Origin of the sequence: Flavobacterium sp. RSP46, assembly GCF_003984825.1 — a bacterium.
Classification (GTDB): domain Bacteria; phylum Bacteroidota; class Bacteroidia; order Flavobacteriales; family Flavobacteriaceae; genus Flavobacterium.
The window spans coordinates 178,350-236,020 of sequence record NZ_RYDM01000001.1; the positions used below are offsets into that span (position 1 = coordinate 178,350).

Below are 57,671 nucleotides of genomic sequence, written 5' to 3' on the forward strand. Positions count from 1 at the left end.
AAAATGAACATCATAAAAGTCTTTGGTATGAATGTTTCTATAGTTTTGTAAAACCAAACCAGTATTGGTTGAAGTAAGTATTACACCATCATCTATATTTTTTGCATGCTGTAACCTAGAATAACCTAATCCAATGTAGCGGTCTTTAGGTAATTTAAAATCAAAATTTATTTCATAAAACGAGCCAATATTTGGCAATTCAAAAGGTACGGGATCATCTAAAAAGGATTTGGAGTACTCGATGTAGGATAGACCATAAGAGAACGAAATTTCAATTTTTTGTTCTTTGTTTTCTTGAGCAAATAAAGAAGTTGAAAGAAAAAATATAGTTAATAGTAGTCTATTTTTCATAGGATTAGATTTTATAAGTAACTGTTTTTTAATTTTAATGAATGTTTTATTGAATCATTTTTCTAAAAATAATTTTATGATAATTAGAATCTTTTACCAATATTTAAAGTAAGGTTATAGTGGTTAGGATACACCGGAATTGAGTTAATTTTTTTTTCGCCAATAGGCATTAAATAGTACGGACTGATACCAACAAAGTAATTCTTATAAAATGTACATTGAAATTGTAATCCTAAGGTATAATAAAAAGTATTTAAATTACCTGAAGTGGTTCCATTTTCATAAGTAAGTATCTGTCCATTATTAAAATCATAAGTCCAATTTTTTACATCATGCGCTCTAGAATATGAAAACAAATAGCCAGCACCTAAATTAAAATTAAATAAAAACCGATCATTATTAACAAATAGATAATCTATCTTAGTTCCTACAGTAACAGTATTTATTTTTGACCAAAGCGAATTAAAATATACACCTGAGTAGGTTTGATCCATTAAATAATTATCGACTGCTGTTGCATCATCAAAAAAACGAGGAAAATCATTACTTTGATTGTATTCTAAATACAAATCAAATGCAAAAGACTGAGAAAATCTATTTTGATAATTTAAACCTAGTGAAAAATTATTTAAGTTGCTTTCTTTATCAGGAAACCAAGGTTTGCCAATTGACACATAAACGCTTTCGTTTTGAGCAGATGAGATTGTAAAAATAAAGATAAATAAAACTGTAAAATTTTTTTTCATAACAACATAAATGTAGATGCTGTACCAAAGATACAGCATCTAATTAATAATTAAAGGTCGGTATAATAGTGTTTAAAGTAGTAATCTACAATGCCATTTTTCTTCACATTATAATCCACACCACCATCACTGACTGTTTCACCAGTAGCGCCAAGACCTACAATAGTTGCTAAAACAATTCTACGTGAGATTTCTGCATTTGTCCTAAACTTTGCATTACCGACTGAAACATTAATTTTAGCTGAACCGCTTGCCTCGGCATTTGGTTTAATTTTACCATCTTCAAGTTTAAAACCTGACTTCATGGAAAGTTCAAAAGATGCTGTAGCCTTCAAGTTATGTATGGAAAAAATAGCGAAATCCTGTGTATTTTCGCTCATGTTCCAATCTTGGTCAAATTCAGCACCAAAATCAACCCAATTTTTATCTTTGACATGTTTTCTTTTACATCTGAATTCTTTTACAATATAATCTTTTGGAGAAGCTGTTATTGTGCCATCTGCGTTTTGTGTGACAGAACCATCAGTTGTGCCGCGGTAAAATCTCAACTTTTGATGTGTGCCACCAAACCCCATGTAACCAGTTCCATTTATTCTTATTCTTGGGATATAGGAACTGATACCATCTGTTTCGGGAATATTATTATGATTGGTATTTGTTGTCAGTAATGTTGTTGTTGGTATTGTATTGTTATTATTAGTAAATCCACTAGGATTGTAAACCATGAATTGATTCTCACTAGTTATCAGTTCATTATTTTGGTCTAAAGGTGTAGGTAACAGTTCTATAAAATTACAAGGTCTACCAGCAATATCACATGGATCTATAGGTACGATTACATAAACGGGATTGTTATCTAAAAAATTGTTATCAAGATTATTAATAATTTCATAATCACTGTAGCCTGTATTAAATTGAAATCCGATGTTTGTTTGCGAATTGTTTAGCGGATCGAATGAAACATAATATTCTTGTGCATTTTGATCATCATTTTCATATTCAGGATCAAATGGAAAAAAAATTTGTAATTCCTGTGAAACAAGAAGATTAGTTAATTCATCTGCAATAAACGCTGTAGATCTAAAATTGTTCTTAGAAGTTAAGTTTTTGTCCAAAATTTCTTTAATTGTTTTATAATCATTAGAATTATTTTCAAACTCTTTTCTTAAAGCATTTTTAAAAATATTTTGCTTTCTTAAATTATTTATTTGGTTTTTGAACGTAGCTTGTTCATTTTTTCTTAAACCTTCTTCTTGTTCAAGTAAGTATGCAAAAGATACAATATTTGCATCTTTGTCAACTTCTTTCATTTTGTTATTTAAAGCGTTTTTGACTTCAGAGTCAGTTAATAACTTGCCTAACAAAATAGCAGTTTCTTGTACTAACTTCTGTTTTGAATTTAAATTTGTTTTTTCTAGTGTTTCACTATTGTTTTCAGTAGAACAACTGATTACCAAGAGGCAGAAGGAAAGTAGGAATATACTTTTTCTCATTATAAATTTTGTTCTCATTTAAGATTGTTTTAATTGTTTTAAATTGATAAATTTTAGATAAGTAGCTACAATATCATTTTAGAAAAAAAACTTAATTCTAAATAACGTCTTACTAAGAACTTATTTGTTTTTTTTGACTCCAAAACTACCCTCATATATTTTAACATACAAACACTTGTTATCGGAATTCACGGAATTCCGTGTCTTAATTCCGTGAATATTTTTTTAAAATACCTGAACATCAATAATTTGAAAACATGATTTTTTCTATGAATTTAAGCTATAAGCTCTAATTTTAGGTGTTGCGCGATAAATGACACTTATTAAACTTCAAAATTTTCAATTAGATTTCTCAAAAATTTACCCTATCATCACTTTCAATCTCATTCCTTTTTCTCTAATTTTACATTTTTGAAAAGCAAATATGAAATTAGAAATTAGAGAACTGACCACTAAACAGGAAATGTTAGCTCAATATGAAGTTATGCTACATTTATATACGAATTTCACTTTAGACAAATACGATGCGTATCTCACAGAGATGATCCCACACAACTACAAGCAAATTGCCGTTTTTGAAGGTGATGTATGTGTTGGACTCTCTGGATTGTGGTCAGGAACTAAACTCTGGTCTGGCAAGTATTTAGAAATTGATAATTTTATTGTACACCCAGATCACCGCAAAAAAGGAATTGGCAAAATGTTGACGGATTATGTTGATGCTTTGGCAAAAAAAACGGGCTGTACGATGATCGTTTTAGATGCCTTTACCGGAAATTTCACCGCACATCGCTTTTATTACAACCAAGGTTACGTACCCAAAGGGTTTCACTTTCTTAAAATTTTAAACGAAGAAGGTCTAAGTTAAAGAGAAAATTATGAAAGGATATAAAATAATTTTTTTCTCTGTGATTACCGCTATCAGCCTTACTTTTTGCGCCATGAAACAAGAACTTCAAACAGAATTTCCTCAAGAAATACAATCAGTATTCTACCAAAAAGTGAAAAAAGATACGGAAAGCAGCGTGATCAATTTTTATATCGAATTCAAAAAACCGCTTGCGGCAAACATCAAATTGGAGAAAATCTATTTTCACAATCAAGAATCTCTAGTTCAGGAAATTACACCAAAAGACTTTAAATCTTCATTTTTACAAAGCAATAAAAAAGAAGATTTGATTATGGATATAAATCCCACCAAAGAATATTGCAACAAAGCACCTATAATTTCAAAGACCAAATTCGATATCAAATCCACAGAAGCAGTATTAAAATACAAGCTAAAAAATAAAACGTATTATTTGAAAATCTCCAATGTCTTCGAAAAACCGCTCTAATTAAAATCTTCAAATCAAATATTTTCTAAGACAAAACAGCAGTAAAAACAAAAAGGTACTGAGGTCATTTAAACCAAAGAATTGGTTATTTTTGTCGATATCAATTTAAACAAATACGCCATTTTGGGATTATATAAAAATCTTTTTAAACAGACTGCGATTTACGGTTTAGCAACGGTTGTCCCGCGAATGTTCAGTTTTTTTTTGGTGCCCTTATATACGGATTTACTTCCAAAAGCAGCATACGGAAAACTTTCCATCATTTTTGCCGGCATGATTTTTTTTAATGTCATTCTTGCGTACGGAATGGAAACCGCTTTTTTTAGATTTTACAATAAAGAAACAGACAAGAAATCGGTAGTGGAAACCACATCCGTTTCGCTTTTTTGGACTTCCATTTCGTTTCTATTTATAGCATTATTATTCCGCAATAAATTAGCCGTTTGGGCCGGAATTGAAGCGCAATTTATTACGTATAACATCTGGATTTTAGTGCTCGACGCTTTGGTGATTGTTCCTTTTTCTAAATTAAGAGTCAATCAACAACCGATAAAATACGCCATAATCAAAATAGGAAATGTAGCTGTCAATTTATTTTTGAACCTTTTCTTTTTGAGTTATTTACCGGTGATTTCACAATCAAACCCGGATAGTTTTTTAGGTTCTTTTTACTTGGAAGATTTTCAGATAGGCTATATTTTTGTGTCTAATTTAATTGCCAGTCTACTGACCTTTATAGTGTTGTCACCCAATTACTTTATATTGAAATGGCATTTTGATTATTCGCTTTGGAAACGCATGATGCAATACGGTATGCCTGTTATGGTGGCCGGAATAGCATTTGCCATCAACGACCAATTTGACAAAATTTTATTGGGATACTTATTGCCTCCTGACATTGCTGATGCCGAAGTGGGAGTGTATAACGCCTGCTACAAACTCGGTTTGTTCATGGTCTTGTACCGAACTGCCTATACTTTGGGAATCGAACCCTTCTTTTTTAGCCATTCTAATAGTAAAGATGCGCCACAAACCTATGCTACAATTACCAAATATTTTGTCATTTTTGGGTCGTTTATATTACTGTCCGTCATCGTTTTTGCCGATGTGCTCAAAGTTATTATGATCCGAGATGATTCCTATTGGGAAGCCATGAAAGTAGTACCATTAATTATTTTGGCTAATTTTTTCCTAGGCATTTACACCAACCTTTCCGTTTGGTACAAACTCATTGACAAAACGCATATTGGTGCATACATTTCTATAGTGGGAGCCATCATTACCTTAGCATTAAACTTTCTTTTAATTCCTACAATGAGTTATTACGGTTCTGCAATTGCCACCATTGCGGCTTATGGAAGTATGATGTGTATTTCCTACTATTTTGGGAATAAATATTATCCTATTCCGTATGATACCAATAAAATCTTCATGTATCTATTGATTTCAGTAGGATTTTCGGCAGTTTCATTTTATGGTTTCAGAGAGAATTATTACGTAGGAATCACGTTATTACTGGTGTTTATGTATTTTATATACCACAATGAAAAAGAATTATTAATCAAAATTATTAATCGAAAAAAACAATGACAATAAACATAATCAACAAATCACAACATGCCTTGCCTAACTATGAAACCATAGCCTCAGCAGGAATGGATTTACGTGCCAATTTAACGGAACCCATAACATTAAAGCCACTGGAAAGAGCGATTGTAAAAACAGGTCTTTTCATCGAATTGCCCATAGGGTACGAAGCGCAAGTAAGACCTCGAAGCGGTCTCGCTGCTAAAAACGGAATTACGGTGTTGAACGCTCCCGGAACAGTAGATGCCGATTATCGGGGTGAAATCGGAGTTATTTTAGTAAATTTATCCAATGAAGATTTTGTTATCCAAAACGGAGAACGCATTGCGCAACTCATCATCGCAAAACACGAACGTGCAGAGTGGATTCAAGTACAAGAGCTGACAGAAACCTCCAGAGGAGAAGGCGGATTTGGTAGTACGGGAGTGAAATAGATTTAATAATTTAAAGATTGAAAAATTTAAAGATTTGCGATAATCTTTAAATTTTTCAATCGTTTAATCTTTCAATAAAAAAACATGAAAATAATTGTCCCAATGGCAGGCCGTGGTTCACGCCTTCGCCCACATACATTAACCATTCCTAAACCTTTAATTCCTATTGCAGGAAAACCGATTGTTCACCGTTTAGTAGAGGATATTGCAGGCGTATTAAATCAAGCGATCGAAGAAGTAGCCTTTATTATTCATGAAAGTTTTGGCAAAAAAGTAGAAGAGGAACTAATTGCTATCGCACAAAAATTAGGCGCCAAAGGCACTATTTATTACCAAAACGAAGCTTTAGGAACCGGTCACGCCATTATGTGTGCCAAAGATTCTTTGAGTGGACCAGCAGTTATCGCTTACGCAGATACGTTGATTCGGGCTGATTTCGATTTGGACCAAAATGCCGACAGCGTGATTTGGGTGAAACAAGTAGATCAGCCGGAAGCTTTTGGTGTTGTAAAACTGAATGAAGCAAATGAAATAGTAGAATTAGTAGAGAAACCGGTAACTTTTGTCTCAGATCTTGCCGTTATCGGAATTTACTATTTTAAAGATGTGGCCGTGCTGAAAAACGAATTACAATTAGTATTAGATAACAATATTATCCACGGTGGTGAATATCAAATAAATGATGGTATCAAACAAATGATGGCTAAAGGCATGAAATTTGTTCCCGGTAAAGTGGACGAATGGATGGATTGTGGCAACAAGAATGTAACCGTGGAAACCAATTCCAGAATGTTAGGATTCTTGCATAATGATGGCGAACATTTAGTGGATTTTGATGTCAAATTAGAGAATTCGACTATAATTCCGCCTTGTTATATCGGTAAAAATGTAATTTTGATTAACGCAACTGTTGGTCCTAATGTATCTTTAGGAGATGGATGCCATGTTTCAAACAGTACGATAAAAAACAGTTTGGTACAAACCCATTCTCATATCAAAAATGCGAATTTAGACAATGCAATGATTGGGAATCACGCGAGTTTTGATGGGAATTTTTCCAGTATTAGCATTGGGGATTATTCGATTTTAGAATAAAAAAATTCAATTAATGCACTAAGAAATAAGAATAAAACAATGTTGCATTTTTTTACCATATAAGTCATGTAAGTTTAAGTTTCAATTGTGTTAGCCTTATGTAACTTAAACAATCATAAGGTCATTTAAGGTTTAATTCTTATATGACTTATATATCAAATAGTATTTCACTCATTTTTTAGTATGACATTAAATAGGTCCAACTACTTAAATGCTATAATCAAAAATAAAAATATTTAATTTTAAACATACGAGTCTTGCAAGGCTATGTGGCTTCGCTTAAATGAACTATTGGTTTTACTTGAATTAATTCAAAACTTATATGACTTATATGTTTAAACAAGTATGCGACGAAATGTTATTATTTGTAATGTTAAGTGGTATTATATAAAAAAGATTCAGGATTAAAAATACAGCATGAAAAAAAGCGCTTTCATAATTTTATTTCTCGTTTTGCAATGCAATTCGGCTTTGCTGTGGGCACAAACAGAACCTGAGGAAATAAAGCTCGATACGGATCAGTTTCAGGAACTTTTTTACGAATCGTTGTTGCAAAAAGGGATTGAGAACTATGATAAAGCAATTGTAGCTTTGGATAAAGCCAATAAAATTAAACCCAATGATGCCGCCGTATATTATGAGTTAGGGAAGAATTATTTAGCATTAAAAGAGTATAAAAGTGCTTATAATTACTTTGAAAACGCCACTAAAATTGATCCTAAAAACAAGTGGTTCTGGATAGGAATGTATGATGTGAGTTACGAAACTAAAAATTTTACTCAGGGAATTACCGTCATCAATAAGTTGATTGAATTTGATCCCAAGTACAAAGAAGATTTGACCTCACTTTATATGGGGACTAATCAGTATGAGAAAGCTTTGGCACTGATTCAGGAACTTAATGAAACCATCGGAAAAACAGATAGAAGGGAATTATACAAAAGCCAGATTCTGTCTGTAGGAAAATTTCAGAATATGGAGATTACCAATCTGGAAGATCTGATTGCTAAAAACCCACAGGATGAGTTCAGTTATATCAGTTTAATTTTTTTGTATTCGAAAAATAATGAAGAGTCAAAAGCGTTTGAAACCGTCAAAAAACTCGAAAAAGCAATCCCAGATTCGGAGTGGGCACAAGTAAGTGTATTCAAAAATTACTTGGATGCTAATGACGCACCAAAAGCCATTAAAGCAATGAATATTGTTTTGGCCAGTGCCAAAATTGATTCAAAGATTAAACACCGAATTCTGAATGAGTTTCTGGTTTTTACCGATAAAAATCCGCAATATTCGACTGATTTAGAGAAGGCTGTCGGCTATTTTGACAAGGATACTTCCGTTGATGTTGCCAAAGAAATTGGGAAGTTTTTCCATGCTAAAAAACAATGGAACAAAGCAATTATGTATTATGAAAAATCAGCAAATAAGGAATCTGATGATGCCGTCGGAACGAATTTACTTTTGCTTCAAGCGCATACGGAGATGAAACAATTTGATACAGTAGCTAGGAAAGCTTCGGCACTTATGGAGACTTTTCCAACGCAGCCTCAGTTTTATTATTATGCGGGTTTAGCCAACAATCAGCTGCAACAATTTAAAAAGGCGAAGGGTTTTTTAGAAATGGGCATGGATTATGTAGTGGAGAATAAAGAGTTGGAAATCAATTTCAATATTCAACTTGGAGAAGCGTATAATGGTTTGGGAGATTTCAAGAAAAAAGACTTGTTTTTCTCTAAAGCCAATCAATTATTAAAAGAAAAAAAATAATGAAAAAAATTTCAATAGTAGTTCTACTTACTGTTTTTATGATTTCTTGTAAATCTAAAGCCATTGTGGTTGCTGCCAGTAATGAGCCCGTTGCTGAAGCGGGGTATATGTCAGCCAAAAAAATAATAGAAAATCATTATAACAATAAAAATGAATTTTCTACATTATACATTAAGTCAAGCGCGCGTTATGCGGATGACAAGCAGACCCAAAACGTTACCGCAGAAATTAAAATCAAGAAAGACGAACAAATTTTAGTAAGCATTCGTTTTCTTGGAATTACAATGGCAAAAGCATTGATTACGCCTTCCACGGTGAGCTATTACGAAAAAATCAACGGAAACTATTTTGAAGGGGATTTCAGCAGTTTAAGCCAGTGGTTAGGAACGGATTTGGATTATAATAAAATCCAGAACATGTTATTAGGTCAGGCTATTGATGATTTGACTAAAGGAAAATATCTAGGAACATTATTGGAACAAACCTATCGATTAGATGATACATCGAACAAAAACACGAAAAAATCATTCTTTTTAGATGCCGATAAATTTTTAGTTCAAAAGCAAGAAATTACACAAACTGCCGAAGAGCGAACGATCAAAGTTACATACACAGACAACAAAGTATACAACGAGACAACATTGCCTACAAGTGTTTTAATTAATACGTTTCAGAAGAAAGGAACTACCGAAATCAGTTTAGATTACAATACGGTAACTTTCAATGAAGAACTTTCTTTTCCTTATAGTGTTCCAAATGGGTACAAAAGAATTATAATTAAGTAAATTAGCAAAAATATTTTTCCGATATGCCAAAATTTCTCCTAAGCCTAATTTTAATTTGTACCACTTCATTACTATGGAGTCAGGAATCCCAACAAGAAAAATTAGAAGAACGTAAAGCTCAAATTCAAAAAGAAATTCGAGAAAATGAAAGATTACTGCAGAATGTAAAGAAAAAAGAGAAATCCGCTCTCAATGTGGTGATTATTCAAAGTACTAAAATAAGGCTTAAAGAAAAATTAATAAATACCACTGAAAAGCAAACCAAGTTGCTTAACAACGATATGTATATTAATCAGGTTCAGATCAATAAATTAAAAAAAGAATTGGGGGAACTGAAGGAGGATTATGCCGAAATGATTTTAAAATCATATAAAAGCCGTTCGTCAGAAAGTAGAGCGATGTTTTTATTGTCTTCTGAAAACTTTTTACAGGCATACAAAAGAGCGCAGTACATGAAGCAGTACACCAGTTATAGAAAAGCACAGGGCGAGGAAATTAAATCTAAGTCGACCAAGTTATTGGACTATAATGATAAATTAAACATTCAAAAAAAGGAAAAACAAAAACTGATTGCCGAAAACGAAAAGGAACGATTGGCTCTGGAAAAGGAAAAGAAAGAACAGCAAAAGGTAGTAAATTTTATCAAAAAAGATAAAAATATGATTGCCAAAGAGCTTAAGAAAAGACAACAAGAGTACAAATCAATTGACAGACAAATCAATAAATTAATTCGGGAAGCCATTGCGGCAGCCAATAGGAAAGCCGCCTTAGAAAAAGCGAAAGCCAATCCAAGTGCTCCGGTTTCCAGAGGTGCAGTGTCATCCTCTAAAATTGAGTTAACTCCCGAAGCTAAAATAGTTGCTGATAATTTTAGAGCGAATAGAGGAAGATTGCCGTATCCTGTTGAAAAAGGATATATATCATTAGGATATGGAAACCAAACCCATCCTTTGTTCAATACAATTACGGTTCACAACAGCGGTGTAGAAATCACTACGGACAATGGCGCAAGTGCCAGAGCTGTTTTTGGAGGAGAAGTAACCAGTGTCATCGTTTTGTCACCAGTAAACAAAGCGGTAATGATACAGCACGGAGATTTCTTTACGGTCTATCAAAATTTAAGCTCAGTGTCAGTCAATAAAGGAGATAAAGTGAGTATAAAGCAAAGTCTTGGAAAAGTAAGAACGAATGGCGAGACCGGAAAAACGATAATTAAATTTTTAATCCTACAAAATACAACCTATAATAATCCTTCAAGCTGGTTGTCCCCAAGATAGAAAATAGTTGTCTGATAAAAAAAGCACTATTAATTCAATCGAATTGATAGTGCTTTTTTTAGTTAAGGAATTCTTTAGTATTAATGGATAAAAGGTCTGTTGACGAAACCTTTTTGACGGTTGTGCTCCATTGCTGTAGTGTTAGTATAGATAGCTGTTTGATTTTTGAATAAATTAACGAATTTAGAACCTTTTAATGGGTTATTCTGCTTTATTAAAAGAAGAATGTACAGCTTTCATCATTCCTTCAGTAGACCAGGTTCCGGAAACTATAATACGTCTGATAGTGTACAATGGATCTGCAGGATCTCTTTTGGTTGATAAAATATAAGCCATTTCATAACCACTTTTCTTAATTTCAGGAATAGCTGCAGTATTCCATAATCCAAACGGATAGGCAAAATCCGTCACCGGTTTTCCTATGATTTCTTCTAATTTTGCTTTTGGTTTTACCAATTGTAAATTCCAGTCGTCGCCCATATATTTTGTAACCATGTGGTGATCCCAAGTATGCGCGCCTACCACATGTCCGTCATCAGATAAGCTTTTAATTTGCTTTTTGCTCATATATCCGGGACGATTAATTGAGACAGTCATAATATAAAACACGCCTTTGAAACCCTGTTTTTTCATTTCGGCTGCGCCAATGCTAAATTGTTCTTCTCTGGTATCATCAAAAGTAATCATGATTGGTTTTTCCGGTAAGGGACCATCAAATACTAAATAATCATAGAGTTGTTGTGGCAAAATGGTTTTATATCCTGCATCGGCTAAGGCTTTCATTTGTGCTGCAAAAGCACCAGGTTTTACGGTGTACACTTTCATGTTTCCGCTCGCACTGGCACTAAAATCTCGGATATTATGATAACATAAAACGGGTACTTCTTTTTTTGAAAGAATAGTCGCAGCATCAGCCGCTACTTTTTTTGGTGCAATAATTTTTGCAGGAACAGTTATAAGCGGGATTTCCGGTATTATTTTACGAGGTTCTGATTGGCATCCAACTACTAAAAAAAATCCAATAGAAACCGAATAAAGAATATTCTTCATAAATCAATTAGTAAATTATTGGTACTGAATGTAAATTGGTTTTGGAGTAAATTTTACTAATTCCTCTGGGCTGTACATCTTCCAATCGTTTTTATTGTCATTTTTATAAAATAATTTAAAACCAGTGAATTGTACCGGTTCTCTATAAATATAACTCATATACGTGGACTTTTTTAGAATTTTACTTCCAAAACCATCCATGTCCATAACGATTTGAACTTCAGGAACGGTCTTGATTTCTTTATAGTTTTTTACCATGCCCTGAGTAAAACGGTGTATTACAAGCACTTTTGGAGTCAGTTTATTTTTGCGCACAATATTTGCCAATATGTCAATGGCATCGTTAATATCAGCGGCAGTGAAATGCCCGATTTTTGAACCTGGGCGCTCTCCATTTTTCATAGAAAACTCCGGATCAATTCCAAGGTGTACATTAGGCATGGAAAGGTATTGTTCCAGTTCTGCCACTTCTGCCTTAACGGTGCTGTGTCCCACCTGAATGTCTAGAAATACGAGCGCATTTATAGGTTTTGCCCAACTTATAATAGTGTCTATTTGTTTAAATGGCATTCGCATGCGGTGCATATTATTTTTCCCCGGAGCGCCTTGAGCGGTAACGGCAATATAATGCAAAGCGGGAATTGCTTTTACAGTAGAATCAGCAGCTTGCCACTTGGCCACTTCACCTTGTAATTTTGCCAACATTTCTTTTCGGGGAATTTCACCTAATATTCCCATTCTGGTGGAATATAAGTTGCCGTAATAAGCAATGATTCTATTGTAGGGCAAGAGTGCGCCCGGTAAAGGATAAGGGGCTTTTACAGGCCATCTGCCCGTGGTGTCATTGTTGCTTAAGGCAATCATTCTGGAATTAAAATCAAGCGTGTCGATGGTAAGGGCTATTTTCTTTTCTATCGAATTTACTTTTACGGTGGCCGGTTTTTCTGTTTCACTTTCATTATCAGCGGCTTTATTCCGATTACAGGCTAGCGTACTTAACAATAATACGGGAAGTGTGATATATGCAATTGTTGATTTTTTCATAGGTAGCTACTACTTTTTATTTAAAATGAAGGTCCAAGTTTAAAGATAATTTAATTCTCGGATTAATCACAAAGATATGATTTTTAAAGAACGTCATTTTGGTTAAACTAGTGTTTTTAAAATGGTGTTTTTTATATAATTTCCGTTTAAACTAGACTTTTGTGTAATTTTACAATAATCTTTAATCGAATTCAAAACAATATGAAACAGAATGTAAATTGCAACTTATAATTGTAGGGAGCATTTTTATTTAATCCATATTTTATTTAAAAGGGTTTTTTGGAACAAAAAGAAAATACTAACTTTATAAACGTTTTCATTCCCTTAAACACAACAAAAATTGTTCAAAAACAGCCTTTCCTTTCTTCTTTTTTTATGTAGTGTTTTCACTGTTTTTGGACAAATAAAAAAAGATACCATAGCCCTTTCAGAAATCACTTTGAAGGGTTCGCCAATTAAAAATGCACCTCAAAACACTGCTTCTTCCGTTTCAGTGATTACTACTGCCGACATCAATAAAAGTGATGGCATTATACTGACCCCTGTACTAAACAAAATTCCCGGGGTTACCATGCAACAAGGTGCGTTGAACACCAACAGGATTACGATTCGTGGCATTGGCGCCAGATCTCAATACGGAACCAATAAAATAAAAGCCTATTTTGATGGTATACCATTGAGTTCCGGTGATGGTGAAACCACTATTGACGATATTGATTTAGCGTCAATCGAAAAAATAGAAATCATAAAAGGACCAAATTCTACGAGTTTTGGATCCGGTTTGGGTGGCGTGATTCAGTTGTTTTCAAGAGAAACTCCATTATTGGAATCGTTTGGAAAATCAACAGTTACTTTTGGGAGTTTTGGGTTGCTACAAAACCGACTCTCGGCAGGATACAGCGATTCCAAAACGAATGTATTTGCGAGTTTTACGGATTTACAAAGTGAGGGATTCAGGGAAAATAGTTCCTATGACAGAAAATCATTTAACCTGCATGCCAAACAAAAAATTAATTCAAAGGGTAGTTTTTCCTTTTTGGGAACATTCACCCGATTGAAAGCTTTTATTCCAAGTTCTATCAATGAGACGGATTTAAGAAATAATCCGGAGAAAGCAGCCGCTACATGGGCAGCCGCACAAGGTTTTGAGTCGTATGATAAATTCATGCTGGGTTTAGGATACGACCATCAATTTTCTGAAAAATGGTCGCTGCAAACCAGTATTTTTTCTAATTTTAAAGATGCTTACGAACCCAGACCTTTTGATATTTTGGACGAAAAAACAAGTTCGCTAGGCCTTCGTTCGAATGTGAATTACAAAGACCAATTGTTTTATTTGCCCTTTGAACTGAGTTTTGGTACCGAATTATTAACGGAAAAATACGCGTATTCCCTTTTTAAAAATTTGTACAAATCGCAACCTGGTCAAGGTAGTTTAAAAGGCGACGAATTCAGCTCCATCGAACAAAACCGGAACTACAGCAACTACTTTTTACAAATGGAATTTTGGATTTCAGAAAAACTGCATCTGGAAACCGGAGTAGCATTTAACACAACCAAATATTCGTTAAAAGATATTTTCGAAAATAATTCTGGGGCTCAAAAAATGCCCTTTACTTTTGGAAATGTGTGGTCACCAAGAATTGGTTTCTCGTATAAAGTAAGCAAAGGAAAAAATATATTTACATCAGTGAGTAAAGGATTTTCGGTGCCATCAGTTGCTGAAACACTGACTCCAGAAGGGCAAATAAACACCAATTTGAAACCAGAAGTGGGGTGGAATTATGAATTGGGTTTCAAAGGAAACTGGCTTGAAAATAAAATATACACCGAAGTAACGTTTTATAGCACACAAATTGAAAATTTATTAGTGGCACGACGCACCGCCAATGATCAATTTGTTGGGATTAATGCGGGAAGCAGCTCACATTCAGGATTAGAATTCTTGGTTAATTACAAACTTTTCGAACTTACCCAATTTCAAATGACTTCTTATTTTTCAGGTGCGGTGAATAACTTTAAATTCAAAGAATTCTTGGATGGTGATGCTGATTATTCGGGAAATCAATTGACGGGCGTTCCTGAAAAGCAATTTAATTTTGGAGTAGATTTAACCACAAAAAATGGATTTGGTGTCAACACTTCTTTCCGAACGATGGGTAAAATTCCGTTAAATGATTCCAATACAAAATACAGTGAGCGGTATTCGTTGCTTGATATTAAAACGACCTATGTTTTCACGATTCTTAAAATCCTGAAAACAGAGCTGAATGCTGGAATCAATAACGCTTTGGGTACTAAATATGCGGCTAATATTTTGCCAAACGCAGTTGGTTTTGGCACTGCTGCGCCACGTTATTTTTATCCAGGAAATCCCGTCAATTTTTACGGTGGTTTTTCGGTAGCGTTTCTTTTTTAGATAGGAATCCTAAGCCGATATTTTATTTTTTAATGCCCGCGACTTCTTTCTCGGTAACGATTTTGGTTTGTTTATTGCTCCAAGATGTCATAATGTAATTCATCACATCAGCTACTTCCTGATCCGTAAGTCCCATGGCCGGCATGCTGCTATTGTACTTGATTTTATTGACAGCAATTTCGCCACTTTGTCCAAATTTTACGGCAGCGATACTTTGATTTCTCTTAGTTTTTAACCAGTCCGAACCGTCTAGAGGCGGGAAGTTCTTACCATCTCCTTTTCCATTTGCGCCATGGCATTGCATGCAAAAATCTGCATAAATTTCTTTTCCGGGTGACTGAAGTTTTGCAGTAACTGCGGTTTCAGTATTCAAGTCAATATAGTTGTCTGCGGAAAATGGATTTGCAAAAGAGAAGCTTCCCAATACAAACACTCCAAATCCTAAAAATAATTTCGTTATCAACATCGTTTAATTTGGTATAATTTTAATAATTCCTTTTCCTTCCACGCCCATATAAATATAGCCATCCGGACCTTGTGCCACATTACGCACGCGACCAATTCCGGTTGCAATTTTTTGTCTGCCGATCACTTCGTTTCCTTTTAACTTTAGCAATTCAAGATATTGGAATTTCAAAGAGCCCACCAATAAATGTCCTTTCCAGTCTGGATATTTGTCGCTGGTGACAAAGGTCATTCCGCTTGGAGCGATGGACGGCAACCAATAATAAATAGGTTTTTGGATGCCTGGTTTTTCATTTTCTTTACTAATGGTGGTTCCGTCATAATCGATACCATAAGTAACCACAGGCCATCCATAATTGATTCCTTTTTTTATGATATTGATTTCGTCTCCACCTTGTGGACCATGTTCATGTTCCCAAATGGCTCCTGTTACGGGGTTTTTGGCCATTCCTTGCGGATTCCGATTTCCATAAGTGTAAATTGCTTCTTTGGCTCCGGTTTGACCTACAAATGGATTGTCTTTAGGAATGCTTCCATCATCATTTAATCGGTATATTTTTCCGCCATCACGCGTAATGTCTTGCGGATTTACAAAATGTTCGCCCCGCTCTCCGATGGAGAAATATAAATAACCATCGTCGTCAAATAGAATTCGGGAACCAAAATGTTGTCCTTTTGTAGTGTTTGGAGTGGCTTTGTAAAGTGATTCGATTTGTGTCAGCGCTCCGTCCAATAATTTGGCTCGAATGAGTTTTGTGTGACCGCCGGTACCTTCCCCTTCATCGGAAGCGAAGGTCATATAAATCCAACCATTTTTAGCATAATCAGGGTGTAAAGCGATGTCTAATAACCCGCCTTGTCCGCGTGCGTATACTTTTGGAACATTTTTGATTTCTGTTTTTGTTCCGTTTTTAATGTGATATAGAATACCACTTTTGTCAGTAACCAACATTGCACCGTCTGGCAACCAAGTCATCCCCCACGGAACAACAATATCTGCAACCACGGTTTCAAGCGTATAGTTTTTTACCTCGTCTTTAATAGGAATGTCATCAGATTTTACCTGAGCGTTACAACTTAAAGAAAGAAAGGATATAATTGAAAGTGAAACTAATTTAATTTTTTTCATGAGTATCATTTTTGGTCTTTAAAAAAAAGAAATCTTTTAAAGATAGTAAAAGAGGATTTAAAAAGGCAAATAAGTATTTGATTTTGCTTAGAATTAACAAAAGGGAGCTATTGAATTCCTTTTTTAGAGCTATGATTTAAATTTAGAATTGGACAAAAAACTCACCTAAAAATCAGGGGGTTAAATTTAATCTTCTTGAAAAAAAATTATTTCTTAGCGCTGTATTTTGCAGTTCTGTCGTTGTTGATTACCCCTTTCCAGTTCAATCCAAAACCAAAATCATTCACATTACCAGATGCATCTGTGTGTGGAATCATGTCAAGAGGAACGTCTTCTAATTGTTTTTCAACGGTTGTCATATTCAATGGCATTTACAATGGCAATAATCCGGAAGGTTCTGTTTTACCCGAAACAATATCCAATAAAGCTTCCATTTGAACACCAAATTCTCCCACGATGGCATCTACTTCTTTTTTAAATTCCCCAAAAACCATTGGATTAGAAATATTCACAGATACTAATACCGGCTTTCCTTTCATGGCGCTTTTAGTTTCCGTAATGGTATTATCCTTTTTTAGGCGCTTTGTATAATGGAACGGCAGAGCAGGCTTCACCATACATGATACTTCGTGCAAAAGGGTACAAGTAATGCGCGGCCAATACATAAGCCCGCATCGGAACCGGTTTTCTGGAGCATCCTTTTATAATAATAGGCTTGTTTTCATACGCTGAGTAGTCAATTTTAGGGAGTAATTCTTCATACAAGGATGCGTCTAAATCTTCCAAGGTTCCATTGATAATTTTCTTTGCAAATGGCGCCAATTGAATGGCAACCAAAATCGAAGCCCAGGCAGGAACAATAGCATCAGTGCTGCAGTGAATTGCCACATAGTGATCTTGATATTGTGACCAATCGTGATTTTTCAGTTCCTCTCTAAAGTCTTTTTCTTTCAATAAAAATCCTTCTAAAAGCCATTTTGAAATATCGATTTGCGTACGAATCCCTTTTGGATAATAGTCTTCAAGATCGAAAACTTCCAAAACACTATTCGTAACTTTATTTATTATTTCCATTTTAAAAGTCATAAAGTCGAATATCGAAAGTCATAAGGTCAATTACTTAGAGACTTTATGACTTTCGACATTAGGACTAATTTAAAGCATTCCCAATTCTAATTTAGCTTCTTCGCTCATTAAATCTTTGCTCCAAGGCGGATCAAAAGTAATTTCTACTTCAGCGTCTTTTACATGTTCGATCGATTTCACTTTTTCTTCCACTTCTCTTGGTAAGCTTTCTGCAACGGGGCAGTTGGGCGAAGTAAGGGTCATCAGGATTTTTACTTCATAATCCGTATTGACCATCACGTCATAAATTAATCCTAATTCGTAAATGTCTACAGGAATCTCCGGATCGTAAATAGTCTTTAATATTTTTACGATCGATTCTCCTAATTCAGTTGTGTCTATTTCTTGTTCCATTATTTGAGTGTTTTAACCATATAAGACATTGAAGGTCATTTAAGGTTTTTGTTTTGAATATTATATTTGTACTTTTTTTTATTATTTAGCTTGATTAAATCATATTTAAAGTCTGCTATGTTTGTTTTTTATTCTTCCAGATATCTATATCTTTCGTTGACATATGTTTTTTGTCCTTCTTTAAAAATATGTGTTACATTGAAATTTATCATTAATCCTATAGGAATTTCTAAAAGGTTCATATAGGTTAAAATTTGAGCTTCATGTATTGGTAAAACTTTTTCTATTGCTTTCAGTTCAACAACCAAACTTTTTTCAACCAATAAGTCACATCTTAATCCTGTTTCAAGTTCTAAACCTTTATAATAAACAGGAATTGTAAGTTCAGTTTGAAATTCAAAACCTCTTATTGTCAATTCTTTTTTTAAACAAGTATGATAAACACTTTCTAAAAGACCGGGACCAAGATGTTTATGTACTTCTATGGCACAACCATTAACCTGATAAATTAAATCTTTTAAATATGTTTTGGTCATAAATTTCCATTTTTTATTCTGACTTATATGACCTTAAATGTCTTATATGGTTAAACGAATTAGTTCGCAATTAATTCTGCGAATTGAATGCCAAAGCATACATTTTTATATTTTTTATCATAGATACCAATCCGTTGGCTCGAGTTGGCGACAAGTGTTCTTTCAAACCTATTTCGTCAATAAAATGTAGATCTGCTTCCAGAATATCAGATGCTTTTTGATTGGAAAAAGTACGAATTAATATCGCAATAATTCCTTTGGTCAAAATGGCATCACTGTCAGCAGTGAAAATAATTTTATCATCCGTTTGCTCTCCTTGCAACCACACTTTGGACTGGCAGCCTTTGATAATGTTGTTCTCTGTCTTGAATTCTTCTTTGATTAAAGGAAGCTTTCTTCCTAATTCGATGATGTATTCATAACGCTCCATCCAGTCGTCAAACATGGAGAACTCCGCTACAATTTCTTCTTGTATTTCTTTAATTTTCATACTATGCTGAATTTATTTCAGTATTATTCTTTAGCTAATGAAGTTATCGTATTCACAAACTTCTTAATTTCTTTTGGTGGAAAACCGTGATCAAAACTAGTGGTTTCATAGGCTTTCTCCTTAAGGGTAATTTTCAGTTTGGCTATAGCGGCACCGTCATGAAAACGTTTTTCGCTGGGCGCTTTGAGCTTAGACAAACTATCCAATTTCACTGTTTTAAAACAATCTACTAACTCTTTCCAGTCGGCATCCGATACTTTTTTGGGTATTGGTTTGTCATTTCCGTCTCTGTCTTTTGAAACTGTCAGTATCTGATTTTTCAGCGTTATTTTTTGATAAAAACCTCTGGTGTTGGCCGTGTATTCAATAACAGTAGTTTCCATATCTTGCGCTTTGGCACTATTGCAACCGTTGCCCATAAAAATAGTCAGGAATATAATAGATAGTATTTTCATATGAAGATAATATTTGTTTTTTATAGGAATATGGTATCGCCAGATCTTCATTGGTGTTTGATACAGCTTCTGTCATGGCGATTTCATATGAAGATAATTTTAAATTTTAGGACAGCATGACTTTTGCTTTTTTAATAGCTTCAACCATAACATCAATTTCTTCGGTGGTATTATAAAAAGCAAATGATGCTCGTATCGTACCTGGAATCTTAAAGAAATCCATGATGGGTTGCGCACAATGATGGCCTGTTCGTACGGCTATTCCTAGCTTGTCAATTATAGTGCCAATATCGTACGGATGAATGCCTTCAATATTAAAGGATATTACGGAAGTCTTTGCTGCTGCGGTGCCAAAAATTTTCAACCCTTCAATTTCCAATAACCGTTTGGTTCCATATTCCAATAATTCTAATTCCTGTTGTTGAATGTTGTCAAAACCCACTTCGTTCATATAATCAACCGCAGTTCCCAGAACAATTCCTCCGGCAATATTTGGTGTTCCGGCCTCAAATTTATGGGGCAATTCCGCATAAGTAGTTTTTTCGAAAGTTACTTCTTTGATCATTTCGCCTCCGCCTTGATATGGGGGTAATTTATTCAACCACGCTTCTTTTCCGTATAAAATTCCGACGCCAGTTGGACCACATATTTTATGTCCTGAAAAAACATAAAAATCACAATTTAATTCTTGTACATCTGGTTTCAGGTGTGGAACGGCTTGTGCGCCATCAATCAAAATTGCGGCTCCTGCCTCATGTGCTTTGTCAATCATGTATTTGATAGGATTGACAGTTCCAAGAGCATTCGAAATATGATTTACTGTTACAATCTTCGTTTTGTCCGAAAGTAATTTGTCATATTCGGACATGATCAGTTCGCCATCCAGATTCATTGGAATGACCCGCAAAATTGCTCCGGTTTTCTCACACAACATTTGCCAAGGCACAATATTGCTGTGGTGTTCCATTGCCGAAACTAAAATTTCATCACCGGGTTTCAAAATCGAAGTAAATCCATTGGCCACTAAATTAATTCCATGAGTAGTCCCCGAAGTAAAAAGCACTTCATGGGGAAATTTTGCATTGATGTGATTTTGTAATTTACCGCGTGAAATTTCATATGCATCGGTGGCCAGTTGGCTCAGCGTATGAACACCACGATGAATATTAGCATTGATTTCCTGGTAGTATTTAGAGATCGCATCAATCACAACTTGTGGCTTTTGCGAAGTGGCTCCGTTGTCAAAATAAACCAATGCTTTCCCGTTTACTTTCTGAGAAAGAATAGGGAAGTCGGCTCTAATTTTATTTACATCTAACATTTTATCTGCTTGTTTTTATTGTTTTTATTGGTAAGATAGAACGCCAATAGTCAACAATTTTTTCGACAATCCAATTTAGTATTGGTCTTTTCTTATTTAGAATTTTTCTACATACAAAAGTAGTGAAATTGGAATTAATTTATAGCAAACACTTGTTAATAATACCTCATTTTCTCAATCCGATACTGTTCCAATAATGTGGTTCTTTTTTATTAAATTGCTTCAAATTAAGCCTCTATGAAAAAAGTATTCAAGTTCGTTGGTTTTGTCTCTTTTATCGGAATCTTTTATGTTGGTTTAATAACCTATCCAAAATTGGATTTAATTTCTGGCTTTTCAGCCAAAAGTATAGCCTCGGGACATTTTATTGATAATCGTTCGCAGAAAATGATAGAAAAAGGCGACAATGACATCGATATGATTGACTTAGCCAAAAACAAAATAGAAGCTACCGGAAAATTTGCGATTGCTTCGGTTTATGGTTTGAAAGAACGAAAAGCGATTTATCGTGAAGGCTTGGGGGCCACTTTAATCAACGATGATTTTGATGTTTCAAAGCCGTATTTGGTTCCTAAAAGAACGAGATTGAATATTAATATGCCTTTTCCATACGGGAATAACGAGCCAAAAGACACTGTTTTTTCAGATGTTGATTACACTAAATTGAATGCAGCTGTTGCCAATGCTTTTGATGAAAAAGAGGCAATCAAAAAAAGAACCCGCTCCCTTTTAGTGATTTATAAAGATAAAATTATTGCCGAAAAATACGATAGCGGTTTTGATAAAAACAGTAAAATATTGGGTTGGTCGATGACAAAAAGTATTACCAGCGCCATGTTTGGAATTTTGGAAATACAAGGCAAATACGATATTTACAAACCTGCTCCAATTCCAGAATGGAAAAATGACGATCGAAAAAGTATTACTACCAATGATTTATTACACATGAATTCCGGTTTAGAATGGGAGGAGCAATACGATAAAATTTCTGATGCCACCAAAATGCTTTTCCAAGCCGAAGACATGACCCTTGTACAACGGAAAAAATCAATGGTATTCCGGACGAATACGCATTGGAATTATTCTTCGGGGACCACGAATTTGCTTTCGGGAATTTTACGGAAGCAGTTCAAAACGCATCAGGAATATTTAGATTTCTGGTACAGTGCCTTGATAGATAAAATAGGAATGTACTCGATGGTAATCGAAACGGATATGGCAGGAAATTATGTGGGTTCATCTTACGGTTGGGCTACCACACGTGATTGGTCTAAATTTGGGTTGTTGTATTTGCATAAAGGCAACTGGAATGGTGAACAAATTTTCAACGAAAGTTGGGCAAAATACACCGCAACTCCTACAAACACTTCGAATGGAAGATATGGTGGACACTTTTGGCTCAATGCCGGCGGACACTTCCCTGATGTTCCCAGAGATATGTATTACTGCAGCGGTTTTCAAGGTCAGATGGTAGCGATTATTCCATCACTGGATTTAGTGATTGTACGAATGGGTTTGAAGGAAAATCCTAATTTTGATTTTAATGGAATGTTGCGTGGGATTGTGGAGAGTGTGAAAAAATGATTGGATAAAAAACCCTGTTAGAGTTTTAAACTCTGACAGGGTTACTATTATAACTTCTTTTTAGTGTTGATTACAAATCGAATCCCATTTTTACACCTAATTTAGTTGCAATAATCGTAGTAATTCGTTTTTTGAGTTCCGGTATTTTAATGCTTTCAATAACTGCATTGGAGAAGGCATACATTAATAACGCTTTGGCTTCTTTTTTAGGAATTCCACGCGCTTGCATGTAGAACATTGCGGTTTCATCCAATTGTCCAATAGTACAGCCATGAGAACATTTTACATCATCAGCAAAAATTTCTAGTTGCGGTTTGGCGTTGATTGTTGCTTTATCACTCAAGAGTATATTATTGCTTTTTTGAAAGGCATTGGTTTTTTGTGCTTCTCTTTCTACAAAAATCTTTCCGTTGAAAACGCCTGTCGAGCGATCAGAATAGATTCCTTTATAATCTTGATGACTTTCGCAATTAGGAGTAGAGTGCTGCACTAGAGTGTAATGATCTACGTGTTGTTTCTCCCCAATTATTGTTATTCCGTTAAGATAACTTACGATTCTTTCTCCAAAATGATAAAAGTTCAAGTTGTTTCTGGTGAGGTTTCCGCCAAAACAAAACGTATTAACGGATACACTGCTTTCTTGTTTTTGAGAAACGTAGGTATTGTCAATGAGATTGGCTTCAAGCGTATCGTTTTGAATTTTATAATAATCAACGATGGCGCGTTTTTGAGCAAAAATCTCAGTCACAGAATTCGTTAATACGGGATTTTCGGTTAAGCTTTGATGCCGTTCAATAATTTGTACATGGGAATTCTCCCCTACAATAATCAAATTTCTAGGTTGAACCATTAGTGCTGCTTCATTCCCTGTAGAGAAATACATGATTTCAATAGGCTTGTCAGCTACTTTACTTTTTGGGATATTGATATACGCTCCTTCATTGGCGAAAGCCGTATTCAATGATGTTAGACTTTCCTCTTTGCTGGCAATTTGATTAAAATAAGTATCAATAACCATTTTGTATTTTGGTTTGGTCAATGCCGATGACATTAAGCAAACATCAATTCCTTCGTGTGTGGTTGACGATAAATTAGAACTGAAAACACCGTCGATAAATACTACTTTGTAGGTGTCTATTTCGTGTAAGAAATATTTTTTTACATGGTTGAATTCAACTGCATTTTCCTGTTTTGAAAAAACGGTAAAGTCATTTTTCAGGATGGCGTTTAGCGATGTGTATTTCCAAGACTCCTCTTTTTTTGTTGGGAAACCTTTATTTTCGAAGTTTTTTATGGCTGCAGTTCTCACATCATGAAGTTCAGAATGTACATCAATGCGTTCTTCGAAAGCCATAAAAGACGATAGTAATTTTTCTTTTAATTCCATTTTTATTTAAGTCTTAAAGTCGAAAGTCAAATGTCTTAAAGTCGGTATAAGCATAAAATAGCTGATTCAACTATTTTAGACTTTCGACTTTCGATTTTTAAACTTTACGACTAGATTCTAGGTATTTAATAAAACCACTTAACAATTTTGATATTTCTGTTACTGATTCTAAAAGTTTTTCAAATTCTTCTTTAGTAATATAATCTAAATCAAATGCTAAATATAATTGAGAACGAACTTCTCCAGCGGAAGCTTTTGCAACATATAAAAAGTAAATAAACTCTTTGTCTGTATTTCTCTCAAAGCCTTCAGCGATATTTGATGATATAGAAATTGATGCTCGCCTAATTTGTCTAGTGAAATCAAAGTCTTTCTTGAAATTTGTGTTTTCGGTAACTAGGTAAACTTTTTTGTTAAAAACTCTTGCTTTTTGCCAAGAATTAATTTCTTCGAAAGAATTAAATTTTCCCATTACTTTTTTCTTTTGACTTTATGACCTTCGACTTTAGACTATTTTAATTTTAAGCTTCTTGTTCTTGTTTAATCCAGTCGTATCCTTTTTCTTCCAGTTCGTGTGCCAGTTCTTTTCCACCAGATTTTACAATTTTTCCATTGTACAATACGTGAACAAAATCAGGAACGATATAGTCTAACAATCTTTGGTAGTGTGTGATCACTACAATTGCATTTTTGTCGCTTTTTAGTTTGTTTACCCCATTTGCAACAATACGCAAGGCATCAATATCAAGTCCAGAATCAGTTTCATCAAGAATAGCCAATTTTGGTTCTAGCATTGCCATTTGGAAAATTTCATTCCTTTTTTTCTCACCACCAGAAAAACCTTCGTTTAAAGAGCGAGACAAAAATTTACGGTCAATTTCTAATAATTCTGATTTCTCCCGAATCACTTTTAGCATTTCATTAGAAGGCATTTCTTCTAATCCTTTAGCTTTACGGGTTTCGTTGATTGCTGTTCTCATGAAGTTGGTAACTGAAACTCCTGGAATTTCCACTGGATATTGGAACGAAAGAAAAACGCCTTTGTGCGCTCTTTCTTCTGGTGCCAATTCCGAAAGGTCTTCTCCGTCTAAAGTGATTTCGCCTTCGGTTACTTCGTAGTTTTCGTTTCCTGCAATAATGGAGGCTAACGTACTTTTTCCAGCACCATTTGGTCCCATTATTGCGTGAATTTCTCCCGCTTTTACTTCAAGGTTGATTCCTTTTAATATTTCTTTGTCACCTATTGAGGCGTGTAAATTTTTTATGCTTAACATTTGTTTCTATTTTTAAACCATTAAGGTATTAAGATTCATTAAGTTTTGTTTTGGAATCAAATTTTATCCAACACTTCCCTCTAACGAAATTTCTAATAATTTTTGTGCTTCTACGGCGAATTCCATTGGTAACTTATTCAATACATCTTTACTGAAACCGTTTACGATTAAAGCAATAGCTTTTTCGGTTGGAATTCCGCGTTGGTTGCAATAGAAAACTTGGTCTTCGCCAATTTTACTTGTCGTAGCCTCATGTTCGATTTTTGCCGATGGATTTTTGCTTTCGATGTAAGGAAAGGTATGCGCGCCACAATTGTTTCCCATTAATAAGGAATCACATTGTGAAAAGTTTCTAGCGTTCTCTGCGTTTGCTGAAATGCGCACCAAACCTCTGTAACTATTTTGTGATCTTCCGGCAGAAATCCCTTTAGATATAATAGTAGATTTAGTGTTTTTACCTAGATGCACCATCTTAGTTCCTGTATCGGCTTGTTGGAAATTATTGGTCACCGCAATCGAATAAAATTCGCCGGTTGAATTGTCTCCTTTTAAAATAACCGAAGGATATTTCCATGTTATTGCAGAGCCGGTCTCCACTTGTGTCCAGGAAATTTTTGCGTTTTTCTCGCAAATTCCTCTTTTGGTTACAAAGTTGAAAACGCCGCCTTTTCCTTCTTTGTTTCCCGGATACCAGTTTTGTACGGTTGAATATTTTATTTCGGCATCGTCCAAAGCGATTAATTCTACTACTGCAGCGTGCAATTGATTTTCATCACGACTTGGAGCGGTACATCCCTCTAAGTAAGACACATAGCTACCTTCGTCAGCAATTAATAATGTTCTTTCAAATTGTCCTGTTCCTGCTTGATTAATTCTAAAATAAGTAGATAGTTCCATTGGACAACGAATGCCTTTTGGAATATAACAGAAAGATCCGTCAGAGAAAACTGCCGAATTCAGCGCCGCATAAAAGTTGTCTTTTTGCGGTACAACTGTCCCTAAATATTTACGAACTAATTCGGGATGTTCTTTGATGGCTTCAGAAATACTCATGAAGATAATTCCTTTTTCGCCTAATGTTTTTTTGAAAGTCGTTGCTACTGAAACGGAATCCACAACGATATCCATAGCTACATTATTCATCATCTTTTGCTCATCGACAGAGATGCCTAACTTTTTGTACATTTCTAAAAGTTCCGGATCTACATCATCCAATGTTTTATTTGGATCTACCGCTTTTGGAGCTGAATAATAGGAAATAGCCTGAAAATCAGGTTTGGTATAATGCACATTTGCCCATTCTGGCTCTGTCATTTGCTCCCAAGCACGAAAAGCCTCAAGACGCCAATCAGTCATCCATTGAGGTTCTCCTTTTTTGTGCGAAATAGCGCGAACGATATCTTCATTTAAACCTATAGGAAACGTTTCTGATTCTAATTCAGTGTAAAATCCGTATTCGTATTCTTTATTTTCGAGTTCGATTTTTAAGTCGTCTTCTGTATATTTGCTCATTCTGATTTAAAGATTTAAAGATTTAAAGATTCAATTATTGAATATTAAACTTTATTATTTGTGTCTAAATATTTAATAAAATTAGAAAGGTTTTGAGAAATCTCAATAGTTAAATTATAACTTTTTTGAATTTCTTCGTGATTGCAAAAACCTAACTCTCTGGATAATACCAACATATTTCTAACCTCAGCACAACTGCCTTTGGAGATTTTTAAATATCTTGTAAATTGTCTATTACTGTTGTATTCTGAACCTTCGGCAATATTATTTGTAATTGAAACTACTGCTCTTTTTATTTGGTCCTTAAAACCAAATTCTTTTTCCAAGGATTTATTATTTAATAATTCAAAAACTAATTTAGTTAAGACAATACCTTTTTTATGGACATCAAATTCTTCAAATGATTTTGTCATACTATCATTAATCTTTTAATTTTTAAATTTTTCAATCTTTAAATTAAAGAGAGAAACTCTCACCGCAACCACATGTTCTATTGGCATTAGGATTATTAAAAACAAATCCTTTACCATTTATTCCTCCTGAAAATTCTAATACTGTTCCGGCTAGGTACAGAAAGGATTTTTTTTCGACAGCAATAGTGATATCGTTGTCAATAAAAATCTTATCGTCGTCGCTTTTTGTTTTATCAAATTTTAAATCATAAGACAATCCAGAACATCCGCCGCTTTTCACACCTACTCTCACGTAGTCTATGGAGGCGTCAAAACCATCATCTTGCATTAAATCGATGATTTTTTTTCTTGCTGTGTCAGAAACTTTTATCATAGCTTATATTGATTTTGTCTAAATTAAAGACAAAGATAGTATATAAAAAGCTTTTTACATAGTTGATAACATTTTTATAACCAATACAAAAATAGAAAAAAGCTATTTGAAGCAACTAAAAGCATTTGAATTCCTTAACTTTGAAACTTCTCAAAAAACACAAAAAACATGAAATTATACCCCATAGAAACTGGAAACTTTAAATTAGATGGAGGTGCAATGTTTGGCGTAGTGCCAAAAACCATTTGGAACAAAACCAATCCCGCAGATGAGAATAACCTGATTGACATTGCTGCTCGTTGTTTACTAATTGAAGAGGGCAATCGATTGATTTTGATTGATACCGGAATGGGAAACAAACAATCCGATAAATTTTTTGGGTATTACTCGCTTTGGGGTACCCATTCGATGGACAACTCATTAGCCAAACACGGTTTTCATCGGGATGATGTCACGGATGTTTTTATGACGCATTTGCATTTTGACCATTGTGGGGGCAGTGTACAATGGAATAAGGGCAAAACGGGGTATGAACCGGCTTTTAAAAACGCTAAATTCTGGAGTAACGAAAATCACTGGGAATGGGCAACCAAACCAAATCCCAGAGAGAAAGCATCGTTCTTGTCTGAAAACATTTTGCCGATACAGGAAAGCGGTCAGTTGCATTTCATCCAAAGACCGGAAGGCGATTTTCTGGCAAAATCGGAATTGGGTTTTGGCATCTTCTTTGCTGATGGACATACGGAAAAGCAAATGATTCCGCACATACAATACAAGGACAAAACAATCGTTTTTTGCGCTGATTTATTGGCAACAGCCGGACACGTTCCCATTGCGTATGTCATGGGTTATGACACCAGACCTTTGTTAACGATGCCTGAAAAAGCGAAATTTCTAAATGCTGCAGCAGAAAATAATTACTATTTATTTTTAGAACATGATGCGCATAACGAAATCATAACGGTTGAAAAAACGGAAAAAGGGGTGCGTTTGAAAGAACGGTTTTCATGTGATGAAGTCTTAACGTAGTGTTAAGTATAGTTTCAGTTGTAACAAAAAAAATTATTTTAGACAAATATTTCAAAATTAACAAAAAACATTTTCGATGAATACCATTAAACCCATTTGCATTTCTGCTTTTGCTTTATTAGCATTAGCAGGTTGTGGCGCTTCAAGACAAGTTTCAAATACTTCAATTTCTGGACTGGTTGCCATAAGCGCTCCTTTGAATATTACAAAAAAAGCACCAATAACTGAAAATGACTTGAAACGTTGGAGCCATTTAGATATTGTTACTGACACGATTCCCGGAATGAGCGTAGATAAAGCGTATGCTGAATTATTGAAGGGTAAAAAAGGCGTGCCTGTTATTGTTGGGATTGTAGATTCGGGTGTGGATATTGAACATGAGGATTTAAAATCGGCACTTTGGACTAATACCAAAGAAATTCCCGGAAACGGAATTGACGATGACAAAAATGGATATATTGATGATATTCACGGTTGGAATTTTCTTGGAGATAGTACCAAAGAGAATCTGGAATACGAAAGGATTATCAAAGATAAAACCCTGGTAGATGACGTTACCTATCAAGCTGCAAAAGCGTTGAATGACAAAAAAGTTGCCGAAGCAGACGCAGGAAAAACACGTTCCGAGCAAATGTTAGCGGCTCTTATGACCAGCGATGCTACTTTAGTAAAACATTTTGGTAAGTCAGTTTATACCATTGAAGAGGTAAATGCGATTGTTTCGCAAGAACCGGAAACACAAAAGAGCAAAGCCGCTATGCAACAAATGCTTTCTTATGGATTGCCAATTGCGGAACTAAAAGTGGCTATTCAAAAACAATTAGACGATCAGGTTGCCCTTATAAACGGAGACAATCTAAAAACAGACTACCGTAAAGTGGTAGGAGATAATCCAAATGATATTACGGATACTAAATACGGAAACAATAATGTGATGGGACCAGACAAGAATGAAATTCTTCATGGGACTCACGTTGCCGGAATTGTTGCTCAAACCAGAAATAATACTTTGGGGGGTGATGGTGTGGCTAATAATGTTCAAATTCTGACCGTTCGCGCTGTGCCGGATGGAGATGAGTATGATAAAGATATTGCACTTGGAATTCGTTACGCAGTAGATAATGGAGCCAAAGTAATCAACGGAAGTTTTGGAAAAGGCTTTTCTCCTCACAAGCAATGGGTGTACGATGCTATAAAATATGCAGAGAAAAAAGACGTCTTGATTGTACATGCAGCCGGAAATGACGCAAAAGACATCGATTATGCAGACAATTTTCCAAATGACTCTGAGGATAAAATAACAGAGTTTGCAGATAATTTTATCACAATTGGGGCTTTAAATTTTGAATACGGAAATAAGGTTGTGGCTCGTTTTTCTAACATTGGAAAAATTAATGTAGACGTTTTTGCTCCCGGAGTAAAAATCTATGCTACAACTCCAAACGACACCTATAAATACTTGCAAGGAACTTCAATGGCTGCGCCAAATGTAGCAGGAGTAGCGGCTTTGATTCGTTCGTATTACCCAAAATTATCCGCACAACAAGTAAAACACATCTTGATGGATTCCGGAATTGCAATTACAACAGCTGTTATTGTGGGAGGAAAATCAAATGACACGCGTCCCTTTTCGGCACTTTCTAAATCTGGTAAAATAGTAAATGCATACAATGCTTTACTCATGGCAGAAAAAATGTCTAAAAAATAATATTTTAAGAATTTAGTACTTGGAAGGGCAGTTTGTCCTTCCATTTTTATTTAAACCTACCTATGAAATCGCCATGACAGAAGCTGTCGCAAACACCAATGAAGATCTGGCGATACCATATTCCTATAAAAAACAAATATTATCTACATATGAAAAAATTACTTTTATTTTCTTTTGTTGTTTTTGGTCTCGGAACTGTTTTTGCCCAAAACTCCTCGTATTGGCAACAACATGTCGATTACAAAATGGATGTTACCTTGGATGTAAAAACATACCAGTACACCGGGAAGCAGGAATTGGTATACACCAATAATTCTTCGGATACTTTGAGAAAAGTATATTATCACCTATTTAATAATGCCTTTCAGCCCGGAAGCGAAATGGATGCCAGAATCCAAAGTATCAAAGATCCTGACGGCAGAATGGTCACCAAAATAAAAGTAGACGGTAAAGAAGTGAAGGAAAGCCGCATTAAAAACCTGAAACCAAATGAAATTGGTTTTTTGCGAATTTCAAATTTTAAACAAGATGGAGCAGTTGCTACTGCAAAAGAGGTTGGAACTATTCTTGAAGTGACTTTGGCCAAGCCAATATTACCGAATACTAAAACTACATTTACATTAGATTTTGAGGGTCAGGTTCCCATTCAGATTCGTCGTTCCGGAAGAAATAATGCTGAAGGTGTAGCATTATCCATGTCGCAATGGTATCCAAAAATGGCTGAATTTGATTTTGAAGGTTGGCACGCAGATCCTTACATTGCCAGAGAATTTCATGGTGTTTGGGGAAATTTTGACGTGAATATTACTATTGACAAGGATTACGTTTTAGGCGGTACCGGTTATTTACAAAACAAAAATGAAATTGGTCACGGCTATCAAGACCAAGGTGTTGTTGTGTCTGTTCCAAAGAAAACAAAAATGTTGACTTGGCATTTTAATGCACCAATGGTTCATGATTTTACATGGGCTGCTGATCCAGATTACATTCACGATGTAGTAAAAGGGCCTAACGGTGTTGATTTGCATTTTTTGTATAAAAACAACCCAAAATACATTCAAAACTGGAAAAACCTGCAACCAAAAACGGTCCAGTTAATGGAAATTTACAACAAAACGGTTGGAGATTATCCTTATAAACAATACTCGGTGATTCAGGGTGGCGATGGTGGTATGGAATATGCCATGTGTACACTGATTTTAGGACAAGGTAGTTTTGAAGGATTGCTTGGAGTAACTGCACACGAAATGGCGCACTCTTGGTTCCAACATGTTTTGGCTTCCAATGAATCAAAACACGGATGGATGGACGAAGGTTTTACCTCATTTCTGGAAGATTTTGGACTGAATGAAATTGCAAATAAAAAAGTAGAAAACCCTTATACAGGAGCCTATACCGGTTATTTTTCTATGGCAAATTCGGGAAAAGAATTACCACAAGGAACGCATGCAGATCGTTTTGATGAAAACAGAGTCTACAGCATCACATCGTATAGTAAAGGGGAAATTTTCTTGACTCAATTGATGTATTTGATTGGAAAAGATAATGTCATGAAAACATTGAAGAAATATTACAGCGATTTTAAATTCAAGCACCCTACGCCAAATGACATTAAAAGATCTGCAGAACGAATTTCTGGAGCAAATCTCGATTGGTACTTAGTGGATTGGACAGAAACCACCAATACTATTGATTATGGTATTAAGGATATAAAAGAAAATGGGGACAAAACAACCGTTACTTTAGAAAGAATTGGTAGAATGCCAATGCCAATTGATTTATTAGTGGAGTACACAGATGGAACAACGGAAAGTTTCTACATTCCGTTGCGCATGATGAGTTTCGAAAAAGAAAATCCAAATCCCGCCATAAAAAGAACGGTTTTGAATGATTGGGCGTGGGCGTACCCAACCTTTGAATTTGATATTTCTAAATCGAAAACTTCCATCAAAAAAATTACCATTGACCCAAGCGGATTAATGGCTGATTTGAAAAAGGAAAACAATACGTACGAGATAAAGTAACTACTATTGAAACGTTATAAAAAAAGTCTAATTTTCACAACTAGACTTTTTTTTTTGGTTTATATTGTTAAATGATTTACTTCAAATGCTCCAACATATCGGCAGTCATCGTTTCTAAATTAAACTCATGTTTCCATCCCCAGTCCTTTCTAGCCTCAGCGTCATCAATACTCGCCGGCCAGCTGTCGGCTATTTTTTGACGGAAGTCTGGCTCATAAGTGATGGTAAATTCAGGAATGTGTTTCTGGATTTCGGCAGCAATCTGCGTTGGTGTAAAGCTCATTGCCGCCAAATTATATGAAGAATGAATTTTTATTTGTTCTACCGGAGCTTGCATAATTTGGATGGTCGCAGCAATGGCATCGTCCATGTACATCATGGGCATTTTTGTTTCGGAAGATAAAAAACATTCGTATGTTTTATCCGAAATCGCCTTGTGAAAAATATCTACCGCATAATCCGTTGTACCGCCACCAGGAGGCGATGACCAGCTAATTAAACCAGGATAACGAATGCTTCTTACATCTACACCAAAAATATTATGGTAGTATTCGCACCATCTTTCGCCAGCTTGTTTACTGATTCCGTACACCGTTGAAGGTTCCATGATTGTGTATTGCGGCGTATTTTCTCTGGGTGTTGTTGGACCAAAAACAGCAATACTCGAAGGCCAGAATATTTTTTTTATTTTTCCGGCTTTCGCCAAATTCAAAACGTGAAATAACGAATTCATATTCAAATCCCAAGCAAAAGCTGGGTTTTTTTCTGCTGTAGCTGATAAAAGTGCTGCCATCAAATAGACCTCGTCAATCTGATGCAATTCCACCAGATGTTCAATTTGATTGAAATCCAAGGCATTTACCACTTCAAATGGACCGGAATTGACAACGTCAATATTTAACTTTCGAATATCCGAAGCAATTACATTTTCTGTTCCGTATATTTTTCGTAATTTTTGGGTAAGTTCCGTTCCTATCTGGCCGCAAGCGCCAATAATTAATATTTTAGTACTCATTTTTGTCTGTTTTAAAAAACAAAGATAACGTTTTCGTAAATAACATAATTTTGATAAAAAATACTGTTAAATTCTTAAAGTTGTAATTAAAAACAAGCTATGTTTCTTAATTTTATAGGTTTTAAATATAAAAACTGCTTTAGGGATATTAGATAGTTATTCCGATGCCGTAATTCGTAATTGTAAATTTACTTTGTAACTTTGCACCTAAATTAATGGCGATTTTTAAACGAGTATAATGGGTTTTCGTTTGCAAAAGTAAGAGCGTATAGCGATTGCATTCAGCCAGTAAAAAACAACAAATTGCCACACATGAAATATAAAACAGCAATCTTCTTTGCTCTTGCTTTGCTCTTGTTTTCCTGTCAGGATAATAATCAAAAACGCCTTTCCGAAAATAAAAAAGAGATGCAGCGAAGAGAAATTATTTTTAAAAACATAGAAAAGGGTTGGGTTTTTTATGATACTCCAGTTACGGAGGCTTCTGAAAAAAGTTTGGCTACTTGGAATGCCTGGCGTATTTTTTTGGCTGAATTAGCGCTGAAACCCAGAAAATCAATTAAAGCGTTCCAACAAAAATCAAAAGCACTTTCTAAAAAAGTAATGGATTTAAACGAAAATATCCCTTATGAATACAGTAAACCTCAAATAAAAAGCAGAATTTCGACCTTAATTACTAAGGTACGATTGTTGGATTTATTTATTAATTTAGATGCTATTCCAGATAAAAAAGTAACGCAGCTAGTGTCAGAAATCAATTTAGAATTGGTTTCGCTTCAAAGACAGATGGACAAAATCATAGAGAAAAGTAAGATTCCCATCGAGGAAGGGGAATCTGAGTTAATGAAAATGATGGATACCACAAGAGCCATTCCCAATACACCTATAATCGACCCAAATATTCCACGCGTTGAGTAAAACAGCCTTATACAATACCTACGATAATTCGCCAAAAACCCAGCAAATCGTTGCTCGTTTATTAGAAAACAAGCAAATCAAAATACAGCTGTCGGGACTTTTGGGCTCCGCACTTTCATTTGTAATTCGATCCGTTTTTAAGAAAGCCGAACTTCCTCTTCTAATTGTTCTAAACAATAAAGAAGAAGCAGCGTATTACTTGAACGATCTGGAACAAATGATTGGCGAACAAGATGTACTCTTTTATCCCGGTTCATTCCGTCGTCCATACGAGATTGAAGATACGGATAATGCGAATGTTTTGCTTCGCGCCGAAGTCCTCAACCGGATCAATTCCCGCAAGAAACCAGCCGTTATTGTCACCTATCCCGAAGCCTTATTCGAGAAAGTGGTCACCCGGAAAGAATTAGATAAAAACACGTTGAAGGTTGCTGTTGGTGACAAAATTTCTATCGATTTTATCAATGAAGTATTGTTCGAATACGAGTTCAAAAGAGTCGATTTTATTACTGAACCCGGAGAATTTTCGGTTCGTGGCGGCATTGTCGACGTCTTTTCGTTTTCGAATGATAATCCGTACCGAATTGAGTTTTTTGGAGATGAAGTGGAGAGCATTCGTACCTTTGATGTTGCGACCCAATTGTCAATGGTACAACAGAAGAAAATTACGATAATCCCTAATGTGGAAAACAAAGTTTTTCAGGAAAACAGAGAAAGTTTCTTGGATTATATTTCAGAGAAAACGGTGATTTTTATCCAGAATACTGAAGATTTTTTAACACAATTAGACAAACAATTTGGCAAAGCCGAAGAAGCTTTCGCAAAATTATCGCAAGAAATAAAGCGGTCATCTCCGGAGCAATTGTTCTTGAATCAAGCCGAATTTATAAAACGAGCCTTGGATTTCTCGATTGTAGAATTGAGTTCAAAACCTATTTTTAGAACCACCAAAAAATTCGAATTTCACATTCAACCACAGCCGTCGTTCAACAAACAATTTGATTTGTTGTTGAATAATCTGAATGAAAATCATTTTAATGGCTATAAAAATCATTTGTTTTGTTCCAATGACGCCCAAGCCAAACGATTTCATGATATTTTCAAAACTTTGGATGAAGCCAATTCCGAGAATATCCGCAAGCAGTATCACACGGTTGTTTTTCCTTTGTATCAAGGATTTGTTGATGAGGAAAACCAAATTACCTGTTACACGGACCATCAGATTTTTGAACGGTATCATAAATTCAACATCAAAAATGGCTATTCTAAAAAACAGAATATTACGTTAAAGGAATTGACAACACTTTCTGTTGGGGATTATGTGACGCATATCGATCACGGAATTGGACGTTTTGGAGGTTTGCAAAAAATACAAGTCGAAGGCAAAACGCAAGAAGCCATCAAGCTCGTGTATGCCGATAATGATATTGTGTATGTGAGTATTCATTCGCTGCACAAAATTTCAAAATACAACGGAAAAGACGGAACGCCACCCAAAATTTACAAATTGGGTTCGAACGCCTGGAAGATTTTAAAACAAAAAACCAAGGCGCGTGTCAAACATATTGCCTTCAATTTGATTCAGTTGTATGCCAAAAGAAGGCTCGAAAAAGGATTTCAGTTTGCGCCCGACAGTTATTTACAAAATGAACTGGAAAGTTCGTTTATTTATGAAGATACGCCGGACCAAACTAAATCAACGGCAGAAGTAAAAGCGGATATGGAAAGTGACCGTCCAATGGATCGCTTGGTTTGTGGTGATGTAGGTTTTGGTAAAACAGAAGTCGCTATTCGAGCGGCTTTCAAAGCTGTGGATAATAGCAAACAAGTGGCGATATTAGTGCCTACAACTATTTTGGCATACCAGCATTACCGTACTTTTACGGAACGATTGAAAGATATGCCAGTTTCCGTTGGCTATTTAAACCGTTTTAGAACTGCCAAACAAAAAGCAGAAACCTTAAAATTACTAGCCGAAGGGAAACTCGATATTGTGATAGGAACACACCAACTGGTCAACAAAAATGTAGTTTTTAAAGACCTTGGATTGTTGATTGTGGATGAGGAACAAAAATTCGGAGTTAATGTAAAAGACAAACTGAAAACCATAGCTGCCAATGTGGATACGCTGACATTGACCGCAACTCCAATACCACGAACATTACAATTTTCGTTGATGGCAGCGCGTGATTTATCCGTAATTACAACACCACCGCCCAACCGGTATCCTATTGAAACCAATGTAGTCGGTTTTAGCGAAGAGTTGATTCGGGATGCGATTTCGTATGAAATTCAGCGTAACGGACAGGTGTTTTTCATCAATAACAGAATAGAAAACATCAAAGAAGTGGCCGGAATGATCCAGCGTTTGGTACCCAATGCCAAAGTTGGAATTGGTCACGGCCAAATGGAAGGACGAAAACTGGAGGAATTAATGTTGGCTTTTATGAACGGAGAATTTGATGTTTTGGTGGCAACGACCATCATCGAAAGCGGTTTGGATGTTCCTAATGCGAACACGATTTTCATCAATAATGCGAATAATTTTGGATTGTCTGATTTACATCAAATGCGCGGTCGTGTAGGACGTAGCAACAAGAAAGCGTTTTGCTATTTTATTTGCCCGCCGTATTCCGCAATGACAGACGATGCTAGAAAACGAATTCAGGCTTTGGAACAATTTAGTGAATTGGGAAGTGGATTTAATATTGCGATGAAAGATCTTGAGATTCGTGGTGCCGGAGATTTATTGGGCGGTGAACAAAGCGGTTTTATCAACGAAATTGGTTTTGATACGTACCAAAAAATTATGAATGAAGCCCTTGATGAATTGAAAGAAAATGAATTCAAGGATTTGTATCCGGAGGAAAATAATTTGGAAACCAAAGAATATGTCAAGGACCTTCAAATCGACACTGATTTTGAGTTATTATTTTCGGATGAATACATCAATAATGTATCGGAACGATTGAGTTTGTACAATGAATTAGGCGCTGTAAAAAACGAAGAAGAACTCATCATTTTCCAAAATAAATTGATTGATCGTTTTGGCCCAATGCCGCCACGTGCCAAAGCATTAATGAACAGTATTCGTATCAAATGGATCGCTACCCGCATTGGAATTGAAAAATTAGTAATGAAACAAGGCAAGATGATTGGGTATTTCATTTCGGATCAACAATCCGATTATTACCAATCGAAACGTTTTAATCAAGTCCTACTGTTTGTGCAAAAAAACAGTTCTATTTGTAAAATGAAAGAAAAACAAACGCCGGCTGGTTTGCGATTACTGTTGACTTTTGACAATGTAAAGAACACCAGGAGAGCTTTGGAATTGATGGAGCTATTGGGCGGGGAATAAGACATTTCTAAAGCTTCCAGCCTTCAAAAGGCTGGAAGCTTTTAAACTTACTCCATAAGCAATCCTTCGATTTCATCCAAATTTGGATTACTAGAATGATAGTATTTAAAATTTCCTAAATCATGAAAATATTCTATTACCTTTTCTCTTTGTAATTTTGTCTTCTTGTTTGAGATAACTGTTCCATAAGAAGTCCAAGGGTATTCTATGATGTGTTCTGCAAACTTATGATGAACCGGATTATTGTGGATATAAAAAACAAGTTTTTGAAAGTAAGTTTCCGAATCAACCACTTTTCGCCTAAAGTTTTTCTCAAATAAACTACCGGTCCTTTTATATCGTTTATTCATCGCTAAAGTATAAGCGTTGAATAAATTAGAAAACTGTTTTGAAGCGCTAACCATTTTTGGTTTATCAGTTGAAGAATATTCTAATTTGGTAACATCAATTTCTTCGGTTTCTTTGATGTAAACTAGAATGTGAAAATGATTTTTCATCAAACACCAAGCGTAAGTTTCTGCTATCGGGTCAATGTATTTCTCGTATAACCTCAAAAAATGTTTGTAGTTTTCAATTTCATGAAATAAATCAATTCCATTATTGCCTCTATTATAAATATGATAATATTTACCGTTTTCAAGAGGAATTGGATTCATAATGTATTTTTTAGTTTTAAAACTTCTTCCCTCTTAAAGCTTCCAGCCTTCAAAAGGCTGGAAGCTTTGTTAATTCTTCAAATCCTTAATTACTTTGAAAGCCACATCTACTTGTTCTTCACTTACTAAAATAGTGAATTCATTAGAAGTCGAAATTACTTCGTTTATGATGATTCCTTCCCAAGCCAAACGCTGGAAAATAAAATAGTAAATCCCAGGAACAACGATGTTTTCTTTCGGTAATTTCACGGTAATCGAAGCCAGATTATCCAGTTTTTGAATTAATTTCTCAGAAGCAAAATGCTTGTCAACCAAATTGTTGATGCTGTTGCTGACCACAATATTTGTTTCATTCACACCTCTGGACGAAGTGTAAAAAATATCCGGCAGCGTATTAATATCGGTAATTAAATCTGCTTGTTTATTTAAAACAGTGTCAGAAGCAGCAAATGTATAATCCGTCAAAGCAGAACGAACGGTAATTTCCCCAATATTTTTAATTACTTTATTGATCTTGTGATTCAGTCTGAAATCCAGTTCTTCAGTGAGTCTTTTTAAAGCCATAACCACTGCGCCTTGTTTTACTTCCTTGCCAAATTCACTTTCTAATTCAGTCATTATATTCCGGGATAATGAGGTCAGATTAATGATCCCTAATGATAACGCATTCAACAAAAATGGCTTTGTTTTGATGTAGTTCTCTACAATGGAAGAAACAGTTTTCATAATTTAATTTTTTTAGTGGTTGTAAATATACGCGTAGTCAGTGTGTACATATAACGCAAATGTAAATAAAAAAACAATTTGTTACAAATATAACATTAAAAAAACGAATTAAAAATGATAAAACGCATCGATAAGATGCTCAATGACATAAGATTTCCCTTCTTTATGTATTGCAATAATGTCAAAACGGACTTCTATATCTAAATTTCTTTCGTTTACAAATGCGTCTACTGCTTTGACAAGGAGCTGGATTTTTTTTGGTTTTACAAAATCTTGTGGTAAGCCAAATTCTAATGAGGAACGCGTTTTGACTTCAACAACAGCAAGTGTGTTTCCTTTTTGGGCGAGAATATCTATTTCGGCTTTTTGGAAGGTCCAATTGGTTTGCAAAATCGTGTAGCCGTCTTTCCGTAGAAATTCGACTGCCATTTCTTCTCCTAGTTTTCCAAGTTCATTATGTGCAGCCATAAAAAAGTTTTCAGTTAATAAACCTGTGAAATTAATTCCTACAATTCAGAATGGTAATTTATAACCAAAAACCCAAAATGATATGTAATATTACAAACAATTATCCTGAGTCTATTTCCGTTTAGTCTCTCCCTCCTTCGGAGGGAGCCGGAGGGAGGATTTCTTTATTCAAAAACTAGTGTGCTGCTTTTCTCGCTGACATTGATCGTTACAGTATTGCCTAAAATTAAGGCTCTGTTATCTTGTATGTGTCCCGCCGGGAAATTATACAAAATAGGAATAGAGTATTTTTTGGTTACATCCTCGATAATTTCGATGGCATTTTTCCCCCACGGAATATCATTATCCTTCATCTTTGTCATCGAACCTACCACAATTCCCTTGACGCTTTCCAGGCAACCATTTCGTTTTAAATTCATCATCATGCGGTCAATGTGATACAAATATTCGTCTAAATCTTCTAGAAACAAGATTTTATCGGAACAATCAATCGCGGAGGGTGAACCCAACAAACTGTATAGAATGGATAAATTCCCACCCACTAATTCTCCGGTAGCTTTCCCGGGTCTATTCATTACAAAAGGCGTTATATTGTAGGATAGTTTTTCACCAAATAAAGCAGTCCGCATAGTTTTTATAGCTTCAGGAGTGGCTCTTGGAGCGGTTATCGGCATGATTCCGTGAATGGATTTGAAACCCATAGTGTTCAAGTGATTGTGTAAAACAGTCACATCACTAAAGCCAATAATCCATTTCGGATTTTTTCTGAACGCAGTAAAATCTAACAAATCAATCATACGCACGGTTCCGTATCCGCCTTTTACGCACCAAATGGCTTTGATGTTTGGATTGTCCAGTTGCTGCTGAAAATCAGTTGCTCGCTGTTCGTCAGTCCCGGCTAATTGGTTGTTGTCTAAACCTATTGTGCTGCCTATGACCACTTCCAGGCCCCAACTGTGCAGCAAATCAATAGCTGGTTTCAAGTTATCATCTGTGTTTTTTCGGGCTGTTGCCAAAATAGCTACGGTATCTCCTTTTTGTAAACTAGGGGGTGTAATCATATTGTATTGGGCTTGACTGTTGAAAGATTGTAACACAAAAATAAGCAATAGCAATTGATATAAAATAGAATAACGGGATGTAAAAGTAAATTGATTTTGATTCATGCGGTATTGCTTTTCTGAGAAATTCTAATGATAAAGGCGTTAAATGACAAAAACAAAGATAGACATTTAGAAAATAATTCTAAGTTCACACTCAAATGACTATTTTTACAATAACCAGATTCTAAAAGGGATCTCAGCAACAGCGGTAAATAAATGATATTTATGAGAATTACGTACTGGATTCCTATTCTTTTTTTATTCTTTCCAATTGCAAAAAATACTGCGCAACCAAAAAAATATGTTATTCATACCGTTGCGTTTTATAATTTTGAAAATCTTTTTGACACCATAAACGATCCGGATACTTTTGACGAAGAGTGGACTCCAAAAGGGTTGCAACGGTGGAATTATGGGAAGTACCAAAAAAAATTAGGAAACTTAGCCCGAGTGTTAGCTGAAATTGGTTCAGCTGAAAACACGGATTCGCCCACATTTATTGGCGGTTGTGAAATAGAAAACAGAGGCGTTTTAGAAGATTTAGTAAAACAGCCCAAACTTATTGATAAAGACTACGGAATCATCCATTTTGATTCACCAGACAAAAGAGGAATTGACGTGGCGCTGTTGTATCAAAAAAAGAAATTTCAGCCCACGAGTTATAGTAACATTCCGTTGTACATTTATAAAGAAGGAACCACCACAAACGAAAATTCTAAAGCCAATTCCGAAGAAAAAACAGATGACGAATTGCAAATAAGCACCAAAAATTATCGGGTTTACACACGAGATCAGCTATTGGTAACCGGATTTCTGGACGGAGAGGAAATCAATATCATAGTCAATCACTGGCCGTCGCGTTCTGGCGGCGAGAAAAAATCAAGTCCGTTCCGGGAAGCCGCTGGAGCATTAAACCGAAAAATAATCGATTCTTTGCAACGCATAAATCCAGAAGCAAAAGTGATTACTTTAGGTGATTTAAATGACGGACCATATAATAAAAGTGTCAAATTTGGGCTTGGCGCCAAAGCAAAAAAAGCAGATGTGCTACCGTTTGGGATTTATAATCCCTTCGAGGAAATGGCCAAGAAAGGATTTGGAACTATCGCATTTCGTGATGCATGGGATGTTTTTGACCAAATAATGGTTTCCGAAACCTTACTGCAATCAGACTATTCTAGCTTTCGGTATTGGAAAGCCGGAATTTACAACAAATCTTTTTTGATACAAACCAGCGGACAATACAAAGGCTATCCGTTGCGGCATTCCCCCACCGAAATAGGATTTAGCGACCATTTTCCCGTGTATATTTATTTGATTAAGGAAAAACGGAACTAAAGTGCTTGTACTTTTGGAGAGAATTAGTAGGTTCTATCATTTAAAATCTTAGTACCTTAGTACCTTAAAAACTTTGACCTTCAGAAAAAATGGCAATTGCAAAACCTTTCAACCTCAATAAATGGATTGACGAAAACCGTCATCTGCTGAAACCACCCGTTGGCAATAAAAATTTATACACGGAATCCGGTGATTATATCGTCATGGTTGTTGCCGGCCCAAATGCCAGGAAAGACTATCATTACAACGAAACTGAAGAATTGTTTTACCAGCTTGAAGGCTCCATCAAAGTGATTATTCAAGAAGATGGGGAACGCAAAGAAATGGAATTACATGCGGGTGATATGTATCTTCATCCTGCTAAAATCCCCCATTCTCCAGTGCGTTCCGAGGGTTCTATAGGACTTGTCATCGAAAGAAAAAGAGCTGGAAAAGGATTCATGGACGGATTACTTTGGTTTTGTGATACTTGTAATCATAAGCTGCACGAGGTCTATTTTGAACTTTATAATATCGAGAAAGATTTTCTGCCTCATTTTGAACAGTTCTATACTTCTACAAAGATGCGAACTTGTGAAAAATGTGGAACCATAATGGAAACCGACACCAGATTTGTAGCCAAAAAATAATTTTAAGTCGCTGCTTAGCATCAGTTCGCTTCCTTCATGTCCCAATATTTCTGAAAATTATATGTTTTTGGCAGCAAAAAACAAAATATTTTTTAGGATAAGAACAGCTCGCGACTTGTCTGTACTACGGAGAAATTGTTTGTATTTTTTGGAGCTATTTCCCGCTATTCGTTGCAATCCACGCCCAAAAGCGTGGGATTTCCACTGCTATCGGGGCTAGGGAATTTGGTATTTTCAGTCACAGCAGAGCCAAAAGCATAAATATTTTTAACATTATGACTTTTGCATAATGTTAAAAATTCCGCTAATCTCATTTGTATAGACTCTTTTATTTTCATAAAGTTAAGATAGTTTATTTTTTTAAAAGATATTTTCTGTTTTATAGATAACAAATCCAGAAAGAGTGGTCTCTTTTATATCTTTGTAACCGTAATTAACAAAGTTTCTACATTATGGCAAAAGGACCCGAAAAAAACACCAAAAATAAGGCGTTGCATACCAAATTGCTCAATCGGAAAAAGACAAAACTTCAAGAAGAAAAAAAAGAAAAAGCCATGCGTTTGAAAGCGTTGGTTACCAAAATGAATCAGAAAAAGCGTAGTGACGAATCTGATGTCAGTTAAATGGTTGCGCTAATCAATCGGTGCTAATCTGTGGCTAAAAAAACATTTCGATTCTTCACTATTTTGCCCGAAATTTGCAACACATATTCAAATACAAAACCTATGGAATTCGGTAGAATAATTATTTCAGAAACAGCAATGAACAGTGGAAATCTCCAAGATGTAATTCACTCTAATATATCGGTAATCAACTTAATGCGTGAGGAAGGCGTGAACGATGATTTGATTCACGAAGATGCCATAATGAGTTATTATTTAGATTATTATACCTCACAATATACCGAAGGAAATTTTGCTCAATTTGTTCACAATTCGGGTTGGGATAAAGAACTAAACGAATTGATCGAAGAAGGTTTGGCTTTGATTGGTACTGAAAAGCACTTGGAATTGTTTCAACAACAATCCAAAAAAGTGAAATTAATGAGCAGTGTCAAGCTGAATAAATTCCTGAAAGGAAAACTCGAAGGCGTAAATCCTACTCGAGATTTGCTTAACAACGACACTTTTTTCGAAATTGAAGAAAACTTGATTACGTTGAATGCTACTTTCTTAAAAACACACCCAGATTTTGAAGTTCTTTCTGTAGATGATATGTTTGCAACCTTAGAAGAATTTGTGGGTCATGAGATTAAAAGGGAGTAGTTATTTTACATAGAAAAAGTACAAATAAACGTGGAGAGAGTTAAAGTATAACGTAGCGAATCTCTGTGTTTTACATTTGTGTTTTTCTATGAAGTAACTTAAAGCATTCCATTCTTAATCTATCAAGACACAATCGCTTTGGTGTGAAATTTATAGTTGTTGTATTCTATTTCTAAGATGTAGATTCCAGATGCCAAGGTATTATCTGGCGAAAATGTTAAGGTATTTCCATATACTTTGAACGATTTTTGGAAGACTTTTGTTCCTTGAATCGTAAACAACTGCACATTTATGTAATCACTTAAACTGTCTTTAAAATTAATATTGATAGTATTGTTTATAATTGGATTTGGATAAACAACAAAAAAGTGCTCATTTTCATAAGAAACGGTGTCTAAAGTTGCAGTTTTGAACAGGGCTAATTTTGTAAAAGTGCCACCCAAAACTTCCGCAGTTTGTGCTTCACTCATACACAACCAATCTTGCATAATCGAAGAATAAATTTGTCTAAAGTCAAATTGCATCGCAATCTGGTCTGAAACGGTTGGGTTTAAAGGTATGTTTGGTGAGGTTCCCATCATTCCTGAAACTGGATTTTGAGCGGTTATAGCACTAGATCCAGTATTCAAGGCGGCTCCAAAGAAAATTACAGGCGCTCCAGATCCATGATCGGTACCAAGGCTACCGTTGCTTTTAATTCTTCGACCAAATTCGCTAAAAGTCATTCCTGTTACTAAATTTGATTTCCCCATAAGCTCTAAATCTTGTTGAAATGCATGTATTGCCTGCGATAAAATACTGAGATTTGTAGCATGAGCACCTTTGGTCTTATCAGCAGCATCCACTTGACCACTGTGTAAATCAGATGTATTAGGGTGATTGACAATGTAAATAGGAGTTTGTAATCCGCCGTTGATTAATTTAGCAACAATTTTTAATTGATCACCTAGTTTATTAGCACTGGGATATGTTGCGGTTTGTGACTGAGCAGTGTTAAAAGCAGTTTGTATTGCAGTGCGATACACATTGCTTTGGTCTTTCATTAAACGTAAAAACGTCAACTCCGTTCCGTAATCAGAATTAGGTGCGGGATCCGTAATTTGATTAATAACGTTCAAAAGTGCATTTGGATCCGGAGCATTATAACCCATATTAATAGTAGGTCCTTGTAAAGAAAAAGGCAAAGTAGAACCTATTTGAATAGCCAATGGATCAGGCATGGCGCTATTAGGATAACCAATAGGGAAATTAGGATATATGGTATCTAGCGATCGTCCTAGCCAGCCATCATCAAGGGTTTGATTGCTATTAGAAGCTGTAAACCAAATATCAGTTGCTCTAAAATGACTGAAACTTGGATTGGGATAGGAAACCCCTTGAATAATCATTAATTTGCCATTATCATGCAAAGTTTTCATTTCAGACATTGCAGGGTGTATGCCAGTAGTGGTATTATTGGCCAGTGGCAGAACAGAATTTTGGTTCATCAATATATTCGAACGTGCGTTATTTAAATTTGTCCATTTATCTAAAGGGAAAACGGTATTTAACCCATCGTTACCGCCATTCATTTGAATGATAACCAAAATTTTTCCGCAATTTACCGCTGCGTTTGCCAAAACATCTAATGCATTACTTTCAATTGAAGCTGACGCCATTACAGGAATTCCATTCAAAGCTAAAGGGATGGAGGCTAATGCACTTGTTTTTATAAAACTTCTTCTTTTCATAACTTCAAAAGATTACATTAATTGGTATTCAGCAAGTTGAGTAAGAGTCACAAGCAAGGATTTAAGTCGAGATTTCACAATGTTTCTATTGGTTGTATTTGACGTGTCATTTAGGTAAAGTGTCCAAGCTGAGGTCCAGTAATCATTGCTTGTTTGATTGGAAAGTAGCGATTGAATTTTTATTTGCTCTTTTTGTGTACTACTAATATCAATGGGCAGTAAGTACTGTATAGATTCAGCAACTAATAAATCTGGATTAGCACAAATAGCAGGACTAAATTGTTGAATAAAACCTATTATATCTACTTCTATCCGAGTTGTGAGCAAGTTGTAAGTAAGATTGTAACCGTTGAAAATTTTATTTAAGAAATCGAATCTTTTTTGAGTGGTACTGGAATTGATCCAATATTCATGAAAAGACGGATTTTGATAAAAAGCAACCCAACCGGAAACATTTGGAATTTTCCCCATAGTTTGTTCTAAACCGCTCAAAACAGTATTGTTGAAGTAATTCCAAACTCTGTATTGCGCTTCAAAATTAGTTGCGTCTGTAACCGTATAATTCAAGTTAAAAGTCCGCAAACTACCAATGACCAGATCAAAAGGCGATTTAATGTAAACGCCTCTATTGGCCATATCATAAAAATGTTGGCTTTTGAAAAGTTGGTTTAATACCGGTGCGATTTCCCAATTGTTAGCTACAAATGTTTGTGCTAATGGTTTAATGATGTTTGACTCTATTGTGGCATCGATATCGTAATAGATAAAATAGCGATATAATCGGCGGCAAATATATTCTGAAACTACTTGTGATTTAGTGAAAATCATATCAATCAAAGCATCTAACTCTGAAGCACCAGCATTGCTAATAACGATATTGTTAAAAAACGAGGAGAACTGCTTATTGCTCGTATCATGAAAATTGGTGTCAAAATTAGTGCTGGGTGTTGCTGTATTTAAATTTACAACTCTCCATCCTGTTAAAACTTTTGCTGCTTGTAACACATCAGCTTCAGTATACTGGCTTAATGGGTCTTTTCCTAGAGTAAAAAGCTCCATAAGCTCTCGTGCAAAATTCTCGTCTGGAGATGTTTTTGTGTTGGCTTGATTATTTAAATAGTACATCATAGCGGGCTGTGTAGCCATTTTTCTGATCAGTGTTTTGTAATTTCCAAGCGGATTATCTCGAAACATTTTCATGTAGGAGTACAATATGCGACATGAATTACTGCCCGCATACGAAAATGGTGTACTGCGTACGGTGTCAAAATCTACTGGAATAAAATGATACCAAAACCAAGTCATTTTTTCCTTAATAGTCAAATTTTGATTACAAGCTAAACCAAAATTCCACTGTGATAATGAATCTATTCTTCTCGAGTTAGTGGTATTGGTTCCCGCAGGCAATGGGTCATTTGTCCAGTCAGCTCCGTAGGGCAAGTTGCTCTCATCTGGAGAATAATTATTGTATGAATTTACGGGAGGCGCAGGCGCAGTAGTGCTGATGTTCAACACGGCATTGACTGCATTTGTCATATTTAAAGCGAGTAACACATCAACATCGGCTTTTCTAAAACCATAACCAGTACGTTTTAGCAAATGCAGTACTTCTTGCTTGCCCCAACTACCGCTGTAGGGATTTAATCCACTGTTAACAGGAACTACTCTATCGGTAAAAGCCGATTTTGTAGCGCTTTTAACGCTTTGATATCTTCTGCCTGTAAATATTTTTCGGGAATATTTTTCAAATAATGGATCTTTGGTATCCTGATTAATTTTTAATTTATTTAGTATTAAATTAAATAAATTTCTACGGTTAATAGTATTACTCATAACGATTTCAAATTTGATTTGTACAATCGACTCCCTACTACTTTATTATTTTCTAATAAGTAAAAATAGCTACTCAAAATTATGTTTTTTTACAATACGTTCAACGTGCTATAAATGTTGTACTTAAATAATGTATTGTTCAAATTGCTGCAAAAATTTATAATCGGGTCATTAAAACTACACAAAAAACTTTCTCGATTATTTATTTTATTTAAATCTATAGGCGCGCAAAAAATGGCGGTGCAATTCCCCTTTTTAATTCGATTTTTGATAAAATTTTTATCTCATACTACCAAACATTTCCCTAAATTTGCTTCCATTAATATATAAGTTAGCGTTAAAAAAATCAAGCTATGTTACAAATCGCATTTATTAGAGAGAATCAGGAAAAAGTAATCACCGCTTTGGCAAAGAGAAATATCGATGCTACAAGTGTTGTTGAAGAAGTGGTACAACTGGATGAAAAACGTCGCGCTACGCAAGTGGAGCTAGACAGCATTTTATCCGAATCTAATAAATTATCCAAGGATATTGGCGAATTGATGAAAGCGGGAGAGAAATCTAAAGCCGCAATCTTAAAAGAAAAAACTGTTTTAAATAAAGAGAAAAGCAAGAAATTAGCCGAAACTGCTGATGCACTTGCCGCTGAACTTTTAGAAAAATTATATACCTTACCCAATCTTCCTGCTGATATTGTTCCTATTGGAAAAACACCGGAGGAAAACCTGAACGTTTTTGAAGAAGGGGAAATCCCAGTTTTGCATGAAGGCGCGCAACCACACTGGGAATTGGTAAAAAAATACGACATTATCGATTTTGAATTGGGAGTAAAAATCACAGGCGCAGGATTTCCGGTTTATAAAGGAAAAGGAGCAAAATTACAACGTGCTTTGATCAATTATTTTCTGGACAAAAATACCGCTGCAGGATATAACGAAGTTCAGGTGCCACACATGGTAAACGAAGCATCTGCTTATGGAACGGGACAATTGCCCGACAAAGAAGGGCAAATGTACCATGATAAAACCGATGATTTATACTTAATTCCAACTGCTGAGGTTCCAGTAACGAATTTGTTTCGGGATGTAATTTTAAACGAAAGTGAATTACCGGTTTTGACTACGGCTTACACGCCTTGTTTTCGTCGTGAAGCAGGTTCTTATGGTGCGCACGTACGTGGATTGAACCGTTTACATCAATTTGACAAAGTCGAGATTGTTCGTGTAGAGCATCCCGATAAATCGTATGCAGCCTTGGACGGAATGGTGGAGCATGTAAAAAGTATTTTGCAGGAATTGAAATTACCCTACAGAATATTGCGTCTTTGTGGCGGCGATATGGGATTCACAGCAGCGTTAACCTATGATTTCGAAGTGTTTTCTACTGCACAAGACCGTTGGTTAGAAATCAGTTCGGTTTCTAATTTTGAGACTTTTCAAGCAAATCGGTTGAAATTACGTTTTAGAGATAAAGATGGAAAAAATCAATTAGCACACACCTTAAACGGAAGTTCATTGGCTTTGCCAAGAGTTTTGGCAGCACTTTTAGAAAATTACCAAACTCCGGAAGGAATCGTAATTCCTGAGGTTTTGCGTGCGTATTGCGGATTTGATAGTATCAATTAGTTAAAACACTACTGAAAAATATTTTGTTGATGAAAAAGATTACGGTGTTCTGTGGCTCCAGTTTTGGGAATGAAAAAAATTATGAGGTTCAAGCGATAGTACTGGGACAGGTAATGGCTAAGAAGAACATTGATTTGGTTTACGGTGGCGCAAAAGTGGGTTTAATGGGTGCGGTTGCTGACGGTGTTTTGAGTGAAAACGGAAAAGTATTTGGTGTTTTACCCCGTTTTTTGATGTCTAAGGAAGTGGCTCACGATAATTTGACCGAGTTAATCATTGTGGAAAGTATGCACGAAAGAAAAACCAGAATGAATGAATTAAGCGATGGCGTAATTGCATTGCCTGGTGGATTTGGAACTTTAGAGGAGTTTTTCGAAATGCTCACGTGGGGGCAACTCGGACTTCATAAGAAACCTATTGGGATTTTAAACGTTGATGGATTTTATGATTTATTATTGCAATTTATCCAAAAAATGGTTGATAACGGTTTTTTAAAAGAAATCAATCAAAAGATGATTTTGGTTAGTGATAATGCGGAAGAATTGCTGAACAAAATGGAAAATTACACCGCACCGGAAGTTAGAAAATGGATTAAAAAGGGAAATGAATAAAGACACGAACGTGTATTCCAACACCTAATCTGAATTAGAAAAACAGATAAAAAATGAAAAAAATCGTTCTCTTAATACACCTGTTTTTATCGTTATTTGCTTTCGCCCAAAACGAACAATTGGCACAGTATTATTATGATAAGGGCGATTTTGAAAAAGCCAAAATCAGTTATGAAGAATTACTGCAAGAGATTCCATTAAACTCTCAGTATTTTTTAAGAATAATCGATTGTTCACAGCAATTGCAAGAGTTTGAAAGTGCCGAAAAAGCCATTCAAGAACGACTTGACAAGTACAATCAAGGAAATCTTCTGGTAGAATTAGGATATAATTTTCAGTTGCAAAAAAATGATGATAAAGCCAAGATGTACTACGATCAGGCATTAGACCGCATCAGAAAAAATCCAAATCAAGTGTACGGAATTTCAAACACTTTTGAGCGAAAAGTGCTACTCGAATACGCGCTGAAATCCTACCAAATCGCAGTAGAATTAGAGCCTAATTTTAATTTCAATTATCAAATAGGATTGCTTTACGGTCAATTGTCTAATATAGAAATGATGATTTCCACTTTTCTGGATGAAGCGTTTGCTAATCCTCAAAACTCCATTCGAATCCAAAATCAACTGGTTCGTTTTATGGCTGATGAAGGCGATGCAAATTTCAATGAATTGTTGCGTAAAGCTTTAATTGTAAGGACGCAGAAAAATCAAGACATTTTTTGGAACCATTATCTGAGTTGGTTTTATGTGCAGGAAAAGGAATTTGGGAAAGCATTTATTCAGCAAAAAGCCATTTATAAACGCAATCCGGAATCGCTAGCTACGATTGTAAATTTAGGGCAACTGGCAATTGAAGAAGAGAATGAGGAAGCGGCAAAGGAAATTTTAGGGTTTGTATTGCAAAACACACTAGATTTAGAATTGCTGATCCAAGCGAATTCGTATTTGATTGCGATGAAAATTGAAAAAGCAACCGAAAAAGACTTTGCCGCGATCAGCAAAGAATTAGACGGTTTGATGAAACAATTTGAAATAAGTCCTTTTACCTTATCTTTGCAGCTGATTCAGGCACATTTCACGGCATTTAAGTTAAAAAAACCGGAGGAAGGAAAGGCAATAATCAAGAGAGCGCTGGAATTGCAATTGAATGATTATCAGGTGGCTGATGCCAAAATGGAACTGGCAGATATTTTGTTGTACGAAGAAAAATTCAATCAGGCGTTGATCTATTATTCGCAGATTGAATTGGACTTGAAGAATGATGTAATGGCGCATGAAGCCAGTTTGAAAGCCGCAAAAACGAGTTATTTTAAAGCTGATTTTGCTTGGGCGTTGAAACAATTTAAGGAATTGAAATCAGCCAATACACAGTTGATTGCGAATGATGCTTTGGAATATTTTCTGTTAATCAATGACAATACGGTCGTTGATTCGACACAAACGGCTTTGAAACAATTTGCCAAAGGAGATTATCTGTTGTATCAAAATAGGAATCAGGAAGCGATAACGCAGTTTCTATCGATTTTAAAAAATCATAAAGGTCAGCAAATAGAAGCCGTGACGTTGTTGCGTTTGGGAAATATTTACGAAGAAACGGGCGATTTTACTTTGGCTTTAAGCCAATACCAAACGATTATGGATCAGTATAGCGATGGGATTTACATAGACGAAGCGCTGTATTTTTCGGCAGAGATATATAAAAAAGAACTGCTATTGCCTGATAAAGCGAAACCTTTGTATGAGAAGATTATTTTTAATCTTCAGGATAGTATTTATTTTGTGGAAGCCAGAAAGAAATTCAGGCAATTGAGGGGAGATACTAATTTATAAAAAAGTTTAACTGTTTAATCGATTAACCAGTTAACCAATTAAACAAAAAAATGATATTATACAACGTCACCACAAACATACATGAAAGCGTTCACGATCAATGGATGATCTGGATGCAACACAAGCACATTCCAGAAATTCTGGCTACAGGAAAATTCTCTTCGGCAAGAATGGTACGGGTTTTAATTGAAGAAGAAATGGGCGGAGTTACCTATTCCGTTCAATATGTGACGGACAGCAAAGACACTTTGGAGAAATATTATCTGGAGGACGCACCGGCTTTTCGTGAAGAAGGAGCGAAGCTGTTTGGAGACAAAATGCTGGCGTTTAGAACGGAATTAGAATTGATTGCGGATTATTAAAAAAGTGTTCAGTGTTCGTCTTTTTAGTGTTCAGTTTGGGAATAATAAATCTTGAAGTGGGAAATTACGATATTAAGTTCAAATTGTAAAAGTAAATATAATTGGAGGTCGCAATTTGCGACCTCCAATTCTGAAAAGATGGGTTTGCGATATGCTCCGATGGCTTTTACAGAACACGGCGTATTAATGTTATTGAGTGTTTTGAATAGTGAAAAAGCAATTCAAACCAATATTCAGATAATGCGGATATTTACAAAAACGAGGCAAATGCTCTCCGATAATTCGGATTTACGTATTGATTTTGAAACAATGAAAAAGAAAATTGAAAATCAGGGAAAAAACATAGAACTCGTTTTTCAATATGTAGATGAACTTATGGAAAAGAAAGAAATCATTCCAGAACGAGGAAAAATAGGATATAAGAAGTAGTTGCAATATTGATTTTGCGATAGTTTTCTGGATATTTAATACAATACAGTAGTGCCTTAGGGGCAAAATAAACCTAACAATAAAGTGAGATTGCTTCGTGCCTCGCAAAGACAAACATGGAAAAAGTAAAAGCAAAAAAACACCTCGGACAACACTTCTTGAAAGACGAAAGTATTGCCAAAGACATTGCAGATACATTGAACTTAGAAGGGTATGATGATGTACTGGAGATAGGACCAGGAATGGGCGTTTTGACAAAATATTTGTTGGATAAACCGGTGAACACCTACGTTATTGAAATCGATGCGGAATCAGTGACGTATTTAGACGAAAATTATCCAAAATTAAAAGATAAAATTATTTCTAAAGATTTCCTAAAATACAACATTAACGAAGTTTTTGAAGGAAAGCAGTTCGCAATCATTGGGAATTTCCCGTATAACATTTCGACACAAATTGTTTTTAAAACATTGGAATATCGCCACCAAATTCCGGAATTTGCCGGAATGTTCCAGAAAGAAGTGGCGCAACGCATTTGTGAAAAAAAGGGAACAAAAGCGTATGGAATACTGTCGGTTTTGGTACAGGCTTTTTATGATGCCGAGTATTTATTTACGGTAGACGAACATGTTTTTATTCCACCGCCAAAGGTAAAATCAGGTGTTTTACGTTTGCGCAGAAAAAAAGATTACAGCTTGCCATGTGGTGAAAAATTGTTTTTTACGGTAGTGAAAACTGCTTTTCAGCAGAGACGTAAAACGTTACGAAATAGTTTAAAAACCTTAAATTTGTCGGATAGTTTGAGAGAGGATGAAATTTTCAACCTTCGACCAGAACAATTAAATGTAGCACAGTTTATAGCACTCACCCAAAAAATAGAAGCCGATGGAGTTTAAAATCAGCAAAGGATTAATTCAGGAATTAGAGCAACTCATTCAAAACAAAAACGACCAGCAACTGGAAGTATTATTGAATGATATGCACCATGCTGATATTGCTGAAATTCTCGATGAGCTTGATTTTAATGAAGCGACCTATATTTTTAAAGTATTAGACAGTGAAAAAACTGCTGAAATTCTTCTGGAACTAGAAGATGATTTGCGGGAAAATATATTAAGCAGGCTTTCGCCAAAAGAAATTGCAGAAGAGTTAGATGAGCTGGAAACCAATGATGCAGCTGATATTATAGCGGAGCTTTCACAAGATTTGAAAGCCGAAGTAATATCAGAACTTCAGGATGTAGAACATGCCAAAGATATTGTTGACTTATTGCGCTATGACGAAGATACCGCCGGTGGAATCATGCACAAGGAATTGGTAAAAGTCAATGAAAATTGGAATGTGCTTACCTGTGTCAAAGAAATGCGCATTCAGGCCGAAAATATCTCCAGAGTCCATTCGATTTATGTGGTGGATGATGAAGACCGATTGAAAGGGCGTTTATCCCTCAAGGATTTATTGACCACTTCTTCCAGAACCCCAATTAATGATGTGTACATCCGGAAATTAAACTCCGTAAAAGTAGATACAGAAGATGTTGAGGTAGCCCGAATTATGCAGAAATATGATTTAGAAGCTATTCCTGTTGTAGATGAATTAGGAAGGTTAGTGGGTCGAATCACTATTGATGACATTGTGGATGTAATCAAGGATGAAGCCGATCAGGATTACCAGTTGGCTGCAGGTATCTCGCAAGATGTTGAGGCAGATGACAGCATATTTGAACATACAAAAGCACGGTTGCCTTGGTTAGTTTTGGCTCTTTTAGGCGGTTTTATCTCCGTAAAAGTGTTGGGATTGTTTGAAGGCGCAATGCTGCAACATGGTAATTTATTCTTTTTCACGCCCCTTATTGCTGCGATGGCAGGAAATGTCGGTGTACAATCCTCGGCAATTATTGTACAGGGTTTGGCTAATAATACGTTGAGCGGATCGCTATTTAATAGATTAGTTAAGGAAGTCTCCCTAAGTTTATTAAATGGATTGATTCTGGCTACAATATTATTTTTAGGAAGTCATTTTCTATTGGATGTTGAAATGATAATTGGCGTTATTATCTGCGTAGCATTAATTTCAGTAATTATTATTGCTTCATTAATAGGGACTTTTATCCCGTTATTGCTGGATAAATTTGGTATTGATCCCGCATTGGCAACTGGTCCGTTTATTACAACCAGTAATGATATTTGTGGCATTTTGATTTATTTTTCGATAGCAAAAATGATTTTAGGGTTTTAAGATAGAAGTAAGAGAAGAGAAAAAGAATAGAGAACAAAGAGAATAGATAGGAAATACAACAACAAACGAATACATCTATAACTATACAACCAACACTTTTTCCAGACGGCTTGCTTTCTTTTGGAAAGTCCCAAAGCTTCTGGAGGGGAGAGGAAAAACCACAACCAGCATGAAAGTACACATTATTGGCGGAGGAAACTTAGGAGTTTCTATCGCATTAGGATTATCAAAATTTTCGCCAGATGACCAAGTTACCATAACCCGAAGAAACACCTCCAGCATTCTGTATCTTGAAAAATTAGGAGCAACAGTTTCTACCAATAATATGCATCAGATTCAGGAAGCCGATGTCATTATTTTGACCATCAAACCATACCAAGTAGACACTGTTTTGGCCGAAATTCTTCCCGTAATTTCTAATAAAATCATCGCCTCGGCAGTGAGTGGATTGTCGATAGAAAATCTGCAAAACAAAATCGGTACGGCTAATAGTGCCATCCGAATCATGCCCAATATCGCGGCACAGTTTGGCGCCTCAGCCACCTGTATTGCGTTTAATGAAAAAGACAAAGAGCAGGCACAAGATGTTGTTTCCCTTTTTCAGAATTTGGGAACCGCTCCTATTATTGACGAAAAATTAATGGATGCTGCAACCGTTTTGGCGGCCAGCGGAACCGCTTTTGCCTTGCGCTACATTCGGGCCTCAATGCAAGCCGGTATCGAAATAGGATTTGACTGGCAGACCGCCTTAGCCATCTCGGCACAAACGGTAAAAGGTGCTGCCGAAATGCTACTAGAAGAAAAAGTACACCCGGAACAATTAATTGACCGTGTCACCACGCCACAAGGCTGTACAATAGCCGGATTGAACGAAATGGAAATGCACGGATTCAGTTCGTCCCTGATACGAGGTATTAAGACGTCATTGAAACAAATCAAGGGGTAGGCGTATAGTTTTGTAATTTTTTCGTTAATTATGCTGCGCAAACGTCTCCGACTTTGCGCAATTTTTTTCTTAAAAGGGATGAATATTGACATTTCATATTTGTATTAACACTCAAATAAATCTTATATTTGAAAAAAACAACCATGAAAAAACTACTCCTATTAATCCTTATTTTAATTTCAAGTTATACTGTGAATGCGCAAAAAGACGAACAAAAACAAATCCTTAAACATGTAGTGATGTTTGGTTGGAAACCTGGTACAGATGCGGTGGCAATTGAAAAAGTGGTCACTGCTTTTGGGAACTTAGAACATAAAATCAAATTGATCAAAGCGTATGAATGGGGAATTAATAACAGTCCTGAAAACCTGAATAATGGTTTGACCCATTGTTTTGTGTTGACTTTCACCAGCGAAGCGGACAGAGATGCATATTTAATTCATCCGGATCACAAAGCTTTTGTGGCTGTTTTGAGTCCGGCACCAGATAAAGTTACCGTAGTAGATTATTGGACGAATAAGTAAACAGAAATCGCAGTAAATAATTAAAGAACAATTTTTCTGCATAGTAAACCGTAAAAAATCAAACATGAATCAGAGCACAATTGTTTTCAGAATGTCTAAAAGCAGTGGTATTTACAATGAAGCCAATCGCTATGTAGTACGTATTGATAGCAAAACGGAGTGTGAAATGAACTACAGCAACAACCGGAAAGAATACCGTGTTTTGCCCGGAAAACATACCATAGAAATTGGTGATGGAACTTCTTTTCAAACAGAAGAGATAGTGCTAAAGGCGGGAGAAACGAAAGTACTGAGCATAAATCCCAGTCTTACGTACAATCTTGGATTCGGAATACTGACCGGAATGGTGGTAACCGGTTTGGTTATTCAATTTGCAGTACTTCAAAAATTTTCTCCTGTGATGATTATTCCATTCATGCTTTATTTATTTATTAAAAAAAGAGATTTTAAAAATAGTTTTGCGATAAGTTATTCAAAATAGAAGCAATTATTGAACATAAAAAAGCCTCGTTTAATTGCTTAAACAAGGCTTTTTAGGATCACAATATGTTTTATACTAGTGCTGTTTTCTTCTTTTTAGATTGTTTTCTTAAGGTATATTTCAACCAGAAGAAACCCGTCAGACCAGCAACAAAAGAAGCAATCAGAATGGCAATTTTAGAGTATGTAATAACCTCTTTACCACTTTCTTTGAAAGCAAGAAGGGTAATGAAAATGGACATGGTGAACCCAATTCCACCAAGCATTCCTGCCCCAATTATTTTTTTCCAATTTAAATCTTTGGGCAACGTGCAAATGCCTAAACTCACTCCTAAAAAGGAGAAAAGCCAAATTCCAAGAGGTTTTCCCACCACAAGTCCCAGCATGATCCCAATTGTATTGGTATGATTCAATCCTTCTGACCAATCAGAACCAATGGCAATACTGGTATTGGCGATGGCAAAGAGCGGCAGAATCAAAAATGCAACCGGTTTGTGCAAAAAATGCTGTAATTTATAAGATGATGTTTTCTTGCCTCCGTCTCCAAACGGAATGACAAAAGCCAATAACACTCCGGTAATTGTGGCGTGAACACCTGAATTCAGCATAAAATACCACATAGCAGCACCCCCAATTAAATAGGGGATAAGGTTGTGAACCTTTCTTTTGTTCAGGATAAATAAACCACCCATAATGGCAAAAGCAATAAACAGATTGGTAAAAGCAATTGTTTTTGTATAAAAAACAGCAATTACCAAAATAGCCCCTAAGTCGTCAATTACAGCAAGGGCAGTAAGGAATACTTTCAGCGAGGTAGGAACCCGATTTCCTAAAAGCGATAAAACTCCAATTGCAAAGGCAATGTCAGTAGCCATAGGAATACCGGCACCATTTTGTGTGGGAGTTCCAAAATTGAGCAGTAAAAAAATTCCCGCCGGAACAATCATCCCGCCTAAAGCACCAAAAACAGGTAAAGTGGCATTTCTAATACTTGACAATTCTCCTTTGTAGATCTCCC

General features: G+C 35.5%; 58 protein-coding genes (2 of these 58 cut by a window edge). 29 read left to right on the plus strand and 29 right to left on the minus strand.

All coding sequences use genetic code 11. From position 1 onward, the window contains the following. The 3 genes from EKM01_RS00805 to EKM01_RS00815 all read right to left on the minus strand — a co-directional run. Positions 1 to 351, minus strand: the 5' portion of a protein-coding gene (locus tag EKM01_RS00805; protein ID WP_126457799.1) for a hypothetical protein. 276 nt of this gene lie to the left of the window's left edge; only the first 351 of its 627 coding nucleotides appear in the window; it begins with the start codon at positions 349 to 351; its stop codon lies beyond the left edge, outside the window. 83 nt (positions 352 to 434) lie between these two features. Continuing rightward, a complete protein-coding gene (locus tag EKM01_RS00810; protein ID WP_091259556.1) occupies positions 435 to 1,097 on the minus strand; it encodes a hypothetical protein in 663 nt (220 codons plus the stop codon). A 50-nt stretch (positions 1,098 to 1,147) separates the two neighbouring features. Further along, entirely contained in the window at positions 1,148 to 2,608 is a 1,461-nt protein-coding gene (locus tag EKM01_RS00815) for a hypothetical protein (RefSeq protein ID WP_126552891.1), read from the minus strand. Between the two features lie 406 nt (positions 2,609 to 3,014). Between EKM01_RS00815 and EKM01_RS00820 the strand changes: the two genes are divergently transcribed. The 8 genes from EKM01_RS00820 to EKM01_RS00855 all read left to right on the plus strand — a co-directional run bounded on the left by EKM01_RS00820 (position 3,015) and on the right by EKM01_RS00855 (position 10,872). Then, positions 3,015 to 3,458: a GNAT family N-acetyltransferase gene (locus EKM01_RS00820; RefSeq protein WP_126457805.1), complete on the plus strand. Its 444-nt coding sequence runs from the start codon at positions 3,015 to 3,017 to the stop codon at positions 3,456 to 3,458. A 10-nt stretch (positions 3,459 to 3,468) separates the two neighbouring features. After that, the gene (locus EKM01_RS00825; RefSeq protein WP_126766266.1) at positions 3,469 to 3,927 is read left to right on the plus strand and encodes a hypothetical protein; all 459 of its coding nucleotides are present in this window, start codon (positions 3,469 to 3,471) and stop codon (positions 3,925 to 3,927) included. A gap of 123 nt (positions 3,928 to 4,050) precedes the next feature. Continuing rightward, on the plus strand, positions 4,051 to 5,517 hold the full coding sequence (locus EKM01_RS00830) for a lipopolysaccharide biosynthesis protein (RefSeq protein WP_126766271.1): 1,467 nt from the start codon (positions 4,051 to 4,053) through the stop codon (positions 5,515 to 5,517). After that, complete coding sequence (gene dut / locus EKM01_RS00835) at positions 5,514 to 5,948, plus strand: dUTP diphosphatase (protein ID WP_126552895.1); 435 nt, start codon at positions 5,514 to 5,516, stop codon at positions 5,946 to 5,948. The genes EKM01_RS00830 and dut overlap by 4 nt, the downstream gene beginning before the upstream one ends. 84 nt (positions 5,949 to 6,032) lie before the next feature. Beyond that, the gene (locus tag EKM01_RS00840) at positions 6,033 to 7,043 is read left to right on the plus strand and encodes a sugar phosphate nucleotidyltransferase (protein WP_126766275.1); all 1,011 of its coding nucleotides are present in this window, start codon (positions 6,033 to 6,035) and stop codon (positions 7,041 to 7,043) included. A gap of 417 nt (positions 7,044 to 7,460) precedes the next feature. Then, on the plus strand, positions 7,461 to 8,810 hold the full coding sequence (locus EKM01_RS00845) for a lipopolysaccharide assembly protein LapB (RefSeq protein WP_126766280.1): 1,350 nt from the start codon (positions 7,461 to 7,463) through the stop codon (positions 8,808 to 8,810). Further along, positions 8,810 to 9,595, plus strand: coding sequence for a DUF4292 domain-containing protein (locus EKM01_RS00850; RefSeq protein ID WP_126561344.1), 786 nt, complete (start codon positions 8,810 to 8,812; stop codon positions 9,593 to 9,595). The genes EKM01_RS00845 and EKM01_RS00850 overlap by 1 nt, the downstream gene beginning before the upstream one ends. A 23-nt stretch (positions 9,596 to 9,618) precedes the next feature. Next, a complete protein-coding gene (locus EKM01_RS00855; RefSeq protein WP_126455028.1) occupies positions 9,619 to 10,872 on the plus strand; it encodes a murein hydrolase activator EnvC in 1,254 nt (417 codons plus the stop codon). 201 nt (positions 10,873 to 11,073) lie between these two features. Here EKM01_RS00855 and EKM01_RS00860 read toward each other — a convergent pair whose 3' ends face one another. After that, entirely contained in the window at positions 11,074 to 11,922 is an 849-nt protein-coding gene (locus EKM01_RS00860) for a polysaccharide deacetylase family protein (protein ID WP_126766284.1), read from the minus strand. Positions 11,923 to 11,937: 15 nt separating this feature from the next. Next, positions 11,938 to 12,966, minus strand: a complete 1,029-nt coding sequence (locus tag EKM01_RS00865; protein ID WP_126561342.1) for a hypothetical protein — start codon at positions 12,964 to 12,966, stop codon at positions 11,938 to 11,940. Between the two features lie 340 nt (positions 12,967 to 13,306). Here EKM01_RS00865 and EKM01_RS00870 point away from each other — a divergent pair, with 340 nt between their 5' ends. Continuing rightward, positions 13,307 to 15,385, plus strand: coding sequence for a TonB-dependent receptor (locus EKM01_RS00870; RefSeq protein ID WP_126766289.1), 2,079 nt, complete (start codon positions 13,307 to 13,309; stop codon positions 15,383 to 15,385). A 22-nt stretch (positions 15,386 to 15,407) separates the two neighbouring features. On the opposite strand, the gene EKM01_RS00875 is transcribed toward EKM01_RS00870, so the two are convergent. From EKM01_RS00875 to EKM01_RS00910, 10 genes are all read right to left on the minus strand, one after another. Continuing rightward, positions 15,408 to 15,851, minus strand: coding sequence for a cytochrome c (locus EKM01_RS00875; protein WP_126457823.1), 444 nt, complete (start codon positions 15,849 to 15,851; stop codon positions 15,408 to 15,410). A 3-nt stretch (positions 15,852 to 15,854) separates the two neighbouring features. Further along, positions 15,855 to 16,979 carry a PQQ-dependent sugar dehydrogenase gene (locus EKM01_RS00880; RefSeq protein ID WP_126577084.1) on the minus strand — a complete coding sequence of 375 codons (1,125 nt, stop codon included), beginning with the start codon at positions 16,977 to 16,979 and terminating at the stop codon, positions 15,855 to 15,857. A gap of 206 nt (positions 16,980 to 17,185) precedes the next feature. After that, positions 17,186 to 17,338, minus strand: a complete 153-nt coding sequence (locus EKM01_RS14500) for a hypothetical protein (protein ID WP_156063279.1) — start codon at positions 17,336 to 17,338, stop codon at positions 17,186 to 17,188. A gap of 12 nt (positions 17,339 to 17,350) precedes the next feature. Beyond that, positions 17,351 to 17,518: a hypothetical protein gene (locus tag EKM01_RS14505; protein WP_156063277.1), complete on the minus strand. Its 168-nt coding sequence runs from the start codon at positions 17,516 to 17,518 to the stop codon at positions 17,351 to 17,353. Positions 17,519 to 17,543: 25 nt separating this feature from the next. Next, on the minus strand, positions 17,544 to 18,053 hold the full coding sequence (locus EKM01_RS00885; RefSeq protein ID WP_126457829.1) for a DUF2480 family protein: 510 nt from the start codon (positions 18,051 to 18,053) through the stop codon (positions 17,544 to 17,546). A gap of 81 nt (positions 18,054 to 18,134) precedes the next feature. Further along, positions 18,135 to 18,458 carry an SUF system Fe-S cluster assembly protein gene (locus tag EKM01_RS00890; RefSeq protein WP_066075681.1) on the minus strand — a complete coding sequence of 108 codons (324 nt, stop codon included), beginning with the start codon at positions 18,456 to 18,458 and terminating at the stop codon, positions 18,135 to 18,137. Positions 18,459 to 18,586: 128 nt separating this feature from the next. Then, entirely contained in the window at positions 18,587 to 18,994 is a 408-nt protein-coding gene (locus tag EKM01_RS00895) for a GxxExxY protein (protein ID WP_126457831.1), read from the minus strand. 70 nt (positions 18,995 to 19,064) lie between these two features. Next, complete coding sequence (locus EKM01_RS00900; protein WP_126563510.1) at positions 19,065 to 19,484, minus strand: SufE family protein; 420 nt, start codon at positions 19,482 to 19,484, stop codon at positions 19,065 to 19,067. 23 nt (positions 19,485 to 19,507) lie between these two features. Further along, entirely contained in the window at positions 19,508 to 19,939 is a 432-nt protein-coding gene (locus tag EKM01_RS00905; protein ID WP_126552911.1) for a hypothetical protein, read from the minus strand. A gap of 106 nt (positions 19,940 to 20,045) precedes the next feature. After that, positions 20,046 to 21,260 (minus strand): aminotransferase class V-fold PLP-dependent enzyme, encoded by a 1,215-nt coding sequence (locus tag EKM01_RS00910; RefSeq protein ID WP_126563509.1) that lies wholly within the window; start codon positions 21,258 to 21,260, stop codon positions 20,046 to 20,048. 237 nt (positions 21,261 to 21,497) lie between these two features. On the opposite strand from EKM01_RS00910, the gene EKM01_RS00915 reads away from it, so the two are divergent. After that, positions 21,498 to 22,844: a serine hydrolase gene (locus EKM01_RS00915; protein WP_126561337.1), complete on the plus strand. Its 1,347-nt coding sequence runs from the start codon at positions 21,498 to 21,500 to the stop codon at positions 22,842 to 22,844. 70 nt (positions 22,845 to 22,914) lie between these two features. Here EKM01_RS00915 and sufD read toward each other — a convergent pair whose 3' ends face one another. From sufD to EKM01_RS00945, 6 genes are all read right to left on the minus strand, one after another. After that, positions 22,915 to 24,231, minus strand: coding sequence for a Fe-S cluster assembly protein SufD (gene sufD / locus EKM01_RS00920; RefSeq protein ID WP_126552917.1), 1,317 nt, complete (start codon positions 24,229 to 24,231; stop codon positions 22,915 to 22,917). Between the two features lie 97 nt (positions 24,232 to 24,328). Further along, on the minus strand, positions 24,329 to 24,703 hold the full coding sequence (locus tag EKM01_RS00925) for a four helix bundle protein (RefSeq protein ID WP_126552919.1): 375 nt from the start codon (positions 24,701 to 24,703) through the stop codon (positions 24,329 to 24,331). A 49-nt stretch (positions 24,704 to 24,752) separates the two neighbouring features. Beyond that, complete coding sequence (gene sufC / locus EKM01_RS00930) at positions 24,753 to 25,505, minus strand: Fe-S cluster assembly ATPase SufC (RefSeq protein WP_126455797.1); 753 nt, start codon at positions 25,503 to 25,505, stop codon at positions 24,753 to 24,755. A gap of 63 nt (positions 25,506 to 25,568) precedes the next feature. After that, positions 25,569 to 27,017: a Fe-S cluster assembly protein SufB gene (gene sufB, locus EKM01_RS00935; RefSeq protein ID WP_126457852.1), complete on the minus strand. Its 1,449-nt coding sequence runs from the start codon at positions 27,015 to 27,017 to the stop codon at positions 25,569 to 25,571. A gap of 44 nt (positions 27,018 to 27,061) precedes the next feature. Next, positions 27,062 to 27,430 carry a four helix bundle protein gene (locus EKM01_RS00940; protein WP_126561335.1) on the minus strand — a complete coding sequence of 123 codons (369 nt, stop codon included), beginning with the start codon at positions 27,428 to 27,430 and terminating at the stop codon, positions 27,062 to 27,064. A 43-nt stretch (positions 27,431 to 27,473) separates the two neighbouring features. After that, on the minus strand, positions 27,474 to 27,803 hold the full coding sequence (locus tag EKM01_RS00945; protein ID WP_126455801.1) for an iron-sulfur cluster assembly accessory protein: 330 nt from the start codon (positions 27,801 to 27,803) through the stop codon (positions 27,474 to 27,476). A gap of 168 nt (positions 27,804 to 27,971) precedes the next feature. Here EKM01_RS00945 and EKM01_RS00950 point away from each other — a divergent pair, with 168 nt between their 5' ends. The 3 genes from EKM01_RS00950 (at position 27,972) to EKM01_RS00960 (ending at position 32,564) form a co-directional block, all read left to right on the plus strand. Continuing rightward, positions 27,972 to 28,832, plus strand: a complete 861-nt coding sequence (locus EKM01_RS00950) for an MBL fold metallo-hydrolase (protein ID WP_126455803.1) — start codon at positions 27,972 to 27,974, stop codon at positions 28,830 to 28,832. A gap of 76 nt (positions 28,833 to 28,908) precedes the next feature. Continuing rightward, complete coding sequence (locus EKM01_RS00955) at positions 28,909 to 30,540, plus strand: S8 family peptidase (protein ID WP_126766294.1); 1,632 nt, start codon at positions 28,909 to 28,911, stop codon at positions 30,538 to 30,540. A gap of 149 nt (positions 30,541 to 30,689) precedes the next feature. Continuing rightward, a complete protein-coding gene (locus tag EKM01_RS00960; protein ID WP_126457856.1) occupies positions 30,690 to 32,564 on the plus strand; it encodes a M1 family metallopeptidase in 1,875 nt (624 codons plus the stop codon). A gap of 76 nt (positions 32,565 to 32,640) precedes the next feature. Here EKM01_RS00960 and EKM01_RS00965 read toward each other — a convergent pair whose 3' ends face one another. Next, positions 32,641 to 33,579, minus strand: a complete 939-nt coding sequence (locus EKM01_RS00965) for an L-threonine 3-dehydrogenase (RefSeq protein ID WP_126457859.1) — start codon at positions 33,577 to 33,579, stop codon at positions 32,641 to 32,643. A 312-nt stretch (positions 33,580 to 33,891) separates the two neighbouring features. On the opposite strand from EKM01_RS00965, the gene EKM01_RS00970 reads away from it, so the two are divergent. Both EKM01_RS00970 and mfd read left to right on the plus strand, forming a co-directional pair. Further along, the gene (locus tag EKM01_RS00970; RefSeq protein WP_126563506.1) at positions 33,892 to 34,497 is read left to right on the plus strand and encodes a hypothetical protein; all 606 of its coding nucleotides are present in this window, start codon (positions 33,892 to 33,894) and stop codon (positions 34,495 to 34,497) included. Further along, positions 34,490 to 37,858: a transcription-repair coupling factor gene (gene mfd, locus EKM01_RS00975; protein WP_126766298.1), complete on the plus strand. Its 3,369-nt coding sequence runs from the start codon at positions 34,490 to 34,492 to the stop codon at positions 37,856 to 37,858. Before EKM01_RS00970 ends, mfd begins: the two co-directional genes overlap by 8 nt. 47 nt (positions 37,859 to 37,905) lie before the next feature. On the opposite strand, the gene EKM01_RS00980 is transcribed toward mfd, so the two are convergent. The 4 genes from EKM01_RS00980 to EKM01_RS00995 form a co-directional block, all read right to left on the minus strand. Beyond that, the gene (locus tag EKM01_RS00980; RefSeq protein ID WP_126457866.1) at positions 37,906 to 38,514 is read right to left on the minus strand and encodes a hypothetical protein; all 609 of its coding nucleotides are present in this window, start codon (positions 38,512 to 38,514) and stop codon (positions 37,906 to 37,908) included. Positions 38,515 to 38,583: 69 nt separating this feature from the next. Beyond that, the gene (locus EKM01_RS00985; RefSeq protein WP_126451909.1) at positions 38,584 to 39,240 is read right to left on the minus strand and encodes an aspartate kinase; all 657 of its coding nucleotides are present in this window, start codon (positions 39,238 to 39,240) and stop codon (positions 38,584 to 38,586) included. Positions 39,241 to 39,348: 108 nt separating this feature from the next. Then, the gene (locus EKM01_RS00990; protein ID WP_126739686.1) at positions 39,349 to 39,708 is read right to left on the minus strand and encodes a YraN family protein; all 360 of its coding nucleotides are present in this window, start codon (positions 39,706 to 39,708) and stop codon (positions 39,349 to 39,351) included. Positions 39,709 to 39,872: 164 nt separating this feature from the next. Further along, a complete protein-coding gene (locus EKM01_RS00995; RefSeq protein ID WP_126457871.1) occupies positions 39,873 to 40,874 on the minus strand; it encodes an LD-carboxypeptidase in 1,002 nt (333 codons plus the stop codon). Between the two features lie 162 nt (positions 40,875 to 41,036). On the opposite strand from EKM01_RS00995, the gene EKM01_RS01000 reads away from it, so the two are divergent. The 4 genes from EKM01_RS01000 to EKM01_RS01010 all read left to right on the plus strand — a co-directional run bounded on the left by EKM01_RS01000 (position 41,037) and on the right by EKM01_RS01010 (position 44,043). Next, on the plus strand, positions 41,037 to 42,149 hold the full coding sequence (locus EKM01_RS01000) for an endonuclease/exonuclease/phosphatase family protein (RefSeq protein ID WP_126567873.1): 1,113 nt from the start codon (positions 41,037 to 41,039) through the stop codon (positions 42,147 to 42,149). Between the two features lie 89 nt (positions 42,150 to 42,238). Next, a complete protein-coding gene (locus tag EKM01_RS01005) occupies positions 42,239 to 42,778 on the plus strand; it encodes a 3-hydroxyanthranilate 3,4-dioxygenase (protein WP_126561328.1) in 540 nt (179 codons plus the stop codon). Between the two features lie 452 nt (positions 42,779 to 43,230). Further along, a complete protein-coding gene (locus EKM01_RS14615) occupies positions 43,231 to 43,401 on the plus strand; it encodes a hypothetical protein (RefSeq protein WP_199734592.1) in 171 nt (56 codons plus the stop codon). Between the two features lie 102 nt (positions 43,402 to 43,503). Further along, on the plus strand, positions 43,504 to 44,043 hold the full coding sequence (locus tag EKM01_RS01010; protein WP_126552947.1) for a DUF4375 domain-containing protein: 540 nt from the start codon (positions 43,504 to 43,506) through the stop codon (positions 44,041 to 44,043). A 122-nt stretch (positions 44,044 to 44,165) separates the two neighbouring features. Here the strand turns inward: EKM01_RS01010 and EKM01_RS01015 are convergent, their stop codons facing one another. Both EKM01_RS01015 and EKM01_RS01020 read right to left on the minus strand, forming a co-directional pair. After that, entirely contained in the window at positions 44,166 to 45,773 is a 1,608-nt protein-coding gene (locus EKM01_RS01015) for a DUF1501 domain-containing protein (protein ID WP_126766303.1), read from the minus strand. A gap of 12 nt (positions 45,774 to 45,785) precedes the next feature. Further along, positions 45,786 to 47,606, minus strand: a complete 1,821-nt coding sequence (locus EKM01_RS01020) for a DUF1800 family protein (RefSeq protein ID WP_126457884.1) — start codon at positions 47,604 to 47,606, stop codon at positions 45,786 to 45,788. Positions 47,607 to 47,959: 353 nt separating this feature from the next. Between EKM01_RS01020 and serS the strand changes: the two genes are divergently transcribed. The 10 genes from serS (at position 47,960) to EKM01_RS01070 (ending at position 56,654) form a co-directional block, all read left to right on the plus strand. Further along, a complete protein-coding gene (gene serS / locus EKM01_RS01025; protein WP_126739682.1) occupies positions 47,960 to 49,231 on the plus strand; it encodes a serine--tRNA ligase in 1,272 nt (423 codons plus the stop codon). Between the two features lie 29 nt (positions 49,232 to 49,260). Then, a complete protein-coding gene (locus EKM01_RS01030) occupies positions 49,261 to 49,842 on the plus strand; it encodes a TIGR00730 family Rossman fold protein (protein WP_126766308.1) in 582 nt (193 codons plus the stop codon). A 53-nt stretch (positions 49,843 to 49,895) separates the two neighbouring features. Next, the gene (locus EKM01_RS01035) at positions 49,896 to 51,674 is read left to right on the plus strand and encodes a tetratricopeptide repeat protein (protein ID WP_126766312.1); all 1,779 of its coding nucleotides are present in this window, start codon (positions 49,896 to 49,898) and stop codon (positions 51,672 to 51,674) included. A 50-nt stretch (positions 51,675 to 51,724) separates the two neighbouring features. Continuing rightward, complete coding sequence (locus EKM01_RS01040) at positions 51,725 to 52,036, plus strand: DUF4286 family protein (RefSeq protein ID WP_126451918.1); 312 nt, start codon at positions 51,725 to 51,727, stop codon at positions 52,034 to 52,036. A gap of 138 nt (positions 52,037 to 52,174) precedes the next feature. After that, a complete protein-coding gene (locus tag EKM01_RS01045) occupies positions 52,175 to 52,465 on the plus strand; it encodes a hypothetical protein (protein ID WP_126766315.1) in 291 nt (96 codons plus the stop codon). Between the two features lie 116 nt (positions 52,466 to 52,581). Beyond that, the gene (rsmA, locus tag EKM01_RS01050) at positions 52,582 to 53,361 is read left to right on the plus strand and encodes a 16S rRNA (adenine(1518)-N(6)/adenine(1519)-N(6))-dimethyltransferase RsmA (protein WP_126457893.1); all 780 of its coding nucleotides are present in this window, start codon (positions 52,582 to 52,584) and stop codon (positions 53,359 to 53,361) included. Further along, positions 53,351 to 54,703: a magnesium transporter gene (mgtE, locus tag EKM01_RS01055; protein ID WP_126552959.1), complete on the plus strand. Its 1,353-nt coding sequence runs from the start codon at positions 53,351 to 53,353 to the stop codon at positions 54,701 to 54,703. The genes rsmA and mgtE overlap by 11 nt, the downstream gene beginning before the upstream one ends. A gap of 169 nt (positions 54,704 to 54,872) precedes the next feature. After that, complete coding sequence (gene proC, locus EKM01_RS01060; RefSeq protein ID WP_126576997.1) at positions 54,873 to 55,649, plus strand: pyrroline-5-carboxylate reductase; 777 nt, start codon at positions 54,873 to 54,875, stop codon at positions 55,647 to 55,649. Positions 55,650 to 55,792: 143 nt separating this feature from the next. Then, positions 55,793 to 56,173 (plus strand): Dabb family protein, encoded by a 381-nt coding sequence (locus EKM01_RS01065; RefSeq protein WP_126766319.1) that lies wholly within the window; start codon positions 55,793 to 55,795, stop codon positions 56,171 to 56,173. Between the two features lie 64 nt (positions 56,174 to 56,237). Further along, positions 56,238 to 56,654: a hypothetical protein gene (locus tag EKM01_RS01070; protein ID WP_126552962.1), complete on the plus strand. Its 417-nt coding sequence runs from the start codon at positions 56,238 to 56,240 to the stop codon at positions 56,652 to 56,654. A gap of 70 nt (positions 56,655 to 56,724) precedes the next feature. Here EKM01_RS01070 and nhaA read toward each other — a convergent pair whose 3' ends face one another. Continuing rightward, positions 56,725 to 57,671 carry the 3' portion of a Na+/H+ antiporter NhaA gene (nhaA, locus tag EKM01_RS01075; RefSeq protein ID WP_126451927.1) on the minus strand. It continues 223 nt past the right edge of the window, so the window shows 947 of its 1,170 coding nt (coding positions 224-1,170); the start codon falls outside the window, past its right edge; the stop codon is at positions 56,725 to 56,727.

Bases quoted from the DNA above. Each gene is read 5' to 3' on its own strand.
- EKM01_RS00810 (WP_091259556.1), bottom strand. From the start codon at position 1,097: ATGAAAAAAAATTTTACAGTTTTATTTATCTTTATTTTTACAATCTCA.
- EKM01_RS00865 (WP_126561342.1), bottom strand. From the start codon at position 12,966: ATGAAAAAATCAACAATTGCATATATCACACTTCCCGTATTATTGTTA.
- dut (WP_126552895.1), top strand. From the start codon at position 5,514: ATGACAATAAACATAATCAACAAATCACAACATGCCTTGCCTAACTAT.
- EKM01_RS00950 (WP_126455803.1), top strand. From the start codon at position 27,972: ATGAAATTATACCCCATAGAAACTGGAAACTTTAAATTAGATGGAGGT.
- EKM01_RS01030 (WP_126766308.1), top strand. From the start codon at position 49,261: ATGAAAAAGATTACGGTGTTCTGTGGCTCCAGTTTTGGGAATGAAAAA.
- EKM01_RS01005 (WP_126561328.1), top strand. From the start codon at position 42,239: ATGGCAATTGCAAAACCTTTCAACCTCAATAAATGGATTGACGAAAAC.
- EKM01_RS01015 (WP_126766303.1), bottom strand. From the start codon at position 45,773: ATGAAAAGAAGAAGTTTTATAAAAACAAGTGCATTAGCCTCCATCCCT.
- EKM01_RS01065 (WP_126766319.1), top strand. From the start codon at position 55,793: ATGAAAAAACTACTCCTATTAATCCTTATTTTAATTTCAAGTTATACT.
- EKM01_RS00910 (WP_126563509.1), bottom strand. From the start codon at position 21,260: ATGTTAGATGTAAATAAAATTAGAGCCGACTTCCCTATTCTTTCTCAG.
- EKM01_RS00820 (WP_126457805.1), top strand. From the start codon at position 3,015: ATGAAATTAGAAATTAGAGAACTGACCACTAAACAGGAAATGTTAGCT.
- EKM01_RS00970 (WP_126563506.1), top strand. From the start codon at position 33,892: ATGAAATATAAAACAGCAATCTTCTTTGCTCTTGCTTTGCTCTTGTTT.
- EKM01_RS00825 (WP_126766266.1), top strand. From the start codon at position 3,469: ATGAAAGGATATAAAATAATTTTTTTCTCTGTGATTACCGCTATCAGC.
- EKM01_RS00900 (WP_126563510.1), bottom strand. From the start codon at position 19,484: ATGAAAATTAAAGAAATACAAGAAGAAATTGTAGCGGAGTTCTCCATG.
- EKM01_RS01020 (WP_126457884.1), bottom strand. From the start codon at position 47,606: ATGAGTAATACTATTAACCGTAGAAATTTATTTAATTTAATACTAAAT.
- EKM01_RS01070 (WP_126552962.1), top strand. From the start codon at position 56,238: ATGAATCAGAGCACAATTGTTTTCAGAATGTCTAAAAGCAGTGGTATT.
- EKM01_RS00990 (WP_126739686.1), bottom strand. From the start codon at position 39,708: ATGGCTGCACATAATGAACTTGGAAAACTAGGAGAAGAAATGGCAGTC.
- EKM01_RS00860 (WP_126766284.1), bottom strand. From the start codon at position 11,922: ATGAAGAATATTCTTTATTCGGTTTCTATTGGATTTTTTTTAGTAGTT.
- EKM01_RS01000 (WP_126567873.1), top strand. From the start codon at position 41,037: ATGAGAATTACGTACTGGATTCCTATTCTTTTTTTATTCTTTCCAATT.
- EKM01_RS00945 (WP_126455801.1), bottom strand. From the start codon at position 27,803: ATGATAAAAGTTTCTGACACAGCAAGAAAAAAAATCATCGATTTAATG.
- EKM01_RS00880 (WP_126577084.1), bottom strand. From the start codon at position 16,979: ATGAAAAAAATTAAATTAGTTTCACTTTCAATTATATCCTTTCTTTCT.
- EKM01_RS00855 (WP_126455028.1), top strand. From the start codon at position 9,619: ATGCCAAAATTTCTCCTAAGCCTAATTTTAATTTGTACCACTTCATTA.
- EKM01_RS01035 (WP_126766312.1), top strand. From the start codon at position 49,896: ATGAAAAAAATCGTTCTCTTAATACACCTGTTTTTATCGTTATTTGCT.
- EKM01_RS00995 (WP_126457871.1), bottom strand. From the start codon at position 40,874: ATGAATCAAAATCAATTTACTTTTACATCCCGTTATTCTATTTTATAT.
- EKM01_RS00895 (WP_126457831.1), bottom strand. From the start codon at position 18,994: ATGACCAAAACATATTTAAAAGATTTAATTTATCAGGTTAATGGTTGT.
- EKM01_RS00915 (WP_126561337.1), top strand. From the start codon at position 21,498: ATGAAAAAAGTATTCAAGTTCGTTGGTTTTGTCTCTTTTATCGGAATC.
- EKM01_RS00885 (WP_126457829.1), bottom strand. From the start codon at position 18,053: ATGGAAATAATAAATAAAGTTACGAATAGTGTTTTGGAAGTTTTCGAT.
- EKM01_RS00815 (WP_126552891.1), bottom strand. From the start codon at position 2,608: ATGAGAACAAAATTTATAATGAGAAAAAGTATATTCCTACTTTCCTTC.
- EKM01_RS00965 (WP_126457859.1), bottom strand. From the start codon at position 33,579: ATGAGTACTAAAATATTAATTATTGGCGCTTGCGGCCAGATAGGAACG.
- EKM01_RS14505 (WP_156063277.1), bottom strand. From the start codon at position 17,518: ATGAAAGGAAAGCCGGTATTAGTATCTGTGAATATTTCTAATCCAATG.
- EKM01_RS00905 (WP_126552911.1), bottom strand. From the start codon at position 19,939: ATGAAAATACTATCTATTATATTCCTGACTATTTTTATGGGCAACGGT.
- sufB (WP_126457852.1), bottom strand. From the start codon at position 27,017: ATGAGCAAATATACAGAAGACGACTTAAAAATCGAACTCGAAAATAAA.
- EKM01_RS00955 (WP_126766294.1), top strand. From the start codon at position 28,909: ATGAATACCATTAAACCCATTTGCATTTCTGCTTTTGCTTTATTAGCA.
- EKM01_RS01040 (WP_126451918.1), top strand. From the start codon at position 51,725: ATGATATTATACAACGTCACCACAAACATACATGAAAGCGTTCACGAT.
- EKM01_RS00985 (WP_126451909.1), bottom strand. From the start codon at position 39,240: ATGAAAACTGTTTCTTCCATTGTAGAGAACTACATCAAAACAAAGCCA.
- EKM01_RS14615 (WP_199734592.1), top strand. From the start codon at position 43,231: ATGGCAAAAGGACCCGAAAAAAACACCAAAAATAAGGCGTTGCATACC.
- EKM01_RS00840 (WP_126766275.1), top strand. From the start codon at position 6,033: ATGAAAATAATTGTCCCAATGGCAGGCCGTGGTTCACGCCTTCGCCCA.
- EKM01_RS00940 (WP_126561335.1), bottom strand. From the start codon at position 27,430: ATGACAAAATCATTTGAAGAATTTGATGTCCATAAAAAAGGTATTGTC.
- EKM01_RS01045 (WP_126766315.1), top strand. From the start codon at position 52,175: ATGGGTTTGCGATATGCTCCGATGGCTTTTACAGAACACGGCGTATTA.
- EKM01_RS01010 (WP_126552947.1), top strand. From the start codon at position 43,504: ATGGAATTCGGTAGAATAATTATTTCAGAAACAGCAATGAACAGTGGA.
- serS (WP_126739682.1), top strand. From the start codon at position 47,960: ATGTTACAAATCGCATTTATTAGAGAGAATCAGGAAAAAGTAATCACC.
- EKM01_RS00875 (WP_126457823.1), bottom strand. From the start codon at position 15,851: ATGTTGATAACGAAATTATTTTTAGGATTTGGAGTGTTTGTATTGGGA.
- proC (WP_126576997.1), top strand. From the start codon at position 54,873: ATGAAAGTACACATTATTGGCGGAGGAAACTTAGGAGTTTCTATCGCA.
- EKM01_RS00960 (WP_126457856.1), top strand. From the start codon at position 30,690: ATGAAAAAATTACTTTTATTTTCTTTTGTTGTTTTTGGTCTCGGAACT.
- EKM01_RS14500 (WP_156063279.1), bottom strand. From the start codon at position 17,338: ATGACAACCGTTGAAAAACAATTAGAAGACGTTCCTCTTGACATGATT.
- EKM01_RS00850 (WP_126561344.1), top strand. From the start codon at position 8,810: ATGAAAAAAATTTCAATAGTAGTTCTACTTACTGTTTTTATGATTTCT.
- EKM01_RS00890 (WP_066075681.1), bottom strand. From the start codon at position 18,458: ATGGAACAAGAAATAGACACAACTGAATTAGGAGAATCGATCGTAAAA.
- rsmA (WP_126457893.1), top strand. From the start codon at position 52,582: ATGGAAAAAGTAAAAGCAAAAAAACACCTCGGACAACACTTCTTGAAA.
- EKM01_RS00925 (WP_126552919.1), bottom strand. From the start codon at position 24,703: ATGGGAAAATTTAATTCTTTCGAAGAAATTAATTCTTGGCAAAAAGCA.
- sufD (WP_126552917.1), bottom strand. From the start codon at position 24,231: ATGGAATTAAAAGAAAAATTACTATCGTCTTTTATGGCTTTCGAAGAA.
- EKM01_RS00980 (WP_126457866.1), bottom strand. From the start codon at position 38,514: ATGAATCCAATTCCTCTTGAAAACGGTAAATATTATCATATTTATAAT.
- sufC (WP_126455797.1), bottom strand. From the start codon at position 25,505: ATGTTAAGCATAAAAAATTTACACGCCTCAATAGGTGACAAAGAAATA.
- EKM01_RS00845 (WP_126766280.1), top strand. From the start codon at position 7,461: ATGAAAAAAAGCGCTTTCATAATTTTATTTCTCGTTTTGCAATGCAAT.
- mgtE (WP_126552959.1), top strand. From the start codon at position 53,351: ATGGAGTTTAAAATCAGCAAAGGATTAATTCAGGAATTAGAGCAACTC.